Annotated in this window: 48 protein-coding genes, 3 tRNA genes and 2 pseudogenes; 25 read left to right on the forward strand and 28 right to left on the reverse strand. The window is 62.0% G+C overall.

Features of this window, described 5'->3' with window-relative positions:
* Positions 1-142 precede the first annotated feature (142 nt).
* From aat to NKH60_RS27035, 6 genes are all read right to left on the reverse strand, one after another.
* On the reverse strand, positions 143-760 hold the full coding sequence (gene aat, locus NKH60_RS27010) for a leucyl/phenylalanyl-tRNA--protein transferase (RefSeq protein WP_023674821.1): 618 nt from the start codon (positions 758-760) through the stop codon (positions 143-145).
* 15 nt (positions 761-775) lie between these two features.
* Positions 776-2,119 carry an acetyl-CoA carboxylase biotin carboxylase subunit gene (gene accC, locus NKH60_RS27015; protein ID WP_023674822.1) on the reverse strand — a complete coding sequence of 448 codons (1,344 nt, stop codon included), beginning with the start codon at positions 2,117-2,119 and terminating at the stop codon, positions 776-778.
* Positions 2,120-2,138: 19 nt separating this feature from the next.
* Positions 2,139-2,597, reverse strand: coding sequence for an acetyl-CoA carboxylase biotin carboxyl carrier protein (gene accB, locus NKH60_RS27020; protein WP_292662508.1), 459 nt, complete (start codon positions 2,595-2,597; stop codon positions 2,139-2,141).
* Positions 2,598-2,623: 26 nt separating this feature from the next.
* A complete protein-coding gene (gene aroQ / locus NKH60_RS27025; RefSeq protein WP_023717478.1) occupies positions 2,624-3,058 on the reverse strand; it encodes a type II 3-dehydroquinate dehydratase in 435 nt (144 codons plus the stop codon).
* Between the two features lie 163 nt (positions 3,059-3,221).
* A complete protein-coding gene (locus NKH60_RS27030; protein WP_352451092.1) occupies positions 3,222-4,025 on the reverse strand; it encodes a DsbA family protein in 804 nt (267 codons plus the stop codon).
* Positions 4,026-4,095: 70 nt separating this feature from the next.
* Positions 4,096-5,490, reverse strand: coding sequence for a M48 family metalloprotease (locus NKH60_RS27035; protein WP_352874026.1), 1,395 nt, complete (start codon positions 5,488-5,490; stop codon positions 4,096-4,098).
* 144 nt (positions 5,491-5,634) lie between these two features.
* Here NKH60_RS27035 and NKH60_RS27040 point away from each other — a divergent pair, with 144 nt between their 5' ends.
* Positions 5,635-6,783 carry a pyridoxal phosphate-dependent aminotransferase gene (locus NKH60_RS27040; RefSeq protein ID WP_352874028.1) on the forward strand — a complete coding sequence of 383 codons (1,149 nt, stop codon included), beginning with the start codon at positions 5,635-5,637 and terminating at the stop codon, positions 6,781-6,783.
* Between the two features lie 11 nt (positions 6,784-6,794).
* Complete coding sequence (locus NKH60_RS27045) at positions 6,795-7,742, forward strand: glutaminase (RefSeq protein ID WP_352874030.1); 948 nt, start codon at positions 6,795-6,797, stop codon at positions 7,740-7,742.
* A gap of 197 nt (positions 7,743-7,939) precedes the next feature.
* On the opposite strand, the gene NKH60_RS27050 is transcribed toward NKH60_RS27045, so the two are convergent.
* Positions 7,940-10,939, reverse strand: coding sequence for an Rne/Rng family ribonuclease (locus NKH60_RS27050; protein ID WP_352874032.1), 3,000 nt, complete (start codon positions 10,937-10,939; stop codon positions 7,940-7,942).
* Positions 10,940-11,607: 668 nt separating this feature from the next.
* Between NKH60_RS27050 and NKH60_RS27055 the strand changes: the two genes are divergently transcribed.
* From NKH60_RS27055 to NKH60_RS27085, 7 genes are all read left to right on the forward strand, one after another.
* A complete protein-coding gene (locus NKH60_RS27055) occupies positions 11,608-12,870 on the forward strand; it encodes an N-acetylmuramoyl-L-alanine amidase (RefSeq protein WP_352874034.1) in 1,263 nt (420 codons plus the stop codon).
* Position 12,871: 1 nt separating this feature from the next.
* Positions 12,872-13,054, forward strand: coding sequence for a hypothetical protein (locus NKH60_RS27060; RefSeq protein WP_352457449.1), 183 nt, complete (start codon positions 12,872-12,874; stop codon positions 13,052-13,054).
* 30 nt (positions 13,055-13,084) lie between these two features.
* A complete protein-coding gene (locus NKH60_RS27065; protein WP_352874036.1) occupies positions 13,085-15,541 on the forward strand; it encodes a penicillin-binding protein 1A in 2,457 nt (818 codons plus the stop codon).
* Positions 15,542-15,708: 167 nt separating this feature from the next.
* Positions 15,709-16,840, forward strand: a protein-coding gene (gene prfB / locus NKH60_RS27070) for a peptide chain release factor 2 (RefSeq protein WP_352451084.1) whose coding sequence is annotated in 2 segments (ribosomal slippage) — positions 15,709-15,774 and positions 15,776-16,840 — 1,131 coding nt in all. Because the reading frame shifts where the segments join, the coding sequence is not laid out codon by codon here.
* 474 nt (positions 16,841-17,314) lie between these two features.
* Entirely contained in the window at positions 17,315-17,701 is a 387-nt protein-coding gene (locus NKH60_RS27075) for a hypothetical protein (protein ID WP_031212810.1), read from the forward strand.
* A 192-nt stretch (positions 17,702-17,893) separates the two neighbouring features.
* A complete protein-coding gene (locus NKH60_RS27080) occupies positions 17,894-18,262 on the forward strand; it encodes a GFA family protein (protein ID WP_352874039.1) in 369 nt (122 codons plus the stop codon).
* A gap of 174 nt (positions 18,263-18,436) precedes the next feature.
* Entirely contained in the window at positions 18,437-19,084 is a 648-nt protein-coding gene (locus NKH60_RS27085) for a YiaD family glycine zipper/OmpA-like lipoprotein (protein ID WP_254817106.1), read from the forward strand.
* 90 nt (positions 19,085-19,174) lie between these two features.
* On the opposite strand, the gene NKH60_RS27090 is transcribed toward NKH60_RS27085, so the two are convergent.
* Both NKH60_RS27090 and NKH60_RS27095 read right to left on the reverse strand, forming a co-directional pair.
* A complete protein-coding gene (locus NKH60_RS27090) occupies positions 19,175-19,447 on the reverse strand; it encodes a DUF2798 domain-containing protein (RefSeq protein WP_023679921.1) in 273 nt (90 codons plus the stop codon).
* Between the two features lie 50 nt (positions 19,448-19,497).
* Positions 19,498-20,382 carry an NmrA/HSCARG family protein gene (locus NKH60_RS27095; protein WP_352835937.1) on the reverse strand — a complete coding sequence of 295 codons (885 nt, stop codon included), beginning with the start codon at positions 20,380-20,382 and terminating at the stop codon, positions 19,498-19,500.
* A gap of 127 nt (positions 20,383-20,509) precedes the next feature.
* Here NKH60_RS27095 and NKH60_RS27100 point away from each other — a divergent pair, with 127 nt between their 5' ends.
* Complete coding sequence (locus NKH60_RS27100) at positions 20,510-21,403, forward strand: LysR family transcriptional regulator (protein WP_352472770.1); 894 nt, start codon at positions 20,510-20,512, stop codon at positions 21,401-21,403.
* A 140-nt stretch (positions 21,404-21,543) separates the two neighbouring features.
* On the opposite strand, the gene NKH60_RS27105 is transcribed toward NKH60_RS27100, so the two are convergent.
* Positions 21,544-23,139: a DEAD/DEAH box helicase gene (locus NKH60_RS27105; RefSeq protein ID WP_352874042.1), complete on the reverse strand. Its 1,596-nt coding sequence runs from the start codon at positions 23,137-23,139 to the stop codon at positions 21,544-21,546.
* Positions 23,140-23,487: 348 nt separating this feature from the next.
* On the opposite strand from NKH60_RS27105, the gene NKH60_RS27110 reads away from it, so the two are divergent.
* Entirely contained in the window at positions 23,488-24,141 is a 654-nt protein-coding gene (locus NKH60_RS27110; protein WP_352472772.1) for an outer membrane protein, read from the forward strand.
* 81 nt (positions 24,142-24,222) lie between these two features.
* On the opposite strand, the gene NKH60_RS27115 is transcribed toward NKH60_RS27110, so the two are convergent.
* On the reverse strand, positions 24,223-24,996 hold the full coding sequence (locus NKH60_RS27115) for an NAD kinase (protein ID WP_023679915.1): 774 nt from the start codon (positions 24,994-24,996) through the stop codon (positions 24,223-24,225).
* Between the two features lie 279 nt (positions 24,997-25,275).
* Between NKH60_RS27115 and NKH60_RS27120 the strand changes: the two genes are divergently transcribed.
* A complete protein-coding gene (locus tag NKH60_RS27120; protein WP_352835934.1) occupies positions 25,276-25,440 on the forward strand; it encodes a hypothetical protein in 165 nt (54 codons plus the stop codon).
* Positions 25,441-25,457: 17 nt separating this feature from the next.
* Here NKH60_RS27120 and NKH60_RS27125 read toward each other — a convergent pair whose 3' ends face one another.
* Genes NKH60_RS27125 through NKH60_RS27145 form a run of 5 tightly spaced genes read right to left on the reverse strand, consistent with a single transcriptional unit; the run spans position 25,458 to position 30,030 of the window.
* Positions 25,458-26,219 (reverse strand): MBL fold metallo-hydrolase, encoded by a 762-nt coding sequence (locus NKH60_RS27125; protein ID WP_352702344.1) that lies wholly within the window; start codon positions 26,217-26,219, stop codon positions 25,458-25,460.
* Complete coding sequence (locus NKH60_RS27130) at positions 26,216-27,286, reverse strand: ABC transporter ATP-binding protein (RefSeq protein ID WP_352874044.1); 1,071 nt, start codon at positions 27,284-27,286, stop codon at positions 26,216-26,218. Before NKH60_RS27130 ends, NKH60_RS27125 begins: the two co-directional genes overlap by 4 nt.
* Complete coding sequence (locus NKH60_RS27135) at positions 27,283-28,065, reverse strand: ABC transporter permease (protein WP_352501653.1); 783 nt, start codon at positions 28,063-28,065, stop codon at positions 27,283-27,285. The genes NKH60_RS27130 and NKH60_RS27135 overlap by 4 nt, the downstream gene beginning before the upstream one ends.
* A 2-nt stretch (positions 28,066-28,067) precedes the next feature.
* Entirely contained in the window at positions 28,068-28,910 is an 843-nt protein-coding gene (locus tag NKH60_RS27140; RefSeq protein ID WP_352472776.1) for an ABC transporter permease, read from the reverse strand.
* A 13-nt stretch (positions 28,911-28,923) separates the two neighbouring features.
* Positions 28,924-30,030 (reverse strand): polyamine ABC transporter substrate-binding protein, encoded by a 1,107-nt coding sequence (locus NKH60_RS27145; protein WP_352684817.1) that lies wholly within the window; start codon positions 30,028-30,030, stop codon positions 28,924-28,926.
* Between the two features lie 90 nt (positions 30,031-30,120).
* Between NKH60_RS27145 and NKH60_RS27150 the strand changes: the two genes are divergently transcribed.
* Positions 30,121-30,735, forward strand: coding sequence for a TetR/AcrR family transcriptional regulator (locus tag NKH60_RS27150; protein ID WP_352819758.1), 615 nt, complete (start codon positions 30,121-30,123; stop codon positions 30,733-30,735).
* 55 nt (positions 30,736-30,790) lie between these two features.
* Here NKH60_RS27150 and NKH60_RS27155 read toward each other — a convergent pair whose 3' ends face one another.
* Positions 30,791-30,991: a DUF2905 domain-containing protein gene (locus NKH60_RS27155; protein WP_352874048.1), complete on the reverse strand. Its 201-nt coding sequence runs from the start codon at positions 30,989-30,991 to the stop codon at positions 30,791-30,793.
* Positions 30,992-31,357: 366 nt separating this feature from the next.
* On the opposite strand from NKH60_RS27155, the gene NKH60_RS27160 reads away from it, so the two are divergent.
* Entirely contained in the window at positions 31,358-31,699 is a 342-nt protein-coding gene (locus NKH60_RS27160) for a DUF2569 family protein (RefSeq protein ID WP_352874050.1), read from the forward strand.
* A gap of 64 nt (positions 31,700-31,763) precedes the next feature.
* Here the strand turns inward: NKH60_RS27160 and NKH60_RS27165 are convergent, their stop codons facing one another.
* Positions 31,764-32,402 (reverse strand): cupin domain-containing protein, encoded by a 639-nt coding sequence (locus NKH60_RS27165; RefSeq protein ID WP_352874051.1) that lies wholly within the window; start codon positions 32,400-32,402, stop codon positions 31,764-31,766.
* Between NKH60_RS27165 and NKH60_RS27170 the strand changes: the two genes are divergently transcribed.
* Positions 32,401-32,820: a hypothetical protein gene (locus NKH60_RS27170; protein WP_352874053.1), complete on the forward strand. Its 420-nt coding sequence runs from the start codon at positions 32,401-32,403 to the stop codon at positions 32,818-32,820. The two genes, NKH60_RS27165 and NKH60_RS27170, sit on opposite strands and share 2 nt — an antisense overlap.
* A gap of 178 nt (positions 32,821-32,998) precedes the next feature.
* Here NKH60_RS27170 and NKH60_RS27175 read toward each other — a convergent pair whose 3' ends face one another.
* Together NKH60_RS27175 and NKH60_RS27180 are read right to left on the reverse strand one after the other, a co-directional pair.
* Positions 32,999-33,238: a hypothetical protein gene (locus tag NKH60_RS27175; protein WP_352541361.1), complete on the reverse strand. Its 240-nt coding sequence runs from the start codon at positions 33,236-33,238 to the stop codon at positions 32,999-33,001.
* Between the two features lie 141 nt (positions 33,239-33,379).
* Positions 33,380-33,455, reverse strand: a tRNA-Thr gene (locus NKH60_RS27180).
* A gap of 158 nt (positions 33,456-33,613) precedes the next feature.
* On the opposite strand from NKH60_RS27180, the gene NKH60_RS27185 reads away from it, so the two are divergent.
* On the forward strand, positions 33,614-33,781 hold the full coding sequence (locus NKH60_RS27185; RefSeq protein WP_352649049.1) for a hypothetical protein: 168 nt from the start codon (positions 33,614-33,616) through the stop codon (positions 33,779-33,781).
* Between the two features lie 906 nt (positions 33,782-34,687).
* Here the strand turns inward: NKH60_RS27185 and NKH60_RS27190 are convergent.
* A pseudogene (locus NKH60_RS27190) lies at positions 34,688-35,026 on the reverse strand (IS66 family transposase); the annotation flags it as partial.
* Positions 35,027-35,337: 311 nt separating this feature from the next.
* Here NKH60_RS27190 and NKH60_RS27195 point away from each other — a divergent pair.
* Both NKH60_RS27195 and NKH60_RS27200 read left to right on the forward strand, forming a co-directional pair.
* The gene (locus NKH60_RS27195; RefSeq protein ID WP_352874055.1) at positions 35,338-35,634 is read left to right on the forward strand and encodes a BA14K family protein; all 297 of its coding nucleotides are present in this window, start codon (positions 35,338-35,340) and stop codon (positions 35,632-35,634) included.
* Positions 35,635-36,060: 426 nt separating this feature from the next.
* Complete coding sequence (locus tag NKH60_RS27200) at positions 36,061-36,417, forward strand: hypothetical protein (RefSeq protein ID WP_352501665.1); 357 nt, start codon at positions 36,061-36,063, stop codon at positions 36,415-36,417.
* A gap of 40 nt (positions 36,418-36,457) precedes the next feature.
* Here NKH60_RS27200 and bhcR read toward each other — a convergent pair whose 3' ends face one another.
* Positions 36,458-37,315: an HTH-type transcriptional regulator BhcR gene (gene bhcR, locus NKH60_RS27205; protein WP_352874058.1), complete on the reverse strand. Its 858-nt coding sequence runs from the start codon at positions 37,313-37,315 to the stop codon at positions 36,458-36,460.
* 203 nt (positions 37,316-37,518) lie between these two features.
* On the opposite strand from bhcR, the gene gcl reads away from it, so the two are divergent.
* The 3 genes from gcl (at position 37,519) to NKH60_RS27220 (ending at position 41,167) form a co-directional block, all read left to right on the forward strand.
* Entirely contained in the window at positions 37,519-39,300 is a 1,782-nt protein-coding gene (gene gcl / locus NKH60_RS27210) for a glyoxylate carboligase (RefSeq protein ID WP_352874060.1), read from the forward strand.
* Between the two features lie 23 nt (positions 39,301-39,323).
* A complete protein-coding gene (hyi, locus tag NKH60_RS27215) occupies positions 39,324-40,121 on the forward strand; it encodes a hydroxypyruvate isomerase (protein WP_352874062.1) in 798 nt (265 codons plus the stop codon).
* Between the two features lie 161 nt (positions 40,122-40,282).
* Positions 40,283-41,167 carry a 2-hydroxy-3-oxopropionate reductase gene (locus tag NKH60_RS27220; RefSeq protein ID WP_352874064.1) on the forward strand — a complete coding sequence of 295 codons (885 nt, stop codon included), beginning with the start codon at positions 40,283-40,285 and terminating at the stop codon, positions 41,165-41,167.
* Here the strand turns inward: NKH60_RS27220 and NKH60_RS27225 are convergent.
* Both NKH60_RS27225 and NKH60_RS27230 read right to left on the reverse strand, forming a co-directional pair.
* Positions 41,164-41,580 (reverse strand): DUF6508 domain-containing protein, encoded by a 417-nt coding sequence (locus NKH60_RS27225; RefSeq protein ID WP_352874065.1) that lies wholly within the window; start codon positions 41,578-41,580, stop codon positions 41,164-41,166. The two genes, NKH60_RS27220 and NKH60_RS27225, sit on opposite strands and share 4 nt — an antisense overlap.
* Positions 41,581-41,593: 13 nt before the next feature.
* Positions 41,594-42,448, reverse strand: a complete 855-nt coding sequence (locus NKH60_RS27230) for a TrmH family RNA methyltransferase (protein ID WP_352819675.1) — start codon at positions 42,446-42,448, stop codon at positions 41,594-41,596.
* 202 nt (positions 42,449-42,650) lie between these two features.
* Here NKH60_RS27230 and NKH60_RS27235 point away from each other — a divergent pair.
* Together NKH60_RS27235 and NKH60_RS27240 are read left to right on the forward strand one after the other, a co-directional pair.
* Positions 42,651-42,735 (forward strand) — tRNA-Tyr (locus tag NKH60_RS27235).
* A gap of 67 nt (positions 42,736-42,802) precedes the next feature.
* A tRNA-Gly gene (locus NKH60_RS27240) sits at positions 42,803-42,876 on the forward strand.
* Between the two features lie 166 nt (positions 42,877-43,042).
* Here the strand turns inward: NKH60_RS27240 and NKH60_RS27245 are convergent.
* Complete coding sequence (locus tag NKH60_RS27245) at positions 43,043-43,510, reverse strand: YidB family protein (RefSeq protein ID WP_352874068.1); 468 nt, start codon at positions 43,508-43,510, stop codon at positions 43,043-43,045.
* A 159-nt stretch (positions 43,511-43,669) separates the two neighbouring features.
* On the opposite strand from NKH60_RS27245, the gene NKH60_RS27250 reads away from it, so the two are divergent.
* A complete protein-coding gene (locus tag NKH60_RS27250) occupies positions 43,670-43,927 on the forward strand; it encodes a GlsB/YeaQ/YmgE family stress response membrane protein (RefSeq protein ID WP_023717513.1) in 258 nt (85 codons plus the stop codon).
* A 45-nt stretch (positions 43,928-43,972) separates the two neighbouring features.
* Here the strand turns inward: NKH60_RS27250 and NKH60_RS27255 are convergent, their stop codons facing one another.
* The 3 genes from NKH60_RS27255 to NKH60_RS27265 all read right to left on the reverse strand — a co-directional run bounded on the left by NKH60_RS27255 (position 43,973) and on the right by NKH60_RS27265 (position 46,108).
* Positions 43,973-44,632: a peptidoglycan recognition protein family protein gene (locus tag NKH60_RS27255; RefSeq protein WP_352874070.1), complete on the reverse strand. Its 660-nt coding sequence runs from the start codon at positions 44,630-44,632 to the stop codon at positions 43,973-43,975.
* A gap of 105 nt (positions 44,633-44,737) precedes the next feature.
* Complete coding sequence (locus NKH60_RS27260) at positions 44,738-45,187, reverse strand: GFA family protein (protein ID WP_352501672.1); 450 nt, start codon at positions 45,185-45,187, stop codon at positions 44,738-44,740.
* A 33-nt stretch (positions 45,188-45,220) separates the two neighbouring features.
* On the reverse strand, positions 45,221-46,108 hold the full coding sequence (locus tag NKH60_RS27265) for a DMT family transporter (RefSeq protein WP_352874073.1): 888 nt from the start codon (positions 46,106-46,108) through the stop codon (positions 45,221-45,223).
* A 272-nt stretch (positions 46,109-46,380) separates the two neighbouring features.
* On the opposite strand from NKH60_RS27265, the pseudogene NKH60_RS27270 reads away from it, so the two are divergent.
* Positions 46,381-46,465: pseudogene (locus NKH60_RS27270) on the forward strand (GTP-binding protein); the annotation flags it as partial.

A 46,465-nucleotide genomic window follows, 5' to 3' on the forward strand; every position in this document is an offset into this window, starting at 1 on the left:
CGCTGAGGGAGGGCGGCTACCCTCTCTCAGCGTTCCTTTCTGACCCATTCGGCAGCGAAAGTCATAAGACAAGCAATTCCAGGAAGTGTGAACGGCTTTCCGTCCGGAATTGCGTTTCCGTGAAACGATGAGCCATTCCAGGTTATGGAAAAAACACGGCCTCGCCCTTCAGCGCCTCGGCCAGCATCTTCTCGTACTTGCCGCGCGGCACGTCGATTGCACCGAAGCGTTTGAGATGCTCGGTGGTGAACTGCGTATCGAGCAGTGCAAAGCCACGCGCCTTCAGGCGTTCGACGAGGTGAACCAGGCAGGCCTTTGACGCGTCGGTCTCCCTGGCGAACATGCTCTCGCCGAAGAACACGCGGCCGAGCGATACGCCGTAGAGCCCCCCGACCAGTCGGTCGTTGTGCCAGGCCTCGACCGAATGGCAATGGCCCATCCGATGCAGCTCGATATAGGCTTCGCGGATCGGCGCGTTGATCCAGGTCGACCGACGTTCCTCGCGCCTTTCAGCGCAGGCCTCGATCGTCGCCTCAAAGTCGAAATCGATGCGGAACTCGAACAGGTTCTTGCGGATCGTCTTTCTCAGGCTTTTCGGTATGTGGAACCCGTCGAGCGGAATGATGCCGCGCGTCTCCGGCCGCACCCAGAATACTTCGGGGTCATTGGCGCTTTCGGCCATCGGGAAGACGCCGGAGGCATAGGCTTTGAGCAAAAGGTCGGTCGGGATGCGATAACCGGGTGCGTAGGGACGGGTCATCGCTTCGCCCCTGTATCACTCGCCTTCGGCCAGGTATTTTTCCAGCCAATGGATGTCGTAGTCGCCATTGGCGATGTCGGCGTTGCCAACGAGGTCGCGAAACAGTGGCAGCGTCGTCTTGATGCCGTCGACGACGAATTCGTCGAGCGCGCGCCGCAGCCGCATCATGCATTCGACGCGGTTGCGGCCATGCACGATCAGCTTGCCGATCAGGCTGTCGTAGTAGGGCGGGATCTTGTAGCCCGAATAGACGCCGGAATCGACGCGGATGCCGAGGCCGCCCGGCGTGTGGAAATGGGTGATGGTGCCCGGCGAGGGGGTGAAGGTGCGCGGATCCTCGGCATTGATGCGGCATTCGATGGCATGGCCGTGGAAGCGGATATCCTCCTGGCGCACCGAAAGCCCGCCGCCCGAGGCGACGCGGATCTGCTCGTGCACGAGGTCGATGCCGGTGATCGCCTCGGTCACCGGATGTTCGACCTGCAGGCGCGTATTCATCTCGATGAAATAGAACTCGCCGTCCTCATAGAGGAATTCGATGGTGCCGGCGCCGGAATAGCCGAGATCGGCGATCGCCCTGGCGCAGACGCCGCCAATATGCGCGCGCTCCTCGGCATTGAGCGCCGGCGAGGGCGCTTCTTCCCAGACCTTCTGGTGGCGGCGCTGCAGCGAGCAGTCGCGCTCGCCGAAATGCACGCCGCGCCCGGCGCCGTCGCCGAACACCTGCACTTCGATATGGCGCGGCTTCTGCAGATATTTCTCGATATAGACTGCGTCGTCGCCGAAGGCCGCACCCGCCTCCGAGCGTGCCGTCTGCAGCGCCACCTCGAGATCGGCCTCGCTACGCGCCACTTTCATGCCGCGCCCGCCGCCGCCGGCCGATGCCTTGATGATCACGGGGTAGCCGATCGCGGCGGCAATGCGCTTGGCTTCCTTGTCCTCGGTGACCGCGCCGTCGGAGCCGGGCACCACGGGAATGCCGAGGCGTTTTGCGGTACGCTTGGCCTCGATCTTGTCACCCATGATGCGGATATGGTCGCCGGTCGGGCCGATGAAGGTGATGTTGTGCGCGGCGAGGATGTCGGCGAACTTGGCGTTCTCCGACAGAAAACCGTAGCCGGGATGCACCGCGTCGGCGCCGGTGATCTCGCAGGCGGCGACGATCTGGTGGATGTTGAGATAGCTGTCGCGCGACGGCGGCGGGCCGATGCAGACGCTCTCGTCGGCGAGACGCACATGCATGGCGTCGGCGTCGGCGGTCGAATGCACCACCACCGTCTGGATGCCGAGCTCCTTGCAGGCGCGCAGCACCCTGAGGGCGATTTCGCCGCGATTGGCGATGAGGATTTTCTGGAACATCTTTCGCCTGTTCCCGGCTCTACTCGATCACGACGAGCGGCATGCCATATTCGACCGGCTGCGCATCTTCAAACAGGATCGCCGTCACCGTGCCGGCGCGCGGCGAGGGGATCTGGTTCATCGTCTTCATTGCTTCGATGATCAGCAGCGTCTGGCCTTCCTTGACCTTCTGGCCGATTTCGATGAACGGCCTGGCGTCGGGCGACGGTGCCAGATAGGCGGTGCCGACCATCGGCGAGGCAACGGCGTTCTTCGACACGTCGGGCGTCGCCGGCGCGGCCGCTGCCGCAGGCTGCGCAGCTGCCGGGGCATAGGCCGGCTGAGCTGCGGCGACGGCATGGACGGCCGGCGCCTGCCGCGAGACGCGCACCTTCAGATCGCCCAGCTCGACCTCGATCTCGGTCAGGTTGGTGTCGTTCAGTATGCCCGCCAGATCGCGGATCAGCTGCTGGTCAACACCGTTCTTCTTTATCGACATTTTCGAGCCTTCTGTTTGTTGGCCGGTCATAGGCGTGCAGCCAGCGCCTGCAGCGCCAGCGTGTAGCCGAGCGGCCCGAACCCGCAGATCATGCCGACGGCGACCGGCGCGACCATGGAGACGTGGCGGAATGGTTCCCGCGCGTGGATGTTGGAGAGATGCACCTCAGCGACCGGCAGCGGCGCGACGGCGCGGATGGCATCGTGAATGGCGATCGAGGTATGGCCGTAGGCGCCCGGATTGATGACGATCGCGGCGGCCTTGTCGGCGGCCTCGTGGATCCAGTCGACGAGGTCGCCCTCATGGTTCGACTGGCGGAAATCGATCTCCAGCCCAAGTGCGGCACCTGCCTGCTTGCAGTCGTCGGCGATCGCGGCAAGCGTCTTGCCGCCATAAATGCCCGGCTCGCGCTTGCCGAGCGCGTTGAGATTGGGGCCGTTCAGGACGAAAACCGTTTTCAAAAAATGCCGACCTTTCCCGGCGCGGCTAAGCCGGCGCGCCGGACCCTCTATAATGGGCATAGACGCTGGCGAAAAGAGCGCAAGTGCGTTCTTTCGCCGTCCACAACAGCCGGAAAACGGCCCGTGCCAGAAACCCGCAGCCTAATCGAAACCCGAATGCTGATCAGAGCGCGGCCTTCGCCGCCTCGATCTTTTCGGCCAGCACTTCCTGGCCAAGCGCGCCGAACACCACCTCGTTGCCGACGACATAGGACGGCGTTCCGGTGATGGCGAGCTTGGTGGCGAGGTCATAGGTCTTGGAGAAGGCCTCGGTGATGCTCGGGTCCTTCATCTTTTCGCGCAGCGCCGCCTCGTCGGCGCCGAGCGACAGCGCCACCTTGATCGCCGCCGCCTCGGTGGCGCGCCCCTGGCCGCCGAGCAGGGCATTGTGGAATTCGCCGTATTTCTCCGGCTTCATCAAATGGAAGGCCATCGAGACGACGCTCGCCTTCTGCGAATCCGGGCCGAGGATGGGGAACTCCTTGAGCACGAAGCGCAGGTCCGGATCGGCCTTGGTCAGCGCGCGCATGTCGTCGATGGCGCGTTTGCAGTAGCCGCAATTATAATCATAGAATTCGACGATGGTGACCTTGCCGTTCGGATTGCCGACAACACCGTCGAATGAGGAATTGAAGATCTGGTCCTTGGCGTCTTTGATGACACCGAGACTGGCGACGCGCTGTTCTTCCTTCTGCTTGGCCTCGAGTGCCTGCTGGGCCTCCAGAAGCACTTCCGGGTTCTTCAGGAGATAGTCGCGGACGATGCCTTCGACTTCGGCACGGTCGAGCTTGGTACCTGAGGACGTCGTCTGGGCAAGCTGTGCCGTGCCGGCCTTCGCCGTCTGCGGATTGCCGGCGACGAAGCCGAACGCCAGCATGGCGAGAGCCGCTGCCACTCCGGTAGTGCCCAGCAGAATTGCCTTTGTCATGATCCTCGATCCTCTTGCCTGTGTTCGGGTCCGCCCGGTTTGGCTGTGTCGCAGCCTGCGTCCGAAAGGTTCACTTCTTCTTACCTGATGGTGCGTAGTTTATAATGTCCTGCGCGCGAAGCCAGCCCGGCTCGCCCCGCTTCATGCTCTGCTGCGCCCGCATGGCGAAGATTTTCGCATTCTTGTAGTCGCCGGAATAGAAATGCCCTTCGGCGGTTGCAAGCTCGGCGGCCGGGATGTTGCCGAGTTCCCCGTAAGCCTGTGCCAGATAGCGGTATCCGGCGGCGTTTTCGCGATCCCGTCCGAGGCCGGTGTTGATCTGCGCCACCGCCTTCTTCAGCGAATCCTGCGTGCCGATCGCCATCAGCGCCTGGCCGTACGAGACCGGCAGCAGCCCCGATCGCGCCGGATCGAGGCTGACCGACTTGGCATAGGCGTCCGCCGCATCCTTCGGCCGGTTCGCCTTCATCAGGATGTCGCCGCGCAATTCCTGGAAATAGGGATTTTTCGGCTGTTCCTTGATCAACGCGTTGGTCTTGGTGAGCGCCGACGCCAGATTGCCGAACAGATAGGTCATCTGCGCGTCGCCATAGCGTGAGGCGAGGCTGCCGGGGTTCTTGCGCATCAATCGCGACGCCGCCGCCTGGCCCTGCATGTAGGCGGCGATCTTGATGCGCATCATGTCGTGGCGCTGCTGCAGTGCCGGCGGGTCGACCTTGTCGACGTAAGGGCTCTGCTTCACCAGCACTTCGAGATTGGCGATACGCTCCTGCGGCATCGGATGGCTGATCCTGTAGGGATCGACTTGCGCGCCCGAGAGCGACAATGCGTTCTGGAAGCGGCCAAACGTCTTCAGCATGCCCATGCCGGACTGGCCGGTTGCATTGAGATAGGTGATCGCCGAACGGTCGGCGGTCATCTCTTCGGTGCGCTGATAAGCGAGGATACTGCGTTGCGCCATCTCGCCGCCGCCGGCCACCACGCCCATGCCGGCGCCGGCGAGACCGCGGCTGTTGCTGGTGGCGCCGGCCACCATGGCGCCGGCGCCAAGCAGCGTCGCCAGGATCGCCATCGTCTTGGCGCGCTCGAGTTGTTCTCGCAATTTCTGCTGGTGTCCGCCGGCGATATGGCCGGCCTCGTGGGCAATGACGCCAATGATCTCGTTGGGCGTTTCGGCCGCCATCAGCGCGCCGGTGTTGATGAACAGGCGGCGGCCGGCAACAAAGGCGTTGAAGCTCTGGTCGTTGACCAGCACGATGTTGATGGCGTCGCCCGACAAGCCCGCCGCCTTGAAGATCGGCCGCGCGTAATCGCGCACCAGCGCCTCGATCTCGGCATCGCGCACAACCGGCACATTCTGCGCAAAGGCATTGACCGAGCCGGCCATGGCGACCACCGCAGCAAGCGACAGCGTCGCGAGGGCGCGCGCTGTCCTGGCGATCGTCGATTTGGGTCGGCTCAACATGGCAGGTCCACTGGTAGACGAGTGGGCGAAGGATGAAAAGTCGGCAGCCTAAACTTACCGAACTTGTGATCCCCACACCAATCGGGCATTTGTGCGGCGCGGCCAGCATGGCCGGCACGTGTGGACAAGTGTGGTGGATTGAAAATGGTTGTTTCGCTTTCGCGCCGCGGCGCGGTCGAACCGTTCCATGCCATGGACATCCTGGCCGAGGCGAATCGGCTGAAAGCCAAGGGCCTGCCGGTCGTTTCTATGGCCGTCGGCCAGCCTTCCGATCCGGCGCCGGCCGGGGTTCGCGAAGCGGCGGCCAATGCCTTGAAAGCAGGCCGCATCGGCTATACCGACGCGCTGGGCCTCGCCGGTCTACGCAAGGCGATCGCGACGCATTATGGCGAGCACTACGGGCTTGACGTTTCGCCCGAGCGGTTAGCCGTCACCACCGGATCGTCGGCTGCCTTCAACCTCGCTTTCCTGGCAATGTTCGATCCAGGCGACCGCGTCGCCATCGCTGCGCCCGGCTATCCTGCCTATCGCAACATCATGGCCGCGCTCGGCATCGACATCGTCGAGATCGAGTTGGACGGCGCCGCCTATCTGCATGCCGAGCACCTGCAAGCCGCGCATCGCGAAAAACCGCTGAAGGGCGTGCTGTTCGCCAGCCCAGCCAACCCGACCGGCGCGGTCATTCCCGCCGGCGATCTCGAGGCGCTGGTCAAAACGGCGCAAGAGCTCGGCATCGCCGTCATCTCGGACGAAATCTATCACCGGCTGGCCTATGCGGCGCCCGACACGACGGCGCTTGCTTTCGGCGCGGATGTGACGGTGATCAATTCCTTCTCGAAATATTATTGCATGACCGGCTGGCGCATCGGCTGGATGGTGCTGCCGCAGGAACTGGTGCGGCCAGTCGAGCGCATCGCCCAGAGCCTCTACATCTCGCCGCCCGAACTGTCCCAGATTGCCGCGATCGAGGCATTCAAGGCGACGCCAGAGCTGGAAGCGGTGAAGGCGCGCTATGCCTGGAACCGCGAGCTCCTGATACAACGCCTGCCGGAGCTCGGCTTTGCTTTGGCCGCGCCCATGGACGGCGCGTTCTACGCCTTCTGCGACGTCACCAGGCACACCAATGACAGCATGGCGTTTGCGCGCAGGATGCTTGCCGAGGCGCATGTGGCGGCGACGCCGGGCCGCGATTTCGACCCGCTGCAAGGCCATCGCACGATGCGCTTTTCCTATGCCGGCAGCCACGACGACATGGTCGAGGCGATGGCGCGTATCGAACGCTGGCTGAAGTAGCGGGGGCGACGATGCCGGAGCTTGAACAGGCGCCCCAGCTTGAACAGGCGTTGCGCGAGGTCGCTGCCGAAATGGCGGAGCGTACCGATCGCGGCGACGTCGCCAGCTATATCCCCCAGCTCGGCAAGATCGATCCGAAAAAATTCGGCATTGCCGCGGTGACCAATGACGGCCGCGTGCTGACCGCGGGCGATGCCGACGAGGCGTTTTCGATCCAGAGCATCTCAAAGGTGTTCACGCTGACGCTGGCGCTCGGCAATGTCGGCGACGCGCTGTGGCAGCGGGTTGGGCGCGAACCTTCGGGCAATCCGTTCAACTCGATCGTCCAGCTCGAGCACGAGAACGGCATTCCGCGCAATCCATTCATCAATGCCGGCGCCATCGTCGTCTCGGACATCCTGCTTGCCGGCCATCAGCCGCGCGAGGCGATCGGCGAGATCCTGCGCTTCATCCAGTTCCTGGCCGATGACGACACAATCGTCATCGACCGCGAGGTCGCGGCGTCCGAACGCGCCACCGGCTTTCGCAATTTCGCGCTTGCCAATTACATGAAATCGTTCGGCAATCTCCACCATGCGCCGGAACTGGCGCTGGGCGTCTATTTCCACCATTGCGCTATCGCCATGAGCTGCCGGCAACTGGCCCTGGCCGGCCGCTTCCTTGCCAATGCCGGCAAGAACCCGGCGACCGGGCATTCCGTCGTGTCGGCCGAGCGCGCCCGCCGCATCGGCGCGATGATGCTGACCTGCGGCCACTATGACGGCTCCGGCGACTTCGCTTTTCGCGTCGGCATTCCCGGCAAGAGCGGCGTTGGCGGCGGCATATTGGGGATCGTGCCGGGCGTCGCCTCGCTTGCCGTCTGGTCCCCTGGCCTTAATGCCAATGGCAATTCCAGGCTGGGCTCGATCGCGTTGGAAAAACTGGCGAAGATGATGAACTGGTCGATCTTCGCGCCATAAGCATTTGCAGCCAAATGGAATCACTTGGCGCCCGCACAAATGCGGCAAAACAAACAGTTAGAGCGGAATGCCCCATTCAATTTGAATGCATTCCGCTCTGGTGCCTGTCGCCTGAATTGGGGAAAAAAAATCCCGCGCAGCCGATCGGCTGCGCGGGGTTTTTTTAATCAGAAAATCTGGCTAATGCACGGAAAAGCTTAGAAAAAGCCCTTCCGTTGCCACCAGCCGGCACGCTTCGGCTTGTCCTCGGCCTTTGCTTCCTCGGTCTTTGCCTCGTCGGCCTTTGCCTCGTCCGGGACGATCGAGGAGACGACCGGCACGACCGGAGCATCCACCGGTACGGGCTTGCGCCGCGACGGCCGGACCTTCGGCGTTTCCTCGGCAGCCGCCACTTCGGTCTCCTGCGACACCGGTGCGGGGGTCTCGCCGGAAGCCACGGAGGCGGCCTCGGCAGCCGATGTCTCGGCGCCCGCAATCTCGGCAACTGCTTCCGCCGCAACCTTCTTCGGCTTGGCGGCGCGGCGCGGCTTCTTCGGCTTTTCGGCGCTCGGCGTGTCGTCGTTCGCCGGAGCACGCACCGCAAGCTCTTCGGCCGGCGGCGCACCTTCCGGCTCGCCGGTCACGGGCTGTGCTTCCGACACCGCACCTTCCGTCATGGCGGCCGGCTCGCCGGCGCTGGCTTCGATCTCGCCTTCGCCCTCTTCGCGGCGATTGCGCTTGCCGCCGCGCTTGCCGCGCCGGCGCTTCTTGCCGTGACCGTCGTCCGCCGCTTCCGCCGTTTCGGCAACACCGGCCGGCGCTTCACGTTCCGCTTCGGCGCCTTGGTCGCCCGCGGCTACGAAGGCGTCGTCCGTCGGCGCCGAAACGGAAGCACCTTCCACAGCAGCGCCATGTTCGCGGTCCGCGTGTTCACGATCCCCGTGTTCACGATCCCCGTGTTCACGATCCTTGCCGCCGCGCCGTCTGCGGCGCTTGCGGCGCTTGCGATCGCGGCCTTCGCCGTCCTCGCCGGACCTTGGCTGCTGCGGCTGCTGGGCAGGGCGTGGCTGCTCGGCCTGCACCGGTGCCTCGTCTTCCTCTTCGATGACGATCTCGTCCTCGGGTTCTTCCGGCTCGACATAGGCCGGGAACGTGCGCGCCTCGACAAAGCCTTCCGGCTTTTCGGCCAACGCGCCGCGGAAGATGGCATAGTGTTGTGCACCGACCGCGTCATCGGCTTCGATGGTGATGGTCACGCCGAAGCGATGCTCGAATTCCACCAGCGTGCCGCGCTTGTGATTGAGCACATAGAGCGCGGTCGCCGCCGGCGTCCGCACCGTGATGTGGCTGCGCGAATCCTTGAGCAGGAATTCCTCGATTGCCCGCACCACCATCAGCGCGACCGACGAATCGGAGCGCACATGGCCGGTGCCGCCGCAATGCGGGCAAGGCTTCATTGTCGATTCCAGCACGCTGGCACGGATGCGCTGGCGCGACATCTCCATCAGGCCGAAATGCGAGATGCGGCCGACCTGGATGCGGGCACGATCGTTCTTGAGGTGATCCTTCAGCCGCTTCTCGACGGAGCGGTTGTTGCGGTTCTCCTCCATATCGATGAAGTCGATGACGATGAGGCCGGCGAGATCGCGCAGCCTCAATTGCCGGGCGACTTCCTCGGCGGCTTCCAGATTGGTGTGAAGTGCGGTGTCCTCGATCGAGTGCTCCTTGGTGGAACGGCCCGAATTGACGTCGATGGCGACCAGCGCTTCCGTCTGGTTGATGATGATGTAGCCGCCGCTCTTCAGCGTCACCTGCGGCTGCAGCATGCGGTCGAGCTGCGCTTCGATGCCGTTGCGCACAAAGATCGGCGTCGTGTCGCGGAACGGCTGAACCACCTTGGCGTGGCTCGGCATCAGCATGCGCATGAAGTCCTTGGCCTCGCGGTAGCCTTCTTCGCCGGAAACCAGGATCTCGTCGATATCCTTGTTGTAAAGGTCGCGCACCGAGCGCTTGATCAGGCTGCCTTCCTCGTAAACCAGGGCAGGGGCCGTGGACTGCAGCGTCAGATTGCGGACGTTTTCCCAAAGCCGCATCAAATATTCGTAGTCGCGCTTGATCTCTGCCTTGGTGCGGCTTTCGCCTGCCGTACGCAGGATGACACCCATGCCTTGCGGCACTTCGAGATCGGCGACCACTTCCTTCAGCCGCTTGCGGTCCTGCGCATTGGTGATCTTGCGCGAAATACCGCCGCCGCGGGCCGTGTTCGGCATCAGCACCGAATAGCGGCCGGCCAACGACAGGTAGGTGGTCAGCGCTGCACCCTTGTTGCCGCGCTCTTCCTTGACGACCTGCACCAGCAGGATCTGCCGGCGCTTGATCACTTCCTGGATCTTGTACTGGCGACGGACCGGCTTGCGGCGGTTGCGCACTTCTTCCAGCGCGTCCTCGGCGCCGACCGATTCGACCTCGTGATCGTCCGGATGCGAGGATTGCACCTCTTCCAGCATGCCGCGATCATTGTCTTCGGAGGTTGCTTCGCCGCTTGTCTCGGCCCCGCTTGTCTCGGGCCCGCTTACCTCGACTTGCGGGACGGCTTCCGAGATTACGTCGGCATCGACGCTGGCAGCGATGGAACTGGAACCGCCTTCGGACGGCTCGGTCTCACCGCGATCGGCGGCTTCATCGCTCTGCCCGGCGGCACCCTCGCTCTGTCCGGCAATGTCGGACATGGTGTTGTCGTCAACGGCATCCAGTTTTTCTGCGACGGCATCTTCGCCGTTCTCGCCATTCTCGCCGTCGGCCGCGCCTGCCTCGCGCCTGTGCTCGCCGCGGTCGCGGCTCTTGCCGCCGCGCCGGCGTCCGCGCTTGCCACGGTCGCGGCTCTGGCGGTCCTCGCCTTCGGCGGCTTCCTCGTCCTCTTCGTCCTGGGCTTCCTGTGCTTCCGCACGCAGCAGCGCCTGACGGTCGGCGACCGGAATCTGGTAGTAGTCGGGGTGTATTTCACTGAAGGCGAGGAAACCGTGACGGTTGCCGCCATATTCGACAAAGGCTGCCTGAAGGGAAGGTTCGACGCGCGTTACGCGGGCGAGATAGATGTTTCCTTTGAGCTGCTTCTTGTCCTGGGATTCAAAGTCGAATTCTTCAATACGGTTACCGCGAACGACGACAACGCGTGTTTCCTCCGGGTGGGAGGCGTCTATCAGCATTTTGTTGGGCATTATTTCGTTTCCTCCCGGCAGCCGTCGGCCGCAGCTTGCGAGGCAATGCCCGCTGCCGTGGACCTGGGACATGGGTGCCGGACAATTGAACGTCCGCCGGCCGCTGCCTGAGCGCCATGGCGGTGCCGCCCGCAGCCGTAGTGGCGCGGTTTGTTGCGGACCTTTCCATGATTGCGCTTGAAGCCATCGTCACCAGCAGAACCTTTTGAACCAAAGCCCGGGAAAAACCGGACCAGCTTGTTTGCTCATACAGAGCCGGCACGGGACAATCCCGGCCGTTTTGCTCACGCAGGCGATTCCCCCGCCACGGGAGCACGCCTGCGAAAATCGTCGCGATCACCGATGCCTTCTTCGCCTGAAGCGAAAGGAGCCGTCTTGCGTCTGACCTGTAGCAGGAAGCTGCGGAGGAGGACGGTTCCAGGATTGCAGTGATCCACCATCGCTTTTATGATTTGGCGGGTTGGAAGGCAACCCCGATTCCCGATGCCGGCAAAAAGCCGTTCCGCAGCGGAAGCCCAGGTCCCAAGCCTTCCATGAAAAGGCTTGGTTAACCTTCTCTGGATACCAATCGTTAATCGAGTTCGCGGTCTGCCGGCACTTTGACAAGCGACAGGGCACTTCGACAAGCGATCGGGCATGACGCCAAAACGGGAGCGATTGGTAGAAAGATGGGACTGGCAGGCGTCGCAGACAAGGGCCGTCATCATGGAGGCTGGTTCTTCCGCACCGCCTGCCTGCTGCCGCTGATCCTGGCTTGCCTGGTCTTTTCGCCGCTTTCGCGTGCTGCCGACGTACCGCTCGGCGCCATAAGCTACAAGATGGCCGGCGATGCCACCAAGACGCGCATCGTCATCAATTTCGACCGCGAGCCCGACATCAAATGGTTCCTGCTGCGCGGCCCCAATCGCCTGGTCATCGATCTGCCGGCCACCAAATTTGCCCTCAATGCCAAGGATGTAGAGCCGCGCGGCCTTGTCCGCGCCGTGCGTTACGGCGAGCTCGGCGAGGGGAAATCGCGGCTGATTCTCACCGGCAAGGGACCGTTCGCCGTCGACAATCTCGACGTGCTCAAGAACGGTGACGGCAACGGCTACCGCATCGCCATCGACATGTCGGCGGCCTCGCAGCGGGAATTCGACGCAGCGCTCGCCAATCAGGCGCTGACCACCGGTTCGACGGTCTCCGCCGACAAGGCCGGCAGGGTCGGTACCGGCCCGGTCTCCAATCCGGGCCATCGTTTCACCGTCGTCGTCGATCCCGGCCATGGCGGCATCGACGGCGGTGCCGAGGGCCTGAACGGTACGGTCGAAAAGAACGTGACGCTCGCCTTTGCCATGGAACTGCGCGACAAGCTCGCCGCCAGCGGCAAATACGACGTGTTCCTGACGCGCGAAACGGACGAGTTCCTGCGGCTCGACGACCGCGTGCGCATTGCCCGCCAGCATGAGGCCGACCTGCTCATCTCGATCCATGCGGACACGATCAGCCTCAAGGGCATTCGCGGCGCAACCGTCTACACCGTGTCCGACAAGGCTTCCGATCCCGAGGCGCAGGCGCTTGCCGACCGTGAAAATCTTTCCGACCAGTTCGCCGGCATGGAGATCAAGGACGACAGCAAGGAAGTGACCGATATCCTGATCGACCTGATCCGCCGCGAGACGCATAATTTTTCGATGAGCTTCGCCCATACTCTCGTCGGCCAGCTTTCCACCAGCGTCGGTCTGATCAACAACCCGCAGCGTTCTGCCGGCTTCAAGGTGCTGAAGGCGCCGGACGTTCCATCCGTGCTGGTCGAACTCGGCTATCTGTCGAACGCCAAGGACGAAGCGCAGTTGCTCAGCGCCGATTGGCGCAATAAGGCGACCCAGAGCATAACCAACGCCGTTGCCCTGTTTGCTTCGGCCAAGAGCGGAACCGGGGCCGGAGGCTGAAATGTCCGCCGGCGCCCACAACCTGAAGCAGCGTTGCACGGCGACAACACCCTGTGCTTTTATTTCCGGCATTCGAAACCGAAATCCCGCGCTGCCGTATTTTGCCCACATGGTCGCGACATGGATTTTGCGATTACGGTTTGGGATCGTCCCGAAAGCTTGCGTGAAGGGCGGCTTCGTTTAGGAAATTCCCGAACCAAGGACTGGAGCGGGTATGATTCGTCTCATTGGCTATTTCTTCGGCATCGGCACGACGCTGGCCCTTTTGGTCGCAGCGGGCGTGGCGATCTATATCGGCCATTTGTCGAAGGACCTGCCCGATTACGAGGTGCTGGCCAAATACGAGCCGCCGGTGACGACCCGCATCCACGCGTCGGATGGCGCGCTGATGGCCGAATATGCGCGTGAGCGGCGGCTTTATCTGCCGATTCAGGCGATCCCGGATCGTGTCAAGGCGGCCTTCCTGTCGGCCGAGGACAAGAATTTTTACAATCACCCCGGCATCGACGTGACCGGCCTTGGCCGGGCCATTGTCGTCAACCTGCAGAATGTTGGTTCGGGAAAGCGCCAGGTCGGCGCCTCGACGATTACCCAGCAGGTGGCGAAGAACTTCCTGTTGTCTTCAGACCAGACCTACGAGCGCAAGATCAAGGAGATGATCCTCGCCTTCCGCATCGAGCAGGCCTACTCGAAGGATCGCATTCTCGAACTCTATCTCAACGAGATTTTCTTCGGCTTCGGCGCCTATGGCGTCGCCGGTGCTGCGCTAACCTATTTCGACAAATCGGTGAACGAGCTCACCGTGGCCGAAGCCGCCTATCTCGCCTCCCTGCCGAAGGGGCCGAACAACTACCATCCCTTCAAGCATGCCGATCGCGCCTTGGAGCGCCGCAACTGGGTCATCGACCAGATGGTCGAGAACGGCTACGTCACGCATGAAGAAGGCGAGAAGGCCAAGGCCGAGCCGCTCGGCGTCACGCCGCGCCGCAGCGGCAACTATCTCTTCGCCGGGGAGTATTTCACCGAGGAAGTGCGTCGCCAGATCATCGCGCGCTACGGCGAGAATGCGCTCTACGAAGGCGGCCTTTCCGTCCGCACGACGCTCGATCCGAAGATGCAGCTGATTGCCCGCAAGGCCATGCAGAACGGACTTATGAAGTTCGACACGCTGCGCGGCTACCGCGGGCCGGTCACGAGCATCGACGTTTCCGGCGACTGGGGCGTGCCGCTGGGCAACGTCAAGCGGTTGGAGGACGTGCCGGAATGGTCGCTCGCCGTCGTGCTCGACAGCTCGGCCACCGGCCTGTCCATCGGCCTGCAGCCGACGCGCCAGATCTCCGGCGAAATCGTCAAGGACCGCGTCGAAGGCACCATCAGCAAGGAAGACATGAGCTTCGCCATGCGCCACGTCGTCGACGGCAGGACCGTCAAGGCGAAGTCGCCGGCCGACGTGCTGAAGCCGGGCGACGTGATTTTTGTGCAGAAGAACGACGGCTCGGACAACAGCTACAGCTTGCGCCAGGTTCCCGAAGTGGAAGGCGGCCTGATCGCCATGGATCCGCATACCGGACGCGTCCTGGCCATGGTCGGCGGTTTCTCCTACGCGCAGTCGGAGTTCAACCGGTCGACGCAGGCTATGCGCCAGCCGGGATCGTCGTTCAAGCCGATCGTCTATTCGGCCGCCCTCGACAATGGCTATACGCCCGCCTCCGTGATCATGGACGGGCCGATCACCATCCAGAGCGGCAACACGACCTGGACGCCCAAGAATTACGACGGAACGGTGGCCGGCCCGGCGACCTTGCGGTCCGGCATCGAGAAATCGCGCAACCTGATGACGGTGCGGCTTGCCAACGACATGGGCATGAAGCTGGTCGTGGAATATGCCGAGCGTTTCGGTGTCTACGATCACCTGGCGCCGTATCTGCCGATGGCGCTGGGATCCGGCGAGACGACGGTGATGCGCATGGTGTCGGCCTATTCGATCATGGCCAATGGCGGCAAGTCGATCAAGCCGTCGCTGATCGACCGCATCCAGGACCGCTACGGCAAGACCGTCTTCAGGCAGGACGAACGCGGCTGCTCGAACTGCAACGCCGCCGAGTGGCAGAACCAGCCAGAGCCGGAGCTGGTCGACAATTCCGAGCAGGTGCTCGATCCGATGACCGCCTACCAGATCACATCGATGATGGAGGGCGTCGTGCAACGCGGCACCGGCGCCACCATCAACGAGCTCGGCCGTCACATCGCCGGCAAGACCGGAACGACCAACGACGAAAAGGATGCCTGGTTCATCGGCTATACGCCGAACCTCGTTGTTGGCCTCTATATGGGCTACGATCAGCCGAAAGGCCTTGGCAAGGGCGCGACCGGCGGCGGCCTTGCCGCGCCGATCTTCAAGGATTTCATGCGCGTGGCGCTGGACGGCACGCCCAATGTCGACTTCAAGGTTCCGGACGGCATGAAGCTGATTGCGATCAATCGCAAGACCGGCATGCGAGCCAACGCGGGTGACGCCGGAACCATCATCGAAGCCTTCAAGCCGGGTACCGGTCCCGCCGACAGCTACTGGGTGATCGGCATGGGTGCGGACGGCTCCAACGCCACCGGCGGGGCGCTGTCGCCGCAGGCCAACCAGGCCATCCAGTCGGGCGGCGGCGGGCTCTACTGACAATCGCTACACCGGGTCGGGCCGGCTTGACGATGATGGTCGAGCCGGTCCATTCCGCTTTACAGGGGCCGGTACATTACAGCGGCCGGCGCTTTACAGGAGACCGTGCCGTCCCTATGTATCGCGCCACCAAACCGCCATCCAGCAACAGGACAGAACAGCCAGCCATGCGCGCGGAAACGCAAAACATTGTCGACGAGATCAGGCAGGCAATCACCCTGCTGAGGAGGCATCTTTGACTGGGACCAAGCCATAAAGCGGCTTGAGTACCTGAACGTCCGTGCCGAGGATTCGAGCCTCTGGAACGAGCCGCTGGAAGCACAAAAGCTGATGCGCGAGCGTCAGGGCCTCGAGGAAGGCATTGCCGCCGTCAAAGGCCTCACCCAGGCCCTGGAAGACAATATCGGCCTGATCGAGCTTGGCGAGGAAGAGGGCGACGAGGGCGTCATCGCGGAGGCCGAAGCGGCGATCCGCTCGATGCGCGGCGAGGCCAAGGCGCGCCAGATCGAAACGCTGCTGTCGGGCGAGGCTGACGCCAACGATAGCTATCTGGAAGTCCATGCCGGCGCCGGCGGCACCGAAAGCCAGGACTGGGCCTCGATGCTTCTGCGCATGTATACGCGCTGGGCCGAGCGCCGGCGCTTCAAGGTCGAGGTGCTTGAAGTGCATGACGGCGAAGAAGCCGGCATCAAGTCCGCCACGCTGCTGATCAAGGGCCACAACGCCTACGGCTGGCTGAAGACGGAATCGGGCGTGCATCGTCTCGTGCGGATTTCACCCTATGACAGCAATGCGCGCCGCCACACCTCCTTCGCCAGCGTCTGGGTCTATCCCGTCATCGACGATACGATCGACATCGATGTTTCCGAATCCGACGTCCGTATCGACACGTATCGGTCGTCGGGATCGGGCGGCCAGCACGTCAACACCACCGATTCGGCGGTGCGCATAACCCATCTCGCCACCGGCATCGCGGTTGCCTGCCAGGCCGAGCGCTCCCAGCACAAGAACAAGGCCAAGGCCTGGGAAATGCTGCGCTCGCGGCTTTACGAGGAAGAGCTGAAGAAGCGCGAAGCGGTGGCGAACGCCACTGAAGCGTCGAAGAGCGATATTGGCTGGGGCCACCAGATACGGTCCTACGTGCTGCAGCCCTATCAGCTGGTGAAAGATCTGCGCACCGGTGTCGAGAGCACCAGCCCGTCGAGCGTGCTCGACGGCGACCTCGACGATTTCATGGAAGCCTCACTGTCGCAGCGGATCGAAGGTGGCGCCGGCGAAACGGTGGCCGATATCGACTGAGGCCGCCGGGCACCAATCCGGCAGGAATGTGGGTTCATCACGCGAGAGTTACGGCCATCGCGCGAGAGTGACGAGCTCTCAATTTGCACTTACCTGTCGTTCTACAACTTTGTTTTTCATCGGATTTTTCAAAATCGATTTCCGCTTTTTTGACGCGGATGCCGCGGGCCGCCGGTGCGAAGCCTGGAACCAGCGCGAGCCAAATCCCGTTATTGGCGATCCCGCTGCCGGGGTTGACCAGGTTTGGTCAATCAGGACGGCAGGTTGGTTCCGGCTGCAGAGGTCGGCGCTCAGTTGCGACAGCAATTGCTTGCGCCGACCAAGGAATCAGCCCAGCATTCATGCGCTGGGGAGGAAAAAAGCATTTATGGCCGGACGCGGCGTATCTGCGACCTGACGATCCGGCCACTGGGAAGACACGTTCCGGGAACGGGCAAGCGAAATGCTTGACAACCGTTGATAGGAACTGCGCTCATGCCTGCTCTCACAACCAGACCGGCCCCAGTCGCCCGCACGGCGCGCCGACTCCTGAATTCACTTGTCGCGGCAGTGGTTTTGATAGCTGCCGCCATTCCATTTGCGGCGCCTGCTCTGGCGCATGATGCCAAGCCGACCGCGGCCATGCCGCAAGGCTGGAGCTATCCCTTCTCCTGCTGCTCGGGCTATGATTGCCGCGAGGTCTCTCAGACATCGATCAGCGAACGTCCCGAGGGCTATGTCATCAAAGGAACCGGGGAAGTCGTGGCCTATAGCGACAAGCGGATCAAGAATTCGCCCGACGGCGAATATCATTGGTGCTCCGTTGCCGGTGCCAATGACGGAAAGACCATCTGCCTGTTCGTGCCGCCATCGTCCTATTAGCGCATGACGCCCGAAAGCTTGCCGACGGGCTGACCCGGGGGTGTGCGGCGGCTTTGGATCGATGAGCCTTCGGTCGGCACTCCAGCACTTTTAACCTGTGCATCGCAGGCTCACAGGTCGCTGACAGGCAGTTGTCAGGAGCGTTTCTTTATGCTGCCTTTGCTTACGGGCGGCATTGTGAGGGACCAATCCATGACGATCAAGGCAAGCTGCCACTGCAAGGCGACGACGTTCGAGGTCTCGCAAGCACCGCAGACAGTGACGCGATGCACCTGTTCCTTCTGTTCAAAACGCGGTTCGTTGTGGGCCTATTACACCCCATCCCAATTCAGGCTCACCAGCCCGCCGGAGAATGTTTCGTTCTACCAGTGGGGATCGAAAACCATAAAACACGGTTTTTGCGCCAGCTGCGGCTGTGGGACCTTCACCGAGACGCCGGACTGGTCGACAGGCGAGCCGAATTTCGACAATCCGAAGATCAGCGTGAACTCGCGGCTGTTCGACGATTTCGATCTCGACAAGGTCGAAGTGGTGGTCATCGACGGCAAGAATCTCTGGTAGCCGGTCGAATTGCGGTGGTCGCGCGAGCCGCTGCAGGCGTGTGGAATTGAGCCGGGGAAAGCCGCGGCAGCGGCTTTTGCTGGTCCGCTTTTCGCCGCATTTCATGTTACAAGTCGCTGGAAGGGCTGATGCGGTGCGCCGTTGCGCGGCCGTGGAATGGAGAGGGACCACCATATGAAAAAGATTGTGCTCGCCGTCGTGGCGACGGCTGTGCTCGTGAGCGCATGCACCACCGATCCCTACACCGGGGAACAGAAGGTTTCCAACACCGCTGCCGGCGCCGGTCTCGGTGCTTTGGCGGGTGCCGGGCTCGGCATGCTTGCCGGCGGTAACGACCGCCGCAACGCGCTGATCGGCGCGGGCATCGGCGCGCTTGCCGGCGGTGCCATCGGTGCCACCATGGACCAGAACGAGGCCGAACTGCGCCGACAGCTTCAGGGCACAGGCGTCAGCGTCACCCGCACCGGCGATCAGATCATCCTCAATATGCCGTCCGACATCACCTTCAACGTCGACCAGGACGCGGTGAAGGCCGGTTTCTATCCGGTGCTGAATTCGGTGGCCCTTGTGCTGAAAAAGTTCCGCCAGACCACCGTCGACGTGTTCGGCCACACCGACTCGACCGGCAGCGACGAGCACAATTTCGACCTGTCGCAGCGCCGTGCTTTGGCGGTCGCCAACTATCTGTCCGGACAGGGCGTCGATTCCCGCCGCTTCGCCGTCACCGGCTTCGGCAAGACACGTCCGATCGCCTCCAACGCGACCGCTGCCGGCCGGGCTCAGAACCGCCGCGTCGAGATCCAGCTGTCGCCGCTTACCTGAGGCAAGCGCACGAACCGGCCGCGGCCCCGCAAGGGGCCGCTCTAATGGCTATGTCGGCCCTCCGTCCGCCGGCATCCTTCGTTCGTGATGTCAGGACCGGGCCGGCTGATCGACAATCGCGGCAACGATCCGGCGCACGATCGGAAGCACAATCAGCAGACTGGGAAACGCGACAAGCCATGAAGCGCCCCATGCATAGCTCCAGGCCGCTATAAACCCGTTCGTCCAGCCTGCGCCGATTGCCGTCGAAACCGCCGAGACAATCGAGGACATCAGAATCGAAAGAACCAACGGCATCACCACCGCGCCGTAGGAGGGCGGCAGCTTTCTCAATTTGAAGGCTCGGTCCGGTGATGCTTGCATCGAAATCTTCCTAATCAAAAAAATTTGCGTAGGCGTTATTGTGAGGACGATCAGGCGGCATATGCCGTCTGCAGCGCCAATTCCTGAATGAAGCTTCGCAGCGAACGCGGCTCGCGGCCAAGCACGGCACGCAACGTCAGGCTGTTTCCGCCGAGGCCGTATTTGGCGTAGTGGCTGTGTACTTTGGCCAGCATCTGCAACTGCCGGTCGGTATAGGGAAGGCGGGCCTTCGCCGCCCAGTCCTGAAATGTCGGCTCGCCCGCTGAAACCGGCCGGCCAAGCGCTTCGCTCATCATGGCGACGACCTCTTCGCGGCTGTGCATACCGTCGGCGCACAGCTCGAGGGTCGCATAGGACAAACGCGCTTCGGTCAGTGCGATTGCCGCCACTTCAGCCACATCGCGATAGTCGACGCGGGCGAGCTTCGCCGTCCTTGGAAACGGCTCGGCGAAAACGCCGTGCTCGACGACGGACGGCCAGGCCGGCGCGATATTTTGCATGAAATTGGCCGGGTGCAGAATGGTGTACTCCATGTTCGTCGAATAGAGGGCAGCTTCAACGGGTACCTTGCTTGCATGGTTTTCCAGCCTCGTATTGGTCGGCTGGATCACCGACGAAAAGACGAACTTTCGAACGCCTGCTCGCGCCGCCGCCTCAACCATGGCAACCCCCATGGCGGCTTCGTCGGGAGCAAAGGCCGGTCCGATGTGAAAGACACCGTCGACACCTTTCACGGCCTGCTCAAGGCTCCGATGGTTGCGCAGATCTCCGATCGCGATCTCGGATGCGCCGCCTTTCCGGGCTTTTTCGGCACTCGCGGCGTCACGAACAAGCGCTCGAACCCTGGCATTGCGGCGGACGAGTTCAGGCACCACCAAACCGGCAACGCGGCCTGCGGCGCCTACGACCAGGACCGTTGGACTGGGTGTTCGCATGACGATCTCCTTCCTTCGAGTCTGCCTTTCGGCCTGTGCAGGGAAGATAAAATCTAGCGAACTTCGTTACAATTGATCGATTTTGCGATAGGTTCTCCCGATTTTCGGTAGAAAGGAGCGATGAGCGATGAGCCGGATAGATGATTTCGAAGCCTTCATTGCCATTGTCGAGCATGGCAGTCTGACGGCTGCCGCACGCCGGCTGAACCGCTCACTGCAGTCGGTCAGCCGGTCCCTGGCGACATTGGAGGAATCAATCGGGGTCGAGCTTCTGCACAGGACGACACGCCGCTCGACGCCGAGCGAAGCCGGAGCGGCCTTTTTCCAGCGCATCAAACCCGCCGTCGAGGAAATTAACGAAGCCAGGCTTCAGGCGGCCAATCGACGGTCGGAGCCATGGGGCATCCTGCGTGTCAGTGCCCCGGTTCTGTTCGGCCCGGACTTCCTCGTGCCGGTCATCGCCGATTATATGCGGACATATCCCCGGGTCGAGGTTGACCTCCAGCTTTCCGATGAATTTGTCGATCTCGATGCCGAGCGCCTCGATTTGGCTGTCCGAATCGGCAATTTGCCGGATTCCAATTTACGTGCGAAGCGCCTGGGCGCGCTGCGGCGGGTGGTGTTCGGCGCACCTGCCTACTTCCAGCAACACGGCCGACCGGCCCATCCGCTCGAATTGCGTGAGCATCAATGCATCGTACGAACCGTCGACGGCCGCCCAGGCGAATGGATGTTTCAGATTGAAGGCAAGCCCCGGCCGGTGAAGGTCGCGGGTACCTTCCGGTCGAATTTGATGATATCGATCTATGCGGCCGCGGTTCACGGATTGGGTCTGGGCTACTCGCCGCTTTGGCAGGTAAAGCACCTGGTGGACGATGGCCGCCTGGAACTGGTTCTAACCGAATTCGAGCCGGTGCCGGTGCCGATACACGCCGTGTGGCCGGAAGGCAGGTCGTCCTCAGCCAAAGTTCGCGCTTTTCTGGACCTGCTGGCATCCCGCCTGGAGCTCAGGGATCTTTAGCTACATAGCGAGCCTAGCGGCATACGGATCGCCGGCAGCACCAAAATCGACCGCCTCGCAGCAACGCCACAAGATTACCGAGAGCAGTACTTCTCAAAAGAGGGTGCTTCGCGCGTCGGCGGGGCCGCGCGCGAGCCGTGTCAGACCTTGGCGACGATCCGCATGAAGGCCGGCATGTCGTCGCCGAAGCCGACGGTCGCGTCATTGTCTTCCTGGCGCTGGCGGGCAGGGCGCTCGCGCTGCGGCCTGGTGTCGCCCCGTTCCGGCGCGCGCCGTTCGTTGCGATCGGGCGAAGCCTTGCGTTCAGGTGAAGCCTGGCGCTCGCTGTTTTCCGAGCGGATCGCCTCTTTGCGGGTACGCCGCTCGTCGATGTCGGCGACGGTGGCCTCGGCCGCGACCGGCTGTTCTTCGCTAACTGCTTCCGGCGCTGCTTCTTCGCTGCGCCTGGCGTGGCGTTCACGCGGTTTGCGCTCGCCCCTGTCCTTGGCGTCGTCCTTGCGGCCGGCACGGCGTGGCGCACCGCGGCCACGGCGCGGGGCCTCATCCTCGCCGCCTTCGCTGGCAACGACCGTCGACAAATCGCCGTCATGCCACTCGATCTTCGTGCCGATCAGCCGCTCGATGGCGTCGATGTATTTGGTGTCCGACTTGGTCGCGATGGTGAAGGATTTGCCCGAGCGCCCGGCGCGGCCGGTACGGCCGATGCGGTGGACGTAATCCTCCGCGTGGATCGGCACGTCGTAATTGAAGACATGGCTGACATCGGGAATGTCGAGGCCGCGCGCCGCGACATCCGAAGCAACGAGGTAGCGCAGCTTGCCGTCACGGAAATTGGCCAGCATCTGCATGCGCGCGCGCTGGTCCATGTCGCCGTGCAGGGCGCCGGCGTCGAAGTCATATTTCAGCAGCGAGCGGAACAGCTCCGATACCTCGATCTTGCGGTTGCAGAAGATGATGGCGTTCTTCAGCTCGGCATCCTCGGCTTTCATCAGATTGCGCAGCGTCTCGCGCTTGTCCCAGGGTTTCGGGCCGGATTTCACCAGCCGCTGGATGATGTTGGTGGCGGCCGATGCTGCCTTCGACACTTCGACGCGCACCGGTGCGTGCAGGAATTTCTCGGTGAGCTTGGTGATTTCCGGCGGCATCGTCGCCGAGAAGAACAGCGTCTGCCTCGTGAACGGAATCATCTCGCAGATACGCTCGATGTCGGGGATGAAGCCCATGTCGAGCATGCGGTCGGCCTCGTCGATGACGAGGATCTCGACGCCGTTGAGCAGGAGCTTGCCGCGCTCGCGATGGTCGAGCAGGCGGCCCGGCGTCGCGATCAGCACGTCGGCGCCGCGCTCGAGCTTCTTGTCCTGCTCGTCGAAGGACACGCCGCCGATCAGCAGTGCGATGTTGAGCTTGTGGTTCTTGCCGTATTTGACGAAGTTTTCCTCGACCTGCGCGGCGAGCTCGCGCGTCGGCTCGAGGATCAGCGTGCGCGGCATGCGCGCGCGGGCGCGGCCCTTTTCCAGCCGGGTGAGCATCGGCAGGACGAAGGACGCCGTCTTGCCGGTGCCGGTCTGGGCAATGCCCAGCACGTCCTTGCCGAGCAAGGCGTGCGGGATAGCACCAGCCTGGATCGGCGTCGGCTCGGTGTAGCCGGCATCGGTAACTGCGGAAAGGACCTTCGGCGACAGGCCGAGGTCTGCGAAGGTCAACGCTTCTTGAGCGATCTGGGTGTCTGAGGACAAGTTTGGCTGTCTTTGGCTGGTTCGGGGGCGCAACATATGCAGTCGCGGCAAGCGCCGCGCGCCTGCAAGATCGGTATTGCAGGTAGGCGCAAGCCCACGATTTGTCAACACAAACGGGCGGCATTGGCGCGATTGTGAAGCCGTAAGCTTAATCGCGATGGTTACCGCTCGTCGATGGCCCGCTCTTCAGCAAGGCGACATTCTCGCACCAGCGCAGGTGTTGCAGATCAGCAACGCCAGGGTGCATTCATTCTGACCACACGCCAAAGTGTCATTTGAGATTTGAAATAACTCAGAAAACTAGCCACAAATGATTCATCTATTTTTCTTGGCTAGGGGGGCCACATTATGAAGAAAGCTTTTCTCTCCGCAGCGTTTCTGGCAGCGGCCTTGACTCCGGCGATCGCGGCCGATGTCGTGGAATTGCCGGTCGCATCAACGTATAACTGGACGGGCCTCTATCTAGGCGCACATGTCGGCGGTGGCAGCAGCAAAGTAGACTGGGAATATACTGTTGGCGGGACGGCTGATCATGATGGCAGCGGCGCCCTGGGCGGCGTCCAGGCCGGTTACAATTTCCAGAGCGGAAATATAGTCTATGGCGTCGAGGCGGACATCTCGGCCGCCCATATCGATGGCGGCACGGATTGTCCGAACCCCACCTTCTCTTGCGACTCCGATGTAAAGATGCTCGGATCGCTGCGTGGCCGAATTGGCTATGCGATGGATAGGCTGCTGATCTACGGTACCGGCGGTCTCGGCTTCGGCAGGGTTGAGATTAGCACAAGCGGTCCGATCGGGACCAACGGCACCTCGAAAACCAGAGCAGGCTGGACCCTGGGCGCGGGCCTGGAATATGCCTTTACCGATCACTGGTCGCTCAAGGGCGAATACAAATATTTCGATCTGGGCAAGAGCGATTATGCAGTCGACACCGGCCTGAATGTCGAAGCAAAGGTCCGCATACACACCGGAGTCATCGGCTTGAATTACAAGTTCTGATCGCAACGATCGGCCGCCGCAACACTTGTGTTGTCAAATAGGAACCCGGCCTCGTGCCGGGTTTTTATTTGCACGGTCTGTTCAATACCTGAACTGTTCGGCGAGAATGCGCTCGTTCCACGAATGGTTGGGATCGAACAGCAGCGTCGCCGTTGCCGTCGGCGATTCCCTCACCGTGACCGTCGTCACCGCCTTGACCTCGGTGTGGTCGGCGGCGGCGTTCACCGGCCGCTTTTCCGGCTCCAGAATGTCGAAACGCACGATCGCCTTGTTGGAGAGCAGCGCGCCGCGCCAGCGGCGCGGACGAAACGGGCTGACCGGGGTCAGCGCCAGCAGCGGAGCGTCGAGCGGCAGGATCGGCCCGTGCGCCGACAGATTATATGCGGTCGAGCCGGCCGGCGTCGCAATCATCACGCCGTCGCAGTGCAATTCCTCCAGCCGCTCTTGCCCATCCACGGTGATGCGGATCTTGGCCGTCTGGTACGACTGGCGCCAAAGCGCGACCTCGTTGATCGCGAGCGCCGAAATCGTCTCGCCTTCGGCCGTCACCGCCTGCATCTCCAGCGGACGGATCGTTTCGGCAACGGCCGCCGCGATGCGCCCGGTCAAGCCGCTGGCGCGGTATTCGTTCATCAGAAAACCGATGGTGCCACGGTTCATGCCGTAGACCTTCTTTCCCGTGCTCATCGTCTCACGCAGGGTCTGCAGCAGAAAGCCGTCGCCGCCGAGCGCCACGACGATCCCGGCTTCTTCGACGGAGGCCTGGCCGTAACGCGCAGAGAGGCTTTCCAGCGCTGCATTGGCGTCGGCTGTACCGGATGAGACGAAGGCGAAACGGCTGGCGGTTTTGCTCATGGCTCTCAACGACAACCGATTGGCGACGACCGTCTGGCGACCGATTGGCGGCGACCGGTTGCTGGGCCGCGCCAGCGCCGGGTTAGCATGGGTGGGCATTTCTGCAAAGGGAGGGAGGTGCCTGGAGATGGCGACCAAACAAGCCGCACTCGCGCATCATGTCGGAGGACAAAATGATGTGATGGTTAAGACTCGCCTTAAACTCTCGTAAAGCCATATCGATCATGTTAGCCGGCAGCGGACGGGCGGCGTGGGGGCTAACCAGTCGAGGCCGATCTATTGCCGCTGGCACGCTTGATTATTGTCTTCCTGATGCTGGCAAGTTTTGCCCTGGCTTTCGCGGAACTGGTGCGCCAGGCGGAGGAAAAGAGCTTTAGACCCGAGCCCACGGCCTCGCGCTGCGGCGACGCGGCGGGGACACCCTGTCCGCAAAGGGCGCTTTGACGCCACAGCGCCAGTGCTTATCGGGCTTGCAACAGATGGCAGCCGGCCTGGCGCTTTTGCGCGAGATACTCGTCGACAAGCTGGCGATAGCGGACTTTGCCGAAGCTCGGGAAATGGCCGCCGTGCACGACCGAGACATCGAGATCGCGCATGCGCAGCAGCGTTTCGACATAATCGTCGATATCGGAGTGATAGACGTCGTCGATCAGCGGGCCGTCATAGATGATGTCGCCGGAAAACAGGATGCCCGTCCTGTTTTCGTAGAGCGCAATGCCGCCGGGTGAATGGCCGGGCGTGTGGATGACCTCGAAGGCACGGTCGCCGAGATCGACGATGTCGCCTTGCTCGAGCAACCGGCCGGCTGGTGCGGGCAGGATCCGGTAGCGCTTCGTGTCCCAGCCTTGCGGCATGCCGTCGAACATCTCGTCGGTGGCATAGCGGTCGGCAACCGTCCATTCGTTGCGTGGATCGGCGAGGATTTCGGCCTCGGCCGGGTGCACGCAGCGGTCGGGAAATTCGTGATGGCAGCCGATATGATCGAAATGCGTGTGGCTGGCCACGCAGGTGAGCTTGCGCTGCGTGACCAGCGGCACGTGGCGGCGCAGGCTGAAATGGCCGAGGCCGGTGTCGAACAGAAGATCGCGGTCGCGGCCGCGCACATGCCAGATGTTGCAGCGGAAGAACGGCTTGATCCACGGCTCGTGGATCAGCGTCACGCCATCGCCCATGCGGATAGTTTCGTACCAGTCAGGAGCGTCGATGATTGGAAGCGTGCTCATGTTTGGTCCGCAAGCAGGATGATGTCGCCAGCATCGCACGATACCGCGACAACGTCGCCCGGCTGGACGGCCGATGCGGCCGCGACCTTGGCGATGAAGTGCAGCGCCGGGTCGGTCGTGGAGGTCCCCAGCACACGCTTGAAGCTGCCCTGGAAGACGACGTCGCTGACCTTGGCCGTACCGAGCGCCACGGCATCGCCGGCAGCGCCGAAGACAAGATGCTCCGGGCGGATGGCCAGCGCAACGGTCGAGCCGGCCGGCAATGTGCCGGGCAGCGAGAGCGACCCAAGCTTCGTGGTGACGGCGATTTTGCCGCTCTTCGCCTCGGTCACCGTTCCCGATATCAGCGTGCTTTCGCCCATGAAAGTCGCGGAAAAGCGCGTCGCCGGCCGTGCATAGACGCGCTCGGGCGGTCCTTCGTCCTCGATGCGCCCATCATTCATCACCACGCAATGATCGGCCAGCGCCATCGCCTCTTCCTGATCGTGAGTGACGTGGATGAAGGCGGTGCCGACGCGTTTCTGGATCGCCTTCAACTCGTCCTGCATCTGCCGGCGCAATTTCAGGTCGAGCGCGCCGAGCGGCTCGTCGAGCAACAGCACCCCCGGCTCGACCACCAGGGCGCGGGCCAGTGCCACGCGCTGCCGCTGACCGCCGGAAAGCTGGTGCGGCTTCTTGTCGAAGGCAGTGGCCAGCCCAACCAGCGCCAGCGCCTCGCGCGCCCTTGCTGCCCGGGTTGCGGCATCGACACCCCGCATGCGCAGGCCGAAGCCGACATTGCTGCCGACGCTCATATGCGGAAACAGCGCGTAGTCCTGGAACACGGTCGTCGTCGGCCGCTTCGCCGGTGGCACGGCAGTGCAGTCCTCGCCGCGGATCAGCACCTTGCCTTCGCTCGGCGTGACGAAGCCGCCGAGGATGGACAGAAGCGTCGTCTTGCCGGACCCGGACGGCCCGAGCAGGATCGTGTAGCTGCCAGGCTCGATCGTCAGCGAGACGTTCTTCAGCACGGTATGCTGGCCGAAGCGATGCGAGACGGAGCTTATATCGACCAGTGGCGCACTCATGCCGGCTTCCTCCGCAACAGCATCAGCTCGAACAATACCACCAGCACGATGGAGACGGCGAAGACCAGCGAGCCGACGGCGTTGGTCTTGGGATTGAGGCCGGAGCGCAGCAGGTTCCAGATCTCGACCGGCAGCGTCGTATCGAAGCGCGTCAACAGGAACGAGATGACGAATTCGTCCCAGGAGAAGGTCATCGACAGAAAGAAACCGGCGAAGATCGCCGGTGCCATGACAGGCACGGTGATCAGCAGCAGCACCTTCCATTCGGGCGCGCCGAGGTCGCGCGCGGCGCGCTCGATGTTGATCTGGTGGTCGCCCATCTGGCTGTAGACGATGGCAAAGCAGAGCGGCAGGTTGATCACGACGTGGCCGATTCCGGCGGCAGTGAGCGACTTCGGCACGCCGGCCCAGTTGAACAGCACCAGCAGCCCCATGCCGATGATGAGATAGCTGACGGTCAAGGGCAAGGTGATCAGCCCGCGCATCAGCCCCGAGCCCGGCAAAGCGAAGCGCGCAAAACCCCAGGCCGAGAGAAAGCCCAACGTGACGGCGGCAGCCGAGGAGACGACCGCCACCAGCAGCGAATTGACCAGAGCCGAAGTCAGCCGCGTGTCGGCGAGCACTGCCTCGTACCAGCGCAGCGACGGTCCGGTGAAGGGCGGGATCGGAAACGACGTTGCCTGCAGCGAAAACAGCACCAGAACGATGACCGGTAGAAAGATGAAGCCGTAGATGGCGATGGCGTAAAGGCCGGAGACGAGGCGGATGAGCGCGCGCATGGTCAGGCCCGCTCGATCTTCAGCCAGCGGGAGCAGGCGAGATAGGCAATGGTGACCACCGCCATCAGGATGATCGACAACGCCGAAGCGAGCGGAAAGTCGCCGCGCCGGCCGATCTGCATCATGACGAGCTGCGGCATCAAAAGCTCGTTGTTGCCGCCGAGGATCTGCGGCGTGATGTAGTCGCCGATGCACAGCACGAAGGTGAGGAAGGCGCCGACCATGATACCGGGGAGCGTCAGCGGCAGAACGACATGCAGGAAAGTCCGAACCGGCCCGGCGCCGAGGTCGGCGGCGGCCTTGCGATAGCTGGGGCTGAGCTGCTTCAGATTGGCGAAGATCGTCAGCGTCAACAGCATGACGAAGAAATGCACGAAGCCGATGACGGTGGCCAGCCGCGTATTGGCGAGCTGCAGCGGTTCGCTGAACAGGCCGGAGCCGGTCAACGCATGGTTGACGACGCCGTTCTGCGCCAGCACCAGCAGCCACGAATAGGAGCGCACGACATAGGAGGTCCAGAACGGCAGCACTGCCAGCATCAGCGCCAGCCGCTGCCAGCGCTCCGGCACCTGCTCGGCCAGGATCCAGGCAAAAGGATAGGCGAGCAGCACGGAGATCACGGTGACGATCGCTGTGACCTGCAGCGAGTTCACCATCGCCTGCCAGTAGGACGGATTGGCAAAGAACTGGCTGTAGTTGGACAGCGTGAAGCCGCCGCCTTCATGTGCCGTCAGGCTGGATACCGCCATGGCGACGAAGGGCAGCACGAAGAACAGCAGCGTCCAGCCGAGCGCCGGCGTGACCAGCGCCCAGGGCAGGGCACGCCCACTGTTGACGGCGTTCACGACCGGCAGCCGGTCATTGCGCCTGCAGCATTTCGGTCCAGACGTCCTGCATCTTCTTGTCGAGATCGGCATTCGGCGCCGGATAGGACTGGGCGCGGGCGAGGAATTCCGGCTGCTCGTCAAAGCGCAGGATCTTCTTCTGCTCGTCGCTCAACGCCGCCTTGCTGTTGGCCGGCATGCCCCAATAGCAGGACGAGGTGGCGAGCCGCGCCTGGCCTTCGGGGCTCATAATGTACTGGATGAATTTAAGCGCCAGCTCCTTGTTCTTGGAATCCTTGAACATTGCCAGCGACTGCGACCACAGCACGGCGCCTTCTTTCGGAATAGAGAAGTCCAGCGCCGGGTTTTCCTTGGCCAGCCCCGCCGTCACCCATTCGCCGCCGCCGACCAGAATGTCGACCTCGCCGGTCGCCAGCGCCGTCTGGCTGGCGGTCACTTCGCCGACCAGCTTGGCGTTGGCCTTCATTTTGAGCAGCTCTTCCTTGATGGCGGGAAGGTCGGCTTCGGTCAGCTCGGCGGTCTTCTTGCCGATCGCCAGTGCGGCCATGCCGATGACCGGCAGGTAATAATCGTAGATGGCGATCTTGCCCTTGTATTTGTCGCCGGTCAGCGCGGCAAGCGACTGCATGTCGGCCGGGTCGACCTTGGTCTTGTTGTAGCCGATCGTGTTGTAGCCGAACTTTTCGGTGATGCCGTAACGCTTGCCGTCGACGACAGTGGAGCTATCCATCTTCACCTGCGGAAACAGGTCAGCCAGCGGCAGCTTGTCTTCCGGTAGCGGCTCGAACAGGCCTTTTTCGACGCCGCGCGGTACGTCGATGCTGTCGATCACCATCACGTCCCAATCGCCGGGCTGCGATTGTTCGACGATGGCCAGGCCGGCGCCCGTGCCTTCAAACTCCTTGACATTGACCTTGACGCCGTTCGCTTCCTCGAACGGCTGCAGCAGCGCCGGATCGGCGTGATCGCACCAGATCAGCGCGTTGAGATCCTGCGCCTGAGCGAGGCTGCCCGCCGCCAGCAGCAGTGCTGCCGCGGCACACGCGCCTTGGAGATGGCTCTTCAGAACGGAAAGCGGATTCCTGACGGTTGGATTGGGGGTCTTTGGATTGACGGACATCGAGTGTTCTCCCTTGCCTTTTTGGCTTGTAGGAAAAATTGAACCAATTCTAAAATTGAGTCAATTCTGTTTTTGTGGCAAACAGCCGTTATGAGCGGATTGCGGGCAAGGCAGAAGGCGGATCGGCACCGCCGCATCATCGAGGCGGCGGCGGCGCTTTTCCGCGATGCCGGTTATGAAGGCGCCAAGATCGAGACCATCGCCGCGCAGGCCGAAGTCTCGGTCGGTACCATCTACAATTACTACCAGAACAAGGGCGACATCCTCGGCGCCATCGTCTCGATGGAGGTCAACGAGGTGCTGAATGCCGGGCGCGGCGTCGTCGCCAACCCGCCGGCCAATGTCGGCGACGCTCTCGATACGCTGCTCGGCATCTATATCGAGCATTCGCTGCATTATCTCAGCAAGGAGATGTGGCGGCAGGCGATGGCGATCTCGACGCGACTGCCCGACAGCCCGTTCGGCCAGGCCTATACCGGGCTGGACCGCGCCCTGACCGAGCAGATCCGCGCGCTGATCGTCCGCCTGCAGGCGCTCGGCCTGGTACGTCGCGACATCGACGGGCCGGCACTCGGCGAACTCATCTTCAACAACATGAACATGATGTTCATCGAATTCGTGAAGCGCGAGGAGGCGAGGATTGCCGAACTGCGCACGGCGATACGCAGGCAGAACAGGATATTGGTGGCGGCGATCGGAGTGTAAGAAGATCAAGGGCGAGTAGGGCCTGCAACACAAATAGCCGCAGCCGGAGCATCGCCTAACGGTTGATCAGCCATAGAATCGCCGAGAGCACGATGCTGACCAGTATCCCCGTGGTGATAGGGACATAAAGCCTGAAGTTGTCACGATCGATCACGATATCGCCGGGCAGCCTGCCAAGGCCGGTCCGGGCCAACCAAGGCCACAGCAGGCCTAAGGCAACTATGCTGAGACCAACGATGATCAGAGTTCGCGACATGGCAGCATCCTGCCGGAAATAGCATCGTGCCAGAAATATAGTGTTGACGGGTCTTGCAAGCAGCGCTTCCTTTCGATGTTGCCTCTTGAGTTGAGGTTGAAATCTGATACAACCTAAAAGGGTATCAGGGGAGGGATTGGATGCAGATTTCCATCTGGCATTGGGCTATAGTGCTGCTGCTGATCGGCGTGCCTGTTTTCTTTGCCATTCGGTCAGCCGCAAAGCCATTACAGGATACTTCGGCTCTCGTAGGTTTCGGAGGCTGGCTTATGCTGCTGGCGATCCTTCAGGCTTTCTCCCCGCTACGCACGCTCGTCTCATTAGGCTCATCGAGTGAAGGCTACCGACAGCTCATGACGCTCCCGAATGGTCACTTTGGCGGTCTACGGAGAGATTGCCCTCTTGCTGGCGTTTGTGGTGTTCCAGGTGGTTGTGCTCTTTGCGATGCTGCTGCGGAGTTACCGCTTCAAGCAGCTATTCCTGTATCAGTGGTTTGCAATACCAACCGTATTTATTCTGGACACGGTGTGGATCTCAGCGGTTATGAGCGCTCCTGTGAGCTTCGTGCTTACAGCGGATGGGCTGGTAATGCCCGCAGTTTCTTTTGTACTGACCGGGATCTGGGTCGCCTACGTCTACAAGTCGGTCAGGGTGAGAAACACGTTCGACAGGGCCGCCATATCCGGTCAGGTCGCGAGTGCTTCATAGAGCTTGCCGCGAGTCCTGCGTATGGCTGCCGACAAAAATGCCGGGCGCCCAATATGGACCCGGATCATCCGGCTACTAGGCCTGCTCGAGCAAGGATTTCAGGAGCCGGCGTGACATGCCCGTGCGGCTTGCAGTAGTCCGGGTCGATCGCGCGATAGCCGAGCAGATGGCCGAGTGGCGCCAGGATCGCCAGCGCCACTCGCTGAATCGCAGGTGGCGGGTGCGTGAAGACGATCACGTCGGCAAATTCCTTGGCGATGACTGCTGCCTGAAGCGGCGAAGGTCTACCTTTTCTGTCTACCTTGCCGGCATTGGCCAGGCCGAAGAGCATGCCGATCAGCAGCTCGAAACGGTTCGGGTCGACATTGTCCGCACCTGGCGCCCGGTCGACTTCGACCAGGACATGCGCTTCTTCGGTTTTGCTGCTGTTCCACCAATCATGTGCGACGCCTGCTTCGACCGTGGCGGATTGGCCAGGCTCCAGGGACAAAGTCTTCCCGGCGATGCAAGCGTCGAGACGGCCACGGAGGACGGTAAACCGTTCCGTCAGGTTCGGGTGGAAGTGCTCGCCCACCACTGCGGCTCCCGGCCGGGCGGTCAGATGAGCGATGCCAGGTCCCTGGCCGCGGTCTTCTGTGCCACGCAGGATGACGGCATATTCGCCGGTCACCTTGTTCTCGTAGACATCTCCACAGTGTGACATGGATCAGCTCCGGGTTCAGAGCACCGGTGTCCAGCAACTTTATCGTCAACCGATTGATCGTTCAACGACGCTCGAACAGGCGATTGCGGAAACACCAGCTGCCGGCTCTTCGGCGACGCGGGCGATCAGCGCTCTACCGGACATGCTTGGGAGGCCGCGCACGCGGAAACGGCACGACCGTCAGTGGCGCCTTGCGGAATTCCGCGATGGCTATTTCTTCAATCAGCGCGTCGAGGACCTCGTTGACGCGTCGGCTCGTTTCATCTGCGCCGCAGAGGCGGTTTTGTGCGCACTCCAAAAGCTCGCGCGCCGCGGCGAAATCACTTCGCATGACAACACCCGTTGGTTTGGCCCGCCACACGGGGCATTGTCGGCGCGCTTAATTGAGCGAGTGCTAATATACACAGGGGCAATTTAATCGAATGCTGTTAAATGGCCCGGAGCCGGAGAGGGGCCGAAATGATGGCTGTAAGGGCTAGGCACTAATGGGCTCGGCGTCTCTTGGTATGAGATGCCAAAGTGCAATCTGGCGTCAGATTAAGCCGGCAATTTCACGCGACGTTTGTGGTTCCCCGACGGGGACGGAACGCGTGGCCCTAAAACGTTCTTGGGCGGCTAAGATATTCTCTGGCGGCGGCAATCTGGCGTCGGTGCTCGCGCAGGAAGGCTGCGCCGAAACAAATGGCGAAGGCCAGTACAGAAAGGCTTGTCGTTGCTCTTGATGTTGGATCGGGGTCGGGACTTGTCAGCAAACGAAAACCGAACGCGAAGGCGAAGACGATAAGGCCGCCAAACATCCCGTTGATGAAGGGGGCGGTCGTGCGTTTCTGCTCCAACGGAAACTCCCATGGTTTCCGATGCAGTTATATGCGTTTGAATTGATGTGCCACCGCTCTTGACGGCCCGACCCTGTGGAAATCGGGGATGACCAGATATCGATGCGCGTTGGGAAGTCCTCGCAAGCAATCCTTGCTTGCTGGTGCCCCCGGACGGGATCGAACCGCCGACCTTCGGTTTACAAAACCGCTGCTCTACCAGCTGAGCTACAAGGGCACGGCGCTTCGGTTACCATATTTGATGCGCCAGTAAAGACAAAACTCCGTTTTTCGGTTCCCGGCGAACGCGCCGGTTCTGCCGCCGGGGCGTCCTGAAAACGGCCAATTCGCTTCCTATATTGATGGAAGGTGCAATCGCATCAGCGAGGCAGTCGCATGATCAGGTTTGTCATCATTCTCCCGCTCGTCGTCGTGGCCTGGGTTCTCCTGGTGAAGCTCATCAAGGACCTGAAGCACGCCAATATCGACTGGACCGGCGTCACCACCATCGTCGGCTTCATCGCGCTCGCCTTCTGGCTTCGCCACATCACCGGGATGGGGTGAGCGCGAGAGTGAGTAGTGAAACCGCGAATTCTCACTACTTACCAATCAAAACGAAAATCACTAAGAACCGCTCACTAAGAATTCTCAGAACCTCCGAACCTTTCGCTGCCGCGCCGCGACCGATCTCCAGAGGCGAATGATCGCCTCATTCAAAGATCGAGGAGATCATCATGTCCAAGCGCAGTCTTACTGTAAGCGATGTGCTCCTCACACATTGCTCGGATAATTCGGCCGCTCGGTGTCAGATGCCATTGGCCGCTGAACCTTATGGCAACGTGCGTCACTACCAGTCAGTGGCGACGATTTGAGGCCGTTGATACTGCGAAACATTTCGATATGCTTCCTTTCAAGCCATAAGATTGTCGCGCAGCGCCTGTGTTGGATTTTCAATGCCGAGAAGAAAGCAATTTAAGGGAATTTGTCACGATATTCTTGAAAGCTTTGTCAGTAGATACAACGACCTGGATGGCTACTGGGCCTTGGGGCAATACGCAACCTTTCTGACGGAATCCGGTCAACGGGAGTTGCGGCTACAGCTGCAGAGGGGATCAACGTTGTCTGAGTGCTCCAAATTCAGCGCCTCGGCTACCTACTATCAAGGAGCGGTGTTGCGGCTTATGGATGCGAATGAGATGCCGCATAGCTGGTTTGCGGATGCCTACATCAGATTTTCCATGGTGGGTCCGACGAATGCTCTTTGCGAGGTTGAAATCGTGTCTGATCTCGGCAAGGCTTACCACTGTGATCGCAGGATCGACATCCGACCTCATAACCCGCTTCGCGAGCACCGGAGAGGAGGCAACTTTGGGCCGTCAAATCAAATGGGCCAGTAAACCCGATCCGAGGCAAGGCATTTGTGCAATGACTGGTTCGGGCCGACTGCCATGGGTAGGAATTCCTTTGTAAGGCGGGATATTTCCAAGGAAGCAGCTCATCGATCCGGCATTGTTTATGGCCGCTGACGATGGCGGTGAGTGTGCTCGTCAGATAGGACAGCGGATCAAAAGTATTGAGTTTGCAAGTTTCAATGAGCGAGGCGATGGTCGCCCAGTTCTCGGCCCCAGCGTCGTGCCCTGCGAAGAGTGCGTTCTTGCGATTGAGGGCTATCGGTCCGATGGTTCGCTCGACGCTGTTATTATCGATTTCGACGCGGCCGGCGATCAGGAAGAGCTTCAGGCCATCCCGGTATTTGGCGATGTAGGCCAAAGCCTCGCCGAGTGGGGACTTGGCCGCGACGCGCGACCGTCTTCATCGCCACCGGCGCCCTAGCCGGCACCGCCTGTCGTCGTCGGCCCACGGCACGCATCATCATCATCACCATTGGCATCACTGGTGGTGGTGGCACCACCATCATCATCACCATGGAAGGTGATCATCTTCCTTTGATTAGATGATCCACTTGGCGAAAGGGTGGCTTCGGCCGCCCTTTTTGCGTCATGAGCCAGGATCGTTGCCGTCGGCCGAAGAGACCCGGAAAATGTTTGAACCTTTTTCTCCGCCGCAACGACTTATGATCAAGAGGCGGATGGATCGCCTCTCACAACAAGGAGATCATCATGTTCAAGCGCACCGTCGTTTCCGGTCTCGTCGCCACCACTGTCGCCGCCATGCTGGTCGGCACCGTTCAGCCGTCGGCCGCCCATCACAAGCACAAGCACCTCGGCATCGGCATTGCCGCAGGTGTCGGCGGCTTCCTGCTCGGCAGCGCGCTGGCCCAGCCGCGCACCGTCTATATCGAGGAAGACGGCGGCTCGTGGCACGTCCGGCGCTGCCTCAATCGCTACCAGAGCTACGACCCGCACTCGGACACCTATGTCGGCTACGACGGCTGTCGCCATCGCTGCTGGCTTTGAGGGCCACGATGCCAGCTTGGGAGGACGTGACCGTTTCATGCAACCGGAAGAAGGGCGCCCCACTGGCCCTTTTTCTGTTGTTCGGCGATAGGCTTCCTGTCGAAATCGACTGACTATCAGTGTCGGCGCTGCCCCTCATCTGCCTGCCGGCATCTTCTCCACGTATAGTGACGGGGAGAAGGGACGCTCTCGGCGATGATTTCGCCAGTCTCCAGCGCTGCAAGAGGGCGCCAAGGTCGCGGTCAGCTTCTTTCTCCCCGTCACTATACGGGGAGAAATGCCCGGCAGGGCAATGAGGGGCAGCGCCAGCTTCAGTCTCCAAGCAATTTAGCTATCATTTGTCTCTGATTTCACCAGGAACCCGGCAGTATACAGCGATTTCCCAACAGCCTAGTCTGCACCGATAGCGAAACAGGGAGAGGGCGCTTGGGCGAGCACGATCCGAACGAAGAGCCGATCGAGACGGTTTTCCGCAACGGCACGATCACCACCGTCGGGATCCTGCTGGCGTTCTCGCTGGGCTTCATCACGCATTGGGCCGCCAACCCGATACCTTGGGAAATCTATCACCTGGCCGCCGTCGTGCCGATTTTGATCGGCATTGCCCTGCAGATACGAGCGCTGCGGTTGCTGCTCGACTTAACGTCTCTACAACGGCGCGTTTATGAACGCGCCAATCGTATCTTCATTGCCGGCCTCATCTTCACCGCCTGCGGAGTTGGGCTGGCGATGCTGCTTGATTTCTACGACCTATCGACCAAGAGCGCGGTGCCCGGGGCCTAGCTTTGGCCATCCTGGCAGATGTCGCACCATTCGACGCTGGTCAGCGCTGCCATGCGCTCGGTTCGCTGCGAAGGCCGGGAGGGGTCGGCAGCCCGCCGATCATCCTTGTCACCTCCGCCGCCGCATCGTGCACAAGCGGGCCGATCTCGGCCAGCCGTTCCGGCGTTACCCGCACCGTCGGCCCGGAGACCGAAACGCCGCCGATCGGCTCGCCGAATTCATTGAAGATGGCGGCGGCGACGCAGCGCATGCCCGGATGCCGCTCCTCGTCGTCTACCGACCAGCCGCGCAGCTTGATCGTCACCAGGTCGCGGGCGAGCGCCGAGATGTCGGACAGCGTGTTTTCGGTGAAGCGCTCCAGCCCGGCCCGGCGCAGGATGGTGGCGACGCGTTCCGGCTCGAGATGCGCCAGCACCGCCTTGCCGATGCCCGAGGCATGGAAGGAGCTGCGCGTCCCCGGCCGGAAGAAGGCGCGGATCGCCTGATGCGTCTCGACCTGGCTGACGAAGACGACGCAATCGTCCTCGGCGACGCCGAGATTGGCGGTCTCGCCGGTCTTCTCCATCAATTCCTGCATGACCATACGGGCGCGATCGACCAGCTTGCGGCGGCGCAGGAACGCCGCGCCCATGCGATAGGTCTCGACGCCGATCGACCACAGCTGGTCGGTGGCGTCGAACTCGACCATGCCGTGGTTCTCCAGCGTCGTCAGCATGCGGTAGGCGGTGGGTGCCGGCAGGCCGGAACTGGCGGCGATCTCGCTCAGCGACAGGCCGCTGCCATCGGCGACGATTGCCAGGATGCGCAGCGCCCGGTCCAGCGACTGCACCGATGCGGCCTCGGCCCGCCCGTTGAAGGCGCGCGGCCGGCCGCGCTGGCGTTTTTCGGTGGTTTCCATCGGGCCATTCTTCGCTCTGTTCGCCCGGCAAGGCAATGAAAAAGTTTTTCATCGATTTGCGAAGCGAATTCGTGGAAAACAGAAAGTCAAATCAATTCAATCTACAAGAGCCGTTTTCTAGAAATGAAAATATATTCTGAAAAAATTGAAAAATCATTGGTGCGCTGGCATCATCGGCTATCAACAATTCCGTGGAGGCTGACATGGCCAAGATGCGCGCAGTCGACGCAGCGGTTCTCGTTCTCGAAAAGGAAGGCATCTCCTGTGCCTTCGGCGTGCCGGGTGCTGCGATCAACCCGCTCTATTCGGCGCTGAAGGCGAGGGGCAGTATCCGCCACATCCTTGCGCGGCACGTCGAGGCGGCTTCGCATATGGCCGAAGGGTTTACCCGCGCCAGATCGGGCAATATCGGTCTGTGCATCGGCACTTCGGGTCCCGCCGGAACCGACATGATCACCGGCCTCTATTCGGCCGCTGCCGATTCAATTCCCATCCTCTGCATCACCGGGCAGGCGCCGCGGGCGCGTCTCAACAAGGAGGATTTTCAGGCCGTCGACATTGCGGCGATCGCCGCACCCGTCGCCAAATGGGCGGTTACGGTGATGGAACCCTATCTGGTGCCGATGGCGCTGCAGAAAGCGTTCCATCTGATGCGCTCGTCGCGGCCGGGGCCGGTGCTGATCGATTTGCCTGTCGATGTGCAACTGACCGAGATCGAGTTCGACATCGATGCCTACGAGCCGCTGGTGCCGTTCAAGCCGGCAATGTCGCGCGCTCAGGCCGAGAAGGCGTTGACGATGCTGAACGGGGCGGAAAAGCCTGTCATCATCGCCGGCGGCGGCATCATCAACGCCGATGCGTCCGATCTGCTGATCGAATTCGCCGAAGTCACCGGCGTGCCCGTCATCCCGACGCTGATGGGCTGGGGCGCGATCCCCGACGACCACCGCCTGATGGCCGGCATGTGCGGGCTGCAGACCTCGCACCGCTATGGCAATGCCACGATGCTCGAAGCCGATTTCGTTTTCGGCATCGGCAACCGCTGGGCCAACCGCCACACCGGTTCGGTCGACGTCTACACCAAGGGCAAGACGTTCATCCACGTCGACATCGAGCCGACGCAGATCGGCCGCGTCTTCGCGCCGGACCTCGGCGTCGTCTCGGACGCCGGTGCGGCGCTGAAAATGCTGCTCGACGTCGCCACGGAGTGGAGGACGGCCGGGAAATTGCGCGACTGGTCGGGCTGGGCCGGCGAATGCCGGCAGCGCAAGAAGACAATGAAGCGCAAGACGCATTTCGACCAGGTGCCGCTGAAGCCGCAGCGCGTCTACGAGGAGATGAACAAGGCGTTCGGCCGCGACACCACCTATGTCACCACGATCGGCCTGTCCCAGATCGCCGGGGCGCAGTTCCTGCACGTCTACAAGCCACGCAACTGGATCAATTGCGGCCAGGCCGGCCCGCTCGGCTGGACATTGCCGGCGGCCCTCGGTGTTCGCGCCGCCGATCCGGACCGCACAATTGTGGCATTGTCCGGCGATTATGATTTCCAGTTCATGATCGAGGAACTGGCGGCCGGCGCACAGCACAGATTACCCTACATCCATGTCGTCGTGAACAACGCCTATCTCGGCCTGATCCGCCAGGCGCAGCGCGGCTTTTCGATGGATTTCGAGGTCAGCCTGGCCTTCGAGAACGTCAATCGACAGGGCGATGCCGAAGCTGGCTATGGCGTCGACCACCTCGCCGTCGCCGAGGCGATGGGCTGCAAGGCGGTCCGGGTGCGCCGGCCGGAGGAATTCGCAGGCGCGTTCAAGGAGGCGCAGCGCCTGATGAACGAGCACCAGGTTCCGGTGGTGCTCGAATTCATCCTCGAGCGCGTCACCAACGTTTCGATGGGTACCGAAATCGACAAGATCACCGAATTCGAGGAGCTAGCCGAACATCACGAAGATGCCCCCACGGCGATCGTCATGCTCGACTAAGCCGCATATGAGGAACTACTGCCATGCCACGGTTTTCAGCCAATCTTTCGATGCTCTTTGGCGAGCATGACTTCCTCGACCGCTTCGATGCCGCCGCCCGCGCCGGCTTCAAGGGCGTCGAGTATATCGGCCCCTATGACCATGCGCCGGATGTCGTCGCGGCCAGGTTGAAGAAGAACGGGCTGACGCAGGTCCTGTTCAACCTGCCGGCCGGCGACTGGGCCAAGGGCGAGCGCGGCATCGCGATCCTGCCCGACCGCATCCCGGAGTTCCGGCAGGGCATTGCCAAGGTCGTCACCTATGCGCACGCATTGGGCTGCGAGCAGGTCAACTGCCTCGCCGGCATCGCGCCGCAAGGCGTCGATCGCTCCGTGCTGGAAGACGTCTTGGCCGAAAATCTGGCTTTCGCGGCCGAAAAGCTGGAGCAGGCCGGCATCAGGCTGCTGATCGAGCCGATCAACACCCGCGACATTCCGGGCTTCTTCCTGAATTACTCGGACCAGGCTCTGGCCCTGATCGACCGCGTCGGCTCGAAGAACCTGTTCCTGCAATACGACATCTACCACATGCAGATCATGGAGGGGGATCTCGCCCGTACCATTGAGGCAAACCTCAACCGCATCGCGCATATCCAGCTTGCGGATAATCCCGGCCGTCATGAGCCGGGGACGGGCGAGATCAATTTTCCCTTCCTGTACAACCACATCGACCGCATCGGCTATTCCGGCTGGGTGGGGGCGGAGTACAAGCCGAAGGCGGGGACGGATGCCGGGCTTGGCTGGTTTCGGGACGCGGCCGGGCAGGGGAGTGCGGCGGCGTAGCGGGCAAGAGAGGCCCCCTCATCCGGCCGCTGCGCGGCCACCTTCTCCCCGCTGGGGAGAAGAGGCTGGCACCGGCGTTCGCGATCTCTTCTCCCCTCGGGGAGAAGGTGGCCCGAAGGGCCGGATGAGGGGGCGTTTCACATAGTCACTTGGAGAAAAACATGGAAACCATCGGCTTCATCGGCCTCGGCATCATGGGCGCGCCGATGGCGGGGCATCTGCTAGACGCCGATTATCAGGTCGTCGCCAGCGACCACCGCTCGAAACCGCCGGCCGACCTCGTCGCCAAGGGCCTGAAGGCCGTCACCGGCCATGATGCCGTCGCGCGTGCCGCCGACATCGTCATCACCATGGTTCCGGATACGCCGCAGGTCGCCGACGTGCTGTTCGCTGAGAATGGCGTCGCGTCAGGCCTCACTAAAGGCAAGCTGGTCATCGACATGAGCTCGATCTCGCCGATCGAGACCAAGGAATTCGCAAAAAAGATCAACGATCTCGGCTGCGACTATCTCGATGCACCGGTGTCGGGCGGCGAGGTCGGCGCCAAGGCGGCGTCGCTGACCATCATGGTCGGCGGCGAGGGAACAGCCTTCGAACGCGCCACGCCTATCTTCGAGAAGATAGGCAAGAACATCACTTTGGTCGGACCCAACGGCGTCGGCCAGACCACCAAGGTCGCCAATCAGATCGTCGTCGCGCTGACTATCGAGGCCGTCGCCGAAGCGCTTGTCTTTGCTTCAAAAGCCGGCGCCGACCCGGCCAAGGTCCGGCAGGCGCTGATGGGCGGGCTCGCAAACTCGCGCATCCTGGAAGTGCATGGCGAGCGCATGATCAAGCGCAGCTTCGCGCCCGGCTTCCGCATCGAACTCCACCACAAGGACCTGAATCTCGCCCTTGAAGGCGCGAAAGCGCTCGGCGTCGCCCTGCCCAACACTTCAACGACGCAGCAATTGTTCAACTCGTGCGCGGCCAACGGCGGCGCTAAGGAAGATCATTCGGCGCTGGTTCGGGCGCTGGAGCGGATGGCCAACTTCGAGATTGGTTAGAGAGTTTGCTGGCTGCTGCCAGGCAATTTGAACTCACCGATATTGGCAGCTATCCGCTCGAGGGCTGGGACAAGCGTCCCGTTCTCGAACGCTTCGCTAAGAGCTCCGTCAACCCATCTTTCATCGGTCAAGTTGCTGGCGACGCGATAATGGATCTCTGTGACGTCCATGGAGGTCAGGGCTTCGGCGTTCTCCGGCAACCAACTCTCCCGGCCGGCGTTGACGTCGAGAAATTTTCCAAAATCGGCTGGATTCTCAAGGCCGTGGACAAGCTGGAACATGTCATCCATCACGGCGTGGTAGCGGTCGTTCGCCTCGTCATAAAACTCCGGCGGAGTGAGTGTTCTCAATGTGCCGATCGTACTCGCGAGAAGCGCGAGCCATTCTCCCTGGTTTGAGAACGCCTTGTACATACCGATCGCTCGATCAATCCGCTGAAAGAAATTTCCCCGCCGCATAAAGCGCCACCGCGGCGGCATTCGACACGTTGAGCGAGCGGATGGCGCCCGGCATGTCGAGGCGGGCGAGCGTCGTCACCGTTTCGCGCGTTTTCTGGCGCAGGCCTTTGCCCTCGGCGCCAAGTACCAACGCGATCTTTTCTCCGGCAAAGCTGGTTTCAAGTTCCGCCGGCCCGTCCGAATCCAGCCCTATCGTCTGGAATCCGGCCTCGCGCAGCTGCTCCAGCGCATCGGCGAGGTTCTTCACCTCGATCTGGTCGATGTGCTCCAGCGCGCCGGAGGCCGACTTCGCCAGCACGCCGGATTCCTGCGGGCTGTGGCGCGCCGTGGTGATCAATGCACCGGCGCCGAAAGCCACCGCCGAGCGCAGGATCGCACCGACATTGTGCGGATCGGTGATCTGGTCGAGCACCAGCACCAGCCTGGTGTCGCCGAGCGCATCGAGGCGTTTCGGTTTCAGCGGCTCGGCCTCGATCAGCACGCCCTGGTGCACGGCATCCGAGCCGGTGATCTTGTCGATGTCCCTGGGTTCGACCAACTCCGCCTTGAAGGGCAAAGCGCCAAGGTCGGCGATTGCCAGCCGCTCGGCAGCGTTGCGCGTCACCAGCATCTTCCTGATTTTGCGGCGCGGATTGTCGAGTGCGGCCCGCACCGTGTGCAGCCCGTAGAGCCGCACCAGCCCATCCGCCGGGTTCTCGCCGGGCGGCACCGGCTGGCGCGGCCTGAACGCCGGCGCGCCGCCGCTCTTCTCGTCGCGATGCGCGCGGCGCAGCTTGGCGTAGTGGGTGTCTTTAGGGGTCTTGGATTTGTTGTCGTTGCTCATGGCCGGCTTCTATAGCCGTGTCGTCCGGCCATGGATACAGCTGCATAAGCTGCTTGTCGGGCGAGGCGTGAGATTCAGCGCTTTTTGCCGGACGGTTGCGGTTGACAGTTTTGGGCGCTGCCGCCATAAGGCGCTTCGCGGAAGGGCTGCTTTGGCAGCCGCGACGCGTCGATGCCTCGTTGCATGGCTCCGGCGGCAGACTGGAGAGGTGCCCGAGTGGTTAAAGGGGACGGACTGTAAATCCGTTGGCTATGCCTACGTTGGTTCAAATCCAACCCTCTCCACCACTGCCGGCCCGGAAGCCCTGAAACGCAGAGCGAGCGTCGGAGCGGATCCGATGCTTGACTGAAAGGCGCGGGTATAGCTCAGTGGTAGAGCAGCAGCCTTCCAAGCTGAATATGCGGGTTCGATTCCCGCTACCCGCTCCAGATTTCCCCCAAGCCGCGGCGCACCTCGCGCACGATTCCGAAGCAGGCACCGCCAAGCGAAGCGCTTTGCCGATAGTTCAAAGTATTCGTTGCGCGTCCAGACGGACGCGCATCTTAATCTGTGTTATCGTTGTCCCGAACCGCAGGCGGTGTGGGGCGACAGGCGTCAGCTCGCGAATTTGCTGAATATGGACGCGAGTTGGTTCTGCTGCGGCACTTGCCCGTTCGGCGTCAGCTGGTCGACAAGCCCTGGCAAGGCCGCCGACAGTTGCTTGAGCAGGTCCTGTTGGTTCAGACCCGTCCTTTGCGCGATCTCCTGAATGATCTGCGGGCCGAGGGCACTGCCCAGATCGCTGGGGTTGATCGGCTGGTTCTGACCGGTGCCGACCCACGAATTGGCAACGTTGCCGTGGCCGGCGTCCTTCAGTTTGTCGAGCAGTCCGCCCAGACCGCCGAGCAGTCCGCCATCGGCGGATGCGGTTGTATCAGGCGGGACGGGGGCAGGGCTCTGCGCCGCCTCCGGCTGGGCGGAATTTCCACCGCTCAGCATTTTTCCCACCAAAAGTGCGCCGAGCGCGATCATCAGCGGCTTGGCGACGTTGCCGCCGGGAACGGCATTGTCAAACAGTCCCATTGTGGATCTCCATGTCAAATTGCCCGTCCGTCTCCAACAATGACGCATCCATGGCGAATTTCAAGCCGGTTTGAGCTTTCCGTAATCATGATTTTCAAGTTGGCTTGAGCTTTGCTTAATAATGTGGAAGTAATCGGGTGCGGGGAACGGAGAGGAAAAATGTCAATATTAAGCTGGATTATTCTCGGCGTCATCGCCGGCTTCATAGGCAGCAAGATCGTCAATAAAAGCGGGCAAGGCCTGGTGCTCGACATCGTGCTCGGGATTGTCGGCGCCATCGTCGGCGGGCTCATCTTCAGCGCCTTTGGCGCGTCGGGCGTTACCGGGCTCAACATCTATAGCCTGATCGTCGCCGTGGTCGGTGCCGTGGTTGTCCTGTGGGCCTATCATCAGTTCAGCGGCAAGAGGGCACTGTAGAAGCCGTCCGGCAGTTGCGTCGGCATTCGGGTGAATGCCGACCGCCTATCTCATCCTTTTGAGGATTTCGCGGATCAGCGTGTTGAGGCCGGCTTCCAGCCCTTTCACCATGATCGGCCATAATTCCTCGAGCAGTCGCTGCCATGGGGGCTCCCGCCCGTTCCTCACCGGCAGATTTGGCATCGCGCCCATTGCCGCCGTCACGTCGCGGCGCAGCCGCTCGCCACAGGCGCTTGCGCCGCTGATCGTCGGATCGAAGGGCAGCCGTGTGAAATCCCATTTTCCGCGCTGCTCGATGCCGAGATTGCTCTCGACTTCGGCATGCGACAGCACCGTTTTGGGCGTGACCTTGATGCGGTAGTATTTGCAGAGTTCGGCGACGACGGCGGCCATCGCGTCCCACTGCGCCCTGGTCATCGGATAGCGGCCGGCATCGAACGGCCTTTGCTCCGCGCCGGCCATGCAGCAGAGCGAAACCCCGATCGAGCCGCCGTTGCAGTTGAGCGTGTGCGCGGCATATCCCGGTTTTACCCGGCCCGAATTGAGCGCGATCGAAGGCCGGCCCCTGACCAGGCGGCCATTCCCCTCGACCAGTATGTGATACGCATCCCTGTCGGTATCGCCGGCCGAATGCGAGCCGGCCGTCCAGTGGCAAATGACGCGCTTCATCGCAACATTGGGCAACCAGTCGGGCGGCAATGCCACAGAAATCCCCGCGACATAAGTTCAGTGACGGAGCACAGTATAGTTTCCTTGGCGGCGGACGCGAAAACGAAACGATAATTTGGTTGAGCGTTTTCTAACGGTCAGCTATTCGCCGGCATCTCCGGCGACCGCGTGTTCTCTGTATTGCGGCAGATCGTCGGTGATCGTGAACCACTTCGCCTTGGAGCCGACGAAGATGTGCTGCGTCGGGCGGATGGTCGGCTCGTCGACCAGGGTTCCCATGGCGACATGCACGAAGGCACCGTCGCGGACCACCGAATAGAGCAACGAGCCGCAGGTCTTGCAGTGCGCGTCATGGCCGGTTTCATCGCCGAAGATCGTGAGATTGTCCTCGCCCTTGGTCAGGCTCAGCCTGTCGCGCTCGATGCCGGCGAATGGCTTGAAGGCCGAGCCGGTGGTGCGCCGGCAGTTCGAGCAGTGGCAGTTCGCGGCGTAGACGAACGCGTCCGCCACCGCGTACTGAACGGCGCCGCACAGGCACTTTCCGATAAGCCTGCGGTTGCGTGAATTCTGGTTGTCATCCGGGCTTGCCACGCGCTCCTCCTATTGTGCAGGCCGATTTCAGTTTCAAGCGACGACGGTCAACCGGCGCTTGCGCTCGTCGAGCGAGACGATGGTCAACCCGCTGGCGACCACCAGCAGGATGCCGCAGATGGCCAGCGCATTCGGGAGTTGCCGGAATACCACCAGGCCTGAAATCACCGCCCAGACGGTAAAGCAATAGTAGAACGGCGCCACCACGCTGGTCGGCCCGACGCGATAGGCCATGAAGATGAAGAAGTGGCCGAAGATCAGGAACAGTCCGGCGCCGCCCATCAGCAGCAGGTGACGGATTTCAGGCACCACCCACTGCTCGGAAACCAGATGCGCAACGCCGGCGCCCGCGAGCACGACAATCACCGCGGAAATAGCGACGATCATCCCCGGCACGTCGGCGGCGACCTTGCGTCCGGCCAGATCGCGCGCCGCGGACAGGGCGGCATTGCCTAGCGCCAGCAGGGCATAGACCGAAATCCCCTGCATTGTCGGTTGTGCCACCATCACTGCGCCGATAAAGCCGAGCCCGATCAGCGCCAGGCGCAGCCCACCGATCCGTTCGCCAAACAGCATCGAGGAGCCGACCAGCATCAGCAAGGGCGTGATCTGCCCGAGCGCGGTCGAATCGGCGATCTGCATGTTGGCGAGCGCCACCACGTAGCAAAGGATCGCACCCAGTTCGAGCATGTTCCTGCGCAAAACCTTGGCGTCGAGGATCAGCCGGATCTGCTTGCCATAGCCCAGCATGAACAGCAGCGGAATGCCCCACAATGTTGCCGCAGCGCCGCGCAGGAACAGCACCTCATAGGGCGGCAGTCCCGCGGTTGCGAGCTTCATCATCGTGTCGTTGACGATGTAGGACCCGGTCGAAACGACCATGAACAGCGGGCCTCGTATGGCAGTCGGGATGAAATGCATCGGCCCACGAAATCAGACCGGCGCCAGGGCGGCAATGGGCCAGATCCGGCTGTAAATCCGTCAAAGCCGTCAGCCGCCGCCGTAACCATTCCATTTGCCCTTGTTCGTTCCTATATCCGCGCCACATTCTCCGAAACCGGATCACGCGTTCGGGCCGGGCGAGCGCGCTCGGCGACAAGGCACTTGTGTTTTTCGGCCTTAGTCGCTAATCGCCCCGCATTCGACTGAACTGAAGGTCCAGGCCGTCCCCAGGCCGTCCAAGGAAAGAGACTATGGCAAAAGGTAAATTCGAGCGCACTAAGCCTCATGTGAACATTGGCACGATTGGTCACGTCGACCATGGCAAGACGTCGCTGA

Source organism: Mesorhizobium sp. M1006 (genome assembly GCF_040318825.1).
GTDB lineage: Bacteria > Pseudomonadota > Alphaproteobacteria > Rhizobiales > Rhizobiaceae > Mesorhizobium.

Bases quoted from the DNA above. Each gene is read 5' to 3' on its own strand.
- NKH60_RS27060 (WP_352457449.1), top strand. From the start codon at position 12,872: ATGTCCGCCGGCGCCCACAACCTGAAGCAGCGTTGCACGGCGACAACA.
- NKH60_RS27250 (WP_023717513.1), top strand. From the start codon at position 43,670: ATGTCAATATTAAGCTGGATTATTCTCGGCGTCATCGCCGGCTTCATA.
- NKH60_RS27065 (WP_352874036.1), top strand. From the start codon at position 13,085: ATGATTCGTCTCATTGGCTATTTCTTCGGCATCGGCACGACGCTGGCC.
- NKH60_RS27090 (WP_023679921.1), bottom strand. From the start codon at position 19,447: ATGCAAGCATCACCGGACCGAGCCTTCAAATTGAGAAAGCTGCCGCCC.
- NKH60_RS27245 (WP_352874068.1), bottom strand. From the start codon at position 43,510: ATGGGACTGTTTGACAATGCCGTTCCCGGCGGCAACGTCGCCAAGCCG.
- NKH60_RS27030 (WP_352451092.1), bottom strand. From the start codon at position 4,025: ATGACAAAGGCAATTCTGCTGGGCACTACCGGAGTGGCAGCGGCTCTC.
- aat (WP_023674821.1), bottom strand. From the start codon at position 760: ATGACCCGTCCCTACGCACCCGGTTATCGCATCCCGACCGACCTTTTG.
- NKH60_RS27085 (WP_254817106.1), top strand. From the start codon at position 18,437: ATGAAAAAGATTGTGCTCGCCGTCGTGGCGACGGCTGTGCTCGTGAGC.
- hyi (WP_352874062.1), top strand. From the start codon at position 39,324: ATGCCACGGTTTTCAGCCAATCTTTCGATGCTCTTTGGCGAGCATGAC.
- accB (WP_292662508.1), bottom strand. From the start codon at position 2,597: ATGTCGATAAAGAAGAACGGTGTTGACCAGCAGCTGATCCGCGATCTG.
- NKH60_RS27195 (WP_352874055.1), top strand. From the start codon at position 35,338: ATGTTCAAGCGCACCGTCGTTTCCGGTCTCGTCGCCACCACTGTCGCC.
- NKH60_RS27075 (WP_031212810.1), top strand. From the start codon at position 17,315: ATGCCTGCTCTCACAACCAGACCGGCCCCAGTCGCCCGCACGGCGCGC.
- NKH60_RS27165 (WP_352874051.1), bottom strand. From the start codon at position 32,402: ATGTCACACTGTGGAGATGTCTACGAGAACAAGGTGACCGGCGAATAT.
- gcl (WP_352874060.1), top strand. From the start codon at position 37,519: ATGGCCAAGATGCGCGCAGTCGACGCAGCGGTTCTCGTTCTCGAAAAG.
- NKH60_RS27225 (WP_352874065.1), bottom strand. From the start codon at position 41,580: ATGTACAAGGCGTTCTCAAACCAGGGAGAATGGCTCGCGCTTCTCGCG.
- NKH60_RS27170 (WP_352874053.1), top strand. From the start codon at position 32,401: ATGGATCAGCTCCGGGTTCAGAGCACCGGTGTCCAGCAACTTTATCGT.
- NKH60_RS27155 (WP_352874048.1), bottom strand. From the start codon at position 30,991: ATGTCGCGAACTCTGATCATCGTTGGTCTCAGCATAGTTGCCTTAGGC.
- NKH60_RS27100 (WP_352472770.1), top strand. From the start codon at position 20,510: ATGAGCCGGATAGATGATTTCGAAGCCTTCATTGCCATTGTCGAGCAT.
- NKH60_RS27185 (WP_352649049.1), top strand. From the start codon at position 33,614: ATGATCAGGTTTGTCATCATTCTCCCGCTCGTCGTCGTGGCCTGGGTT.
- NKH60_RS27145 (WP_352684817.1), bottom strand. From the start codon at position 30,030: ATGTCCGTCAATCCAAAGACCCCCAATCCAACCGTCAGGAATCCGCTT.
- NKH60_RS27115 (WP_023679915.1), bottom strand. From the start codon at position 24,996: ATGAGCAAAACCGCCAGCCGTTTCGCCTTCGTCTCATCCGGTACAGCC.
- NKH60_RS27080 (WP_352874039.1), top strand. From the start codon at position 17,894: ATGACGATCAAGGCAAGCTGCCACTGCAAGGCGACGACGTTCGAGGTC.
- NKH60_RS27265 (WP_352874073.1), bottom strand. From the start codon at position 46,108: ATGCATTTCATCCCGACTGCCATACGAGGCCCGCTGTTCATGGTCGTT.
- NKH60_RS27160 (WP_352874050.1), top strand. From the start codon at position 31,358: ATGGTCACTTTGGCGGTCTACGGAGAGATTGCCCTCTTGCTGGCGTTT.
- NKH60_RS27125 (WP_352702344.1), bottom strand. From the start codon at position 26,219: ATGAGCACGCTTCCAATCATCGACGCTCCTGACTGGTACGAAACTATC.
- NKH60_RS27230 (WP_352819675.1), bottom strand. From the start codon at position 42,448: ATGAGCAACGACAACAAATCCAAGACCCCTAAAGACACCCACTACGCC.
- NKH60_RS27135 (WP_352501653.1), bottom strand. From the start codon at position 28,065: ATGCGCGCGCTCATCCGCCTCGTCTCCGGCCTTTACGCCATCGCCATC.
- NKH60_RS27055 (WP_352874034.1), top strand. From the start codon at position 11,608: ATGGGACTGGCAGGCGTCGCAGACAAGGGCCGTCATCATGGAGGCTGG.
- NKH60_RS27110 (WP_352472772.1), top strand. From the start codon at position 23,488: ATGAAGAAAGCTTTTCTCTCCGCAGCGTTTCTGGCAGCGGCCTTGACT.
- NKH60_RS27050 (WP_352874032.1), bottom strand. From the start codon at position 10,939: ATGCCCAACAAAATGCTGATAGACGCCTCCCACCCGGAGGAAACACGC.
- NKH60_RS27150 (WP_352819758.1), top strand. From the start codon at position 30,121: ATGAGCGGATTGCGGGCAAGGCAGAAGGCGGATCGGCACCGCCGCATC.
- NKH60_RS27035 (WP_352874026.1), bottom strand. From the start codon at position 5,490: ATGTTGAGCCGACCCAAATCGACGATCGCCAGGACAGCGCGCGCCCTC.
- NKH60_RS27095 (WP_352835937.1), bottom strand. From the start codon at position 20,382: ATGCGAACACCCAGTCCAACGGTCCTGGTCGTAGGCGCCGCAGGCCGC.
- NKH60_RS27130 (WP_352874044.1), bottom strand. From the start codon at position 27,286: ATGAGTGCGCCACTGGTCGATATAAGCTCCGTCTCGCATCGCTTCGGC.
- accC (WP_023674822.1), bottom strand. From the start codon at position 2,119: ATGTTCCAGAAAATCCTCATCGCCAATCGCGGCGAAATCGCCCTCAGG.
- bhcR (WP_352874058.1), bottom strand. From the start codon at position 37,315: ATGGAAACCACCGAAAAACGCCAGCGCGGCCGGCCGCGCGCCTTCAAC.
- NKH60_RS27040 (WP_352874028.1), top strand. From the start codon at position 5,635: ATGGTTGTTTCGCTTTCGCGCCGCGGCGCGGTCGAACCGTTCCATGCC.
- NKH60_RS27045 (WP_352874030.1), top strand. From the start codon at position 6,795: ATGCCGGAGCTTGAACAGGCGCCCCAGCTTGAACAGGCGTTGCGCGAG.
- NKH60_RS27220 (WP_352874064.1), top strand. From the start codon at position 40,283: ATGGAAACCATCGGCTTCATCGGCCTCGGCATCATGGGCGCGCCGATG.